The sequence below is a fragment of the Herbaspirillum lusitanum P6-12 genome, assembly GCF_000256565.1.
GTDB classification, from domain to species: domain Bacteria; phylum Pseudomonadota; class Gammaproteobacteria; order Burkholderiales; family Burkholderiaceae_D; genus Herbaspirillum; species Herbaspirillum lusitanum.
Window position 1 is genome coordinate 1 of the sequence record NZ_AJHH01000051.1, and the last position, 48,793, is coordinate 48,793.

The following is a 48,793-nucleotide window of genomic DNA, read 5'->3' on the forward strand; positions in this document are numbered from 1 at the left end:
ACCGGGACGCTTCGGCGTCCTTTTTTATTTTTCGACTTACGACGATCAGTAACAAAGATGTTGCATTGCTTGCATCTTGTCACAATCGCATTGTTCCTCAGAAGAACTAAGCGTGCCGCAAGGCGTCCAAACGCCAGTCTTCGTTATTGCTTTCCTTTGCGCGTTCATGCACAGGACGGTACGAAACTCATCAATCCGTTTTATTTCTGGAGATATCCATGTCGCGCTCAAGCCAACTATTATTCGCCGCCGTACTCGCCACAGCCACGATGGCGGCACATGCGCAATCAGCTCAAACCAGCGGCACCATGGTCGTCATTCCTGCCTCGGGTGAACTTGTCGTGCCCAACGACGAAGCGCGCGCCACCCTGAACGTGGAGGAGCAGGACAAGGACAAAGCCGCCGCCGCCTCGCGCGTCAACAAGAAGATGAAGCAGGGCATCGACGTCGTGAAGCGGCAAGACCCGCAAGCACAGCTCAAGACACGCGGCTATTACACCTACGCGGTCTATGCCGAAGATCCGCGCCCGAGCAACAAGCCGCGTCCAATCGTCGGCTGGCGTGTGGGGCAATACCTCGACGTCACAACCACCAATCTGGAAGGCCTGCCGCGTACCGTGGCAGCAGCGCAGGGTATCCTGGGACTCAACAACCTGCAATTCGGGCTGAGCCCGGCTGCCACCCGGAAGCTGGACGCCGACCTGATCAACGCAACCTTCAAGAATCTCAACGAGCGTATTGCATCGATTGCCGGCGCCATGGGGCGTCGCGGCAATGATGCCGTCCTGGAGACGGTGGACTTCGAAGGCTCGGGCAACTATGCTCAGAACGCTCCGGCGCCCAAGGCGATGATGATGCGTGCAATGGCCGATGCTCCCGCACAGGAAGCCGTGGCCGAGCCGAGTTTCGAGCCGGGTGACACCACCATCGGCATGCATCTGGTCGGCAAGGTGCGTTTCAAGTAGTTGATGTGATGACATCGGGCGGCTTGCGGTGCGAGTCGTCCGATGCTCTCTCATGCACCGGCTGCTGCTGCGCCGTGATTCTGTCTTGCGTCTCTCTTGCGTCTCTCTTGCGTCTCTCCGCCCCAGTCCTTCGTTCCCATCGCCATTGTTCGCGTCAATCGACGTAATCGCGATAAAATAGGCCCTCATCAGAACAAGAATGGCTACCTCAGGCCACCAGGTCCCTCCGTTTTTCCTCCGGCCGGAATCTCTGGCTGTCATTCGCTGTCAACGGATAAATATCCGTTGATTTGACTTGCGGTGCGTTACATTTCTTAGGCGCTCGTCTAGAATAAGCACGCTTTAACATTTTGAAAACTATCAGCGACTATCGGAGCAACGTTGAATAACCACTATCCACATCCTATTATTGCCCGCGAAGGCTGGCCTTTTCTGGGCATTGCCGTTGTCGTCGCCGTTGTCGTCACCCTGATCGGTGGAGCATGGTCGATTCCGTTCTGGATCATCGCCTTGTTCGTGCTGCAATTCTTCCGTGATCCTCCACGCACCATTCCACAGAATCCGAACGCCGTGCTGTCGCCAGCCGATGGCCGCATCGTCGTGGTTGCCAAAGCCCACGACCCTTACACCAATCGCGAAGCGCTGAAGATCAGCGTGTTCATGAACGTGTTCAACGTTCACTCCAACCGTGCCCCGGTGGATGGCAAGATCGAGACCGTGCAGTATTTCCCCGGCAAGTTTGTCAATGCCGACCTCGACAAGGCTTCGCTGGAAAATGAGCGCAATGCACTGGCGATCACTGCGGCCAACGGCCAAAGCGTGACCTGCGTGCAAGTGGCCGGCCTGATTGCCCGCCGCATCCTGTGCTACGTCAAGGCCGGCGACGTACTGGCGCGCGGCCAGCGTTACGGCTTCATCCGTTTCGGCTCGCGCGTTGACGTGTACCTGCCGTTGACGGCCACCCCGAAAGTGAGTGTCGGTGAAAAAGTCTCGGCCACGGAAACCATCCTGGCTGAATTCTGATCACCCGACGCATATTGGACCGACTTCCCATGGCAACTTTCCGCAGACGCAAAAACAAGGGCGCGATTCCGTTTCCGAAATCCTTGCGCAGCCATAAGACGCCGATGTATCCGGCCCAGCTGGAAGACGTCGACGGCGCGCCGATCGTGCGTCCGCGGCGTTCGCGCGGCATTTACCTGCTGCCCAATGCATTTACGACGGCGGCGTTGTTCTGCGGTTTCTACGCCATCGTGATGGCGATGAACCTGAAGTTCGACCATGCCTCCATTGCGATTTTCGTCGCCATGGTGCTGGACAGCCTGGACGGCCGCGTGGCGCGCATGACCAACACGCAAAGCGAATTCGGCGCCCAGTACGACAGCCTGTCCGACATGGTGTCGTTCGGCGCGGCACCGGCGCTGGTGGTGTATGAATGGTCACTGCGCGGCATGGGCAAGCTGGGCTGGCTGGCGGCGTTCGTGTATTGCGTCGGCGGCGCATTGCGCCTGGCCCGCTTCAACACCAACATCGCGGTGGTCGACAAGCGTTACTTCCAGGGTTTGCCGAGTCCTGCGGCTGCGGCGCTGGTAGCCGGCTTCGTGTGGCTGATGGACGACCTGCGTTTCGCCGGCACCGACTTGAGCTGGGCGGCGTGGATCATCACCTTGTATGCCGGCATCACGATGGTGACCAACGTACCGTTCTACAGTTTCAAGGACATCAACTTCCGCAAGCCGGTACCGTTCATCGCGGCCTTGCTGGTGGTGGTGCTCCTGGTGGTGATCTCCAGCGATCCGTCCAAGGTGCTGTTCGGCCTGTTTGTCCTGTACGGTTTGTCCGGCTACATCGTGTATGCCTGGCGCAAGATCAAGGGCAAGCCCGTCAGCATCGTGCAGACGGAACACGAAGAAAAATAGCCTTCAGGCAATTAAAGTCGATAAAAACCGCCGCAGCGCAAGCCCGGCGGTTTTTTTCCGTCATGGATAGAGCAACCGGCTGCGGTTGTCACTGTTGCATCGAAAAACATCCGCTTGGCTGCTAGACTGAAATGGAAGGACTGATATGGAAGGACTGATTCAGCCGGCGAGGACCTGATGGCCATTGCAATCAACAGTTCGTTTACCGCCAGCGTTCCAGCTGCCTATGGAGGCAGCACGCCGGTGATCGACCTCGGCCTGAGCCCGGCTGCGATCAGTACGGCGGTGGCGCTGACCAATGCCGGATCGGTGGTTGTCAGTATCAGTGGCGCACCCGCCGGATCGGTCACCTATACGGCAGCCGGTTTGTTGCGTGAAATCTCTTTTTCAGGCGTGCCCGCGCCAAGACCATCGCCGCAAGTTGTGCAGCAGGAACGGCAACCGTCCGCAGCAGCCAACTCGACGTCTGCGAGTTCACCCGCGAATGATGGGCAGCAACAGGACCAGAGCCAGCCCAGCGTGGATGGCGTCTACAACGGCAGCGGTGTCTTCACGCCGACCAGCGGCCTCCCGCCGCAAGTCGCTGGCGTCTTGCGCAGCGATCCGGGCTTGTCGGCCATTGCGGCCAACGACTCGTTCGTTACGGGCGTTGTCGGCACGCTGGTGTCGACCAGCGCCTGATCATTTTTCTTCCCGGTTTTCCAATTTCCCCGCACTGATGGCGGTGGCGATGCGTCGCCGCAGTCCGGCGTCTTGCGCGATTTTTTCGCTGAGGCGGTGGTCTGCGCCGGGCAGGTCGATCAGCCTTCGGAAGCGCGCCGACTGCGCCGCGTCCATCAACAGATCGGCGACGTCGTACGGTATCACGGTGTCGTCGAGCGCGCGGATGATCGTCAGCCCGCCGCGATAGCTGCGGATCAATTCCAGCGTTTCCGCATCTCGCCAGCTGGCGGGGCGCCGTATCGCGGCGGAGAACGCCGGACCGAACGGCAACGCAAAGGCCGCCCGATCGTAAATCGCACCGACCATCAGGACCACATGATCGATGTCGCCGGCATCGCTGCAAGCCAGGCGAATGGCGATTTCGCCGCTCATGCTGACGCCGACGACGGTGTGGACGCGATGTTCCGGATCGAGGTGTTGCCGTGCTTGTTCAGCCTGGCGCAGACGTTTCTGCAGCGAGCCCGGCGTGTGGGCGCTGCTCTCGCCATGACCGGAAAAATCGAAGGCGATGCTGCCAAGGCCGAGCGTCGCAAGCTCTTCCCGCAGCAGGCGCTGGCGTTGGCGCTGGCTTTGTCCGGCGCCATGCAGGAACAGTGCTCCAGGCACGTCCATCGAATTCGTCGCGTCCAGGATGTCGCCGACAATGGTCTCGTCGTCGACTGTCAGCTCAAAGCGCCGCTCGTTCATTCCGGAGAGTTGTGCCGCCGTTCGTTGCCCGGCGTCTTGGCGTAGTAGGAGCGTTTGTCTTCATACATCAGCGCATCCGCGCGCTGCACTGTCGTCTCCAGGCGTTCGCCGTGCTGGCTGGTGGCGCTGCCCATGGAAAGGCTCAGCGGCGAGCCGGAGTAATACTGATTGTTGATGTCGATCAGGCTCTGGATGTTTTCCATCATGGCGATGGCGCCGCGTTCGTCGGTGGCCGGCATCAGGATGGCGAACTCGTCGCCGCCAATGCGCGCCGCGTGGATGGGACGGTCCGCCGCCTTGCCCAGCACTTCGCCAATGCGACGCAGCAGGGCATCGCCGGCAGCGTGGCCGAGCTGATCGTTGACTTCCTTGAGGCCGTTGAGATCGGCCATGATGACGCTGACCGGGAGCGGCCCCTTGCGCTCCAGACGATTCATCTCATCGACCATGAAGGCGCGGTTGTGCAGCTTGGTCAGCTCGTCGTGCTTGCCGAGGAATTCGAGATAGGCTTCGGCCTTCTTGCGCGCGGTGATGTCGGTCAGCGCGACCAGCACCAGATCCCAATTTTCTTCGTGGCCGGGGAACACCGAGAACTGCAGATGCACGTGCAACTGCTCGCCATTGAGTGCGTAGTTCACCACTTCACGCTGGTGGAACAGATTGCCATGCCACAGCTCGCCCAGCTGCTCGTTGAAATGCGGGCGCATGTCGTCGCGGAACACCTCGCTCAGGCGCGACAGCAAGGTCTGCTTGTCGGGCGCATGGAACATCGTCAGCGTCTGCTGGTTGACGTCGATGACGCGGATCTCCTGCATGCAGCGCTCGACGAACTCCGGATGCACATCGGTGAACACGCGGAAATCCTTGATGCCGATCTGGCGCAAGTCGCCGAACAGGCGCTTGACCGCACTGAAATCTTCCACCCAGAGAGAAATCGGCGAGTACTCGAACAGCCCGCGTGCATAGTCTTCGCTGTGCGTCAGCTTGCGCCGCGCGGTTTCGCGTTCGGTGACGTTTTCCACCGCCAGCAACACGCGCTCCCAGCTATCTTCATAGCCGGGCAGGATACGGGCGTTGAGCTGGATGTCGAGGCGCTTGCCGGACAACGTGTAATTGACGCTGTGGCTGGAGAATTCGTGCTTGCCTTCCCACACCTGCAGCAGTTCTTCGATATGCGTGTGCAGCATGTCGTCGCGGAATACCTTGTCGAGGTTGGCGATCAGATGCGCCAGGTTGTCGGCCTCGAACAATTGCAAGGTCTTGCTGTTGACTTGCAGGACGCGGATGTTCAGGGTGCATTCGTGGACGCGCGACAGGTCGGCCTGCAAGTAGCTGCGCAAATCGGTGACGCCGGCTTCGCGCCAGGCCTCGAGCAGTTTTTTGACGCCGCTGAAATCTTCCAGCCACATGGAGACGGGAGCCAGCTCAAACATCTCCGCATTGACGAGTTCGTCATCTGCGGTGACGGCATTGTCGGGAGTGCGGCTTTGATTCTGCATAACGATGAAGAAGGGTGGGTGACGCAATAGTGTAATGCCTTTAATGCAATGCACCCACATTCTTCAGGGTTAATTCACGTATTTTTTGATGAGAATTATGCAATTTTGCAAGGTGAACGCCAGTAGTCAATTCTTATCGCGACGCCAGCAATTGCAGCGCCATGTTGCGCAAGCGCCGAACCGGCGCCGATGCCATCCGTACCAGGGATTCCAGCGAAAAGTAGCGCGTCGGCAAGCTGGCATAATGCAGAACTTCCGCCGCGCGCGTTGCATGCAGGCAAGTCCATCCGCCGCGTTCGATCTGGTAGTGCTGGCCTTCGTGGACCGTGGACAAAGTCCTCAATACGGCGTCGGACAGCCATTCGGGCGACTCGCGCAGGCGGATGCTGCCGGCTTGCACCACCAGCACGGCATCGCGGCGGCTCCACAAGTAATAGCTTTGGCCGGTGCTGAGCTGGATCCGGGTCGGAGCGGTCTGAGGGCTGTCGGTTGTGCGCATGATGTTTCCCTGTTGGTTGGCGTAGGGATAGTCTAGGCAAGAGCGAGCATGCGAAACAGGCACAGCCCGTTGTCATGTGAATCGAAACAGCAGGCATTTTTTTGATCTGTTATCGTCTGTTTTCGATCGCTCTGTATCTATCGCCGCCATCCCGGAACGCTGAAGATTCATCCATGGACATGCAACCACCCCCGTTCGCCGCTGCTGCGGCCACATCCGCACTCACGCCGGTAGCGCCACCCGCGTTGCCGATTTACCGTCGGCTGGCCGAGCACTACCTGTCGGCGATCCAGTCGGGCACGCTGGCGCCCGGCGACCGCATGCCGTCGGTGCGCGACCTGATGCGCCAGCACCATGTCAGCCTGTCGACCGCGCTGCAGACCTTGCGTCATCTGGAAGAAGGCGGCTGGCTGGAAGCGCGTCCGCGTTCCGGCTATTTCGTGCGCCAGCCGCGCCGCGCCACGATCCGGCCGGTGGGTGAGCCCAACATTCTGGCGCCGCTCGATCCCGCCCAATATGTGGGGATTCACGAGCAGGTCTCCGATTTCATCGCGCGCCGGCAATTGCAGGCCCCCACCATTGATCTGAGCGGCATGACCTGCGCGCCCGAGCTGTATGCCGTCGAAGCGCTCAAGAACGCCGCCATCCGCGCCTTGCGCGAGCAGCCTTCCTTGCTCACCAGCGCCATGCCAATCAACGGCAACGCCACATTCCGCCAGGTGGTGGCGCGCCGGGCGCTCAACGCGGGCATTCGCATCGGCGCCGATGACGTGGTGGTCACGCACGGCTGCATCGAGGCGCTCAACCTGGCGCTGCGCGCGGTGGCACAGGCGGGCGATACCATCGCGGTGGAGTCGCCGACCTATTTCGGCCTGTTGCAGACGCTGGAAAGCCTGGGCATGCGCGCGCTGGAGATTCCGACCAGTCCGCAGACCGGGATTTCGATCGAGGCGCTCGAACTGGCCATCCAGACGTACGGCAACATCAAGGCGGTGGTGGTGGTGCCGACCCTGCAGAATCCGCTCGGCTGCATCATGCCCGACGCGCACAAGGAACGCCTGGTGGCGCTGTGCGAGCGTTGTGCGGTGCCGCTGATCGAAGACGACGCCTACAGCGAACTGGCCGACGGCGACGTCGCGCCGAGCGCCGCCAAGGTCTGGGACCGCAGCGGCAATGTGATTTATTGCGCCTCGCTCAACAAGGTGCTGGCGCCGGGCATGCGGCTGGGCTGGATGACCAGCGGCAAATGGCATGAGCGGGTCAAGATGCTCAAATTCGCCTATACCCGCGCCAACGAGGAATGGACCCAGATCACCGCCGCCAACTACATGGGATCGCCTGCTTACGATCGCCACCTGCGGCGCTTGCGCGGCAGCTTGAAAGAACAGCGCGAGCAGATGGCGGAAGCGATCGCCGGCTACTTCCCGCCGGAGACGCGTCTGAGCGTGCCCAACGGCGGCGTCGGCTTGTGGGTGGAGTTGCCGCGCGGGCTGTCGTCCAAGGCGGTGTTCGCCGCCGCGCTCAATCAGGGCATCGGGGTGTCGCCCGGCGTGATCTTTTCCAATTCAGACCGTTTCGATCACTACCTGCGCCTGTGCTGCGGCAAGCCGTTTACGCACGAGCTGGATCAGGCCTTGCGCAAGCTGGGCGGAATTGTGGAGCGCATGCCGGGCTGAGCAACAGCGGCATGCGGCTGTCGAAAAAGCTTTCCTGCTGCGGCCGGAGAGCTTTTTTTTGCTTCCTGGAAGAAAACTTGTAAGATTGCGTTCGATCCCCGCGACAAAGCACCACTTGCCGAACGGTGTGCTGCCTTGATTTCCGCGTCGCAGCCGGACAGGCGTGTTCCTAAATTCAGGACAAGTTACAGGAAAAGCATATGCAGTCTCTTTCTCAAGGCGGGGCGGATGCGGCGCTGTTGCAGCTGCTGCAGCAGGCGATCGGCTTCCACACTTCCGGCGATCTGCCCCGGGCCGAGCGGATTTACCGCGAAGTGCTGGCGCAGGATCCGGTCCATCCGATCGCCTTGCACTACCTCGGTATTTTCTTGCATCAGAACGGCCAGCATGACGAAGGCGTGCAGAGCATCCGCCTGTCATGCGCACTGCAACCGGACAACGCAGCCTGGCACAACGACCTCGGCAACGTGCTGTTCGCGCTGCGCGAATTCGGAGAGGCCTCCGAAGCCTATCAGGCCTCGCTCGATGCCGATCCGCACGACCATGTGGTGTGGAACAATCTGGGCTCCTCCCAACTGCAGCATAACGACAGCGAAGGCGCGATTGCGTCTTTCAAGCAGGCCGTCGCGCTGTCTCCGGAATTCGGTCCGGCGCTGATCCATCTCGGCAATATCTATGACGCCGCCGGCGACAAGATGACCAGTTCGCACTATCAGTGCCGCGCCTTCGTATTGCCGCCGCTGGAAGGGAAGTCGAAGGAGATGCTGGGCATTTCGTTTTACTTCCTCGGTCGCCTGCAAGAGGCCGCCGACATCTATCGCGACTGGATGGAAGACGAACCCGACAATCCGATTGCCGCGCACATGTATGCTGCCTGTTCGCAGATCGAAGTGCCCGGTCGGACAGCTATCTGGAAAAACACTTCGACCGTTATGCCGAGACCTTCAACGCCAACCTGGTCGGCAGCCTCGGCTATCGCGGCCCGCAACTGATGGCGCAAGGGCTGGATATCATCGGTGCCGCCGGCAAGCAATACGACGTGCTCGACCTCGGTTGCGGTCGGACAGCTATCTGGAAAAACACTTCGACCGTTATGCCGAGACCTTCAACGCCAACCTGGTCGGCAGCCTCGGCTATCGCGGCCCGCAACTGATGGCGCAAGGGCTGGATATCATCGGTGCCGCCGGCAAGCAATACGACGTGCTCGACCTCGGTTGCGGCACCGGCTTGTGCGCGCCCATCGTGGCCGCCCATGCGCGCTCGCTGACCGGCGTCGACCTGTCGGGCAAGATGCTCGACCAGGCGCGTGCACGCGCGGTGGTTACGACCGGCTGATCAAGCAGGAAATCACCGACTTCATGGCGGCCGAATCACAGGCGTTCGACCTCGTTCTGGCTGCCGACACGCTGATTTATTTTGGCGATCTGGAGAAAGTGTTTGATGCCGTGGCGAGCACGCTCAGGAGCGCCGGCCATTTCGTGTTCACGGTGGAAGCCGTCATGCCGGAAGCAGGACAAGTCGTCGGTTTTCAGTTGCACCCGAGCGGCCGTTACCGTCACGGCACAGACTATGTCATGCGTTGCCTGGCGGCGGCCGGGCTCACGCTGGTCAGCATGACCGAGGCAACGCTGCGCGAAGAAATCCGCCAGCCGGTCAAAGGCGTGCTGGCGGTGGCGCAAAGAACCCACGCGGTGGTTACGACCGGCTGATCAAGCAGGAAATCACCGACTTCATGGCGGCCGAATCACAGGCGTTCGACCTCGTTCTGGCTGCCGACACGCTGATTTATTTTGGCGATCTGGAGAAAGTGTTTGATGCCGTGGCGAGCACGCTCAGGAGCGCCGGCCATTTCGTGTTCACGGTGGAAGCCGTCATGCCGGAAGCAGGACAAGTCGTCGGTTTTCAGTTGCACCCGAGCGGCCGTTACCGTCACGGCACAGACTATGTCATGCGTTGCCTGGCGGCGGCCGGGCTCACGCTGGTCAGCATGACCGAGGCAACGCTGCGCGAAGAAATCCGCCAGCCGGTCAAAGGCGTGCTGGCGGTGGCGCAAAGAACCTAGCGCCACCCGCAAAACGGCAGGCGAAAAAAGAGCGGCGGGCTACAGCCTCGCCGCTCTTTTCATTTGTGCATCTGGTGTTCGTCAAGTCAGTTCAGGCGGCTCAATACCCCGCGCACTTGTTCCGCAGTCGGGATCGGCGCGACGGCGCCGTAGCCGGTGGTGGAAATCGCCGCCGCCACATTGGCGTAGCGCGCTGCTTCGAACGGATCCTTGCCGTCGACCAGTTGCGCGATGAAGGCGCCGCCGAAACAGTCGCCCGCGCCGGTGGCATCGATGGCATCCACCGGATATGCGGCCACCATGCGGCGTTCAGCGGATGTCGCCACGTAGCAGCCATCCTTGCCGAGTTTGAATGCGACCAGTTTGACGCCGTATCCCAGCAATTTGTCGACGATGGCGTCGCGGTCTTCCAGGCCGGTCAAGGCGCTGACGTCTTCCCAGCTCGGCAGGCAGATGTCGCACAGCGCGAAGGCTTCGGCCATTCTGGCGCGGGCGCGTTCCAGCGGCCACAGGCGCAGTCGCAAGTTGGTGTCGAGCGAGGTCAGGGTGCCGTTCTTGCGCGCATGCGCCATCGCCGCCAGACCGGCGTCGCAGGCGCTTTCGCTGATGGCCAGACTGATGCCGGACAAATGCAGCACCTTGGCTTCGGCGATGGCTTGCAGGGGCAGGTGTGCCGGCGTGTAACGGCTGGCGGCGGAATTTGAACGCAGGTAAGTGAAGTGATGGCCGGCATTGTCGTGCGTGACGAAGTACACGCCCGACGGCGCATCCTGCACCACGCTGACATGCGCATCGTCGACGCGCTCGGCTTTCCACAAGGCCTGCAGGCTCTTGCCGAAATGATCGTCGCCGACCGCGCTGACATAGGCGGTGTCGGCGCCCTGACGCGCTGCAGCGATGCAGAAGTTGGAGGTGTCGCCGCCGAAGCCTTCCAGGTAATAGCGCGGATTGTCGATGCTCTGGTTGAATTCCACCATCGCTTCGCCATAGGCGAGGATTTTCTTGCTCATGATGTCGAAGTAATTAAAAACTCAGAAGAAGGTCTGGACGATGTCGAGAACGTTGAATTTGGCGTCCAGCACCGGCAGGTGGCGCCACTTGTCGAACGTCAGGCAAGGGTGCGAAATGTCGAAGGCGATCATGTCGCCCACGCGGATGTCGTCGCCCGGCGCAATCCTGAGATAGGCGTGCTGATCCATCATGCCGGTGACTTCCCAATGCGCAGGAGAATCGGCAGGCGCCAGGTCCTGGCCCGGACGGAAGCGCTTCACCGGCAGCGGCAGGCCGGCGTCGAAGGCGGCGTCGCGCTTGCCCAGGGCGATGATGGCCTTGTCGGCTTCCGGAATCGATTGCACGTACGCCCACAATTGCAGGGCCGGCAGCAGTTCGCTGCGCATCTTGCGTGCGACCGGATTGCGGGTCTGGATCTGTTCCTGCGCGGCGCGATAAACGCCGACGTCATGCGTGAGATAGCAGCCGGGGCGCAGCACTACGTCCAGCGGCACGCCGATGTCGGCGCCGGCGAACTCTTCCGCGACCACGTCGTACCAGGCCGAGCCGGCGCCGGTCAGGACTGCCGGTTTTTGCGCCGTGCGATGGCTGAGGTAGCCTTGTTGCGCCAGGTCTTTGGCGCATTGCACTGCGCGTTGCAGGAACAGGCGGATATCGGCCTCTTCCTTGAGCACGCCTTCGTACACTTCGATGCCGGACAGCGCGATGCTGCCTTCCCAGCGCTTGACGGCGGCCAGTACGGCGGCCTGTTGTTCATTGTCGCGCACGCCGGTGCGGCCGCCGACAGGACCCAGTTCCAGCAGGACGTTGAGGGTTTGTTTTTTCTCCGAGAAGAAGCGGCCGAGCTGATCGACCAGATCGGCGGAATCGACCAGGCAAAAGAATTCGAAGGACGGATCTTCCAGCAGGCGCGAGACGATCTGCATGTTTTGCTTGCCGACCAGCTGATTGGCCATCAGCACGCGGCGCACGCCGTGGTGATAGGCGACATTGGTCTGGTGCGCGGTAGCCAGGGTGATGCCCCAGGCGCCGGTGGCGAGCTGGCGCGCGAACAGCTTCGGCGCCATCGTGGTCTTGCCGTGCGGCGCCAGCTTGACGCCGTATTCGGTCACGAAACGCTGCATCCAGTCGAGGTTGTGCGTCAGGCGCTCTTCATACAGCACGGCGGTCGGCAGGCTCAGGTCTTCCTTGAGGAGATTCCAGGGCAGGGCATTGGCAGCGTCGGGCGCCAACGGTGCAGTGAGCGTACCGATTCCCTTGTTGAGCGGATCGATAAGGCCACTTTGCCATTCTTTCTGGTAGTTTGTATCATTCATCATGAATTTCTCCTCAAAAATTTGATTTGACGTAATCATAGTCCTGAATTTACTATGTTGGAAGTGTGTTATAAACTAACACGAAAAAATTATGGCACCTCCGGTAGCAGGTTTTAACGGCAGTTCCGATTCGGCGCTCACCCACAATTCGAGACTTCATTCCGCAGCCATGGCACAAGCTTTCGACATCGTTTCTCGCATTACCGAGCGCAGCGGTCAGTTGCGCCTGGCGGAGCAAAAGGTCGCCGAGGCGATCCTGAGCGATTTGTCCTTCGCCGCCAGCGCCAGCATTGGCGAACTTGCGCTGAAGGCCGGAGTCAGTCTGGCGAGTGTGACGCGTTTTGCCAAGGCCATGGGTTGCCGCGACGTGCGCGAATTCAAGTTCATGCTGGCGCAGGCCGTGGCAGTCGGCCAACGCTTCTTCGATGGCGTCAAAACCATTCCATCCGGACAACCGCCGGAACTGATCGACGTTGTCTACAACGACATTCACGCGGTGCTGGAAGTCAATCGCGCGCTGATAAATTCCGACGCTCTGGCGCGCGCCGCCGAACTGCTGCGCGACGCGCGCATGATTTATTCGTTCGGCATGGGCGGCGGTTCCACCATGATGTCCGACGAAGCGCGCTATCGCCTGGTGCGACTGGGTCGCCCGGTGGCGACGTACCACGATGCCTTGTTGCAGCGCATGGTGGCGGCGACGCTGGACAAGAACGATATGCTGCTGGTCTTTTCGACCACGGGCAACGTGCCGGAGTTGCTGACCAATTGCGAAGTCGCCAAGGAATACGGCGTCAAGATGATCGGCATCACTGCACTCGGCTCGCCGCTGGCCGGCATGGTCGACGTGCTGCTGCCGATCAAGACGCTGGAAACTGATTTCATTTTCAAACCGTCGTCGTCGCGCTACGCCATGATGATGGTGCTGGACATGCTGGTGCTGGAACTGGCCCTGCTGCAGAAGGATCGCAGCCAGGAACAGTTGCGGCGCCTGAAGTATGTGCTCGACATGCATCGCGGCGGCGGCGACCGTCAGCCGCTGGGAGATTGATATGACTACCTTCGACACTTCCGACGTTTCAAGTTCCGCGCACAGCTGCGACACCCTGATCCGCAATGTCTTCCTGGTTGACGGCAGCGGCAACGATCCCGTAGTCGCCGACGTCGCCATTGCCGGCGGCCGCATCGCCGCCATCGGTGCGCTCGGCGACTGGCAGGCGCAACAGGTGATGGACGGCACAGGGAAAGTCCTCAGCCCCGGCTTCATCGATGTCCATACGCATGACGACACCAACGTGATCCGCATGCCGGACATGTTTCCCAAGCTGTCGCAAGGCGTCACCACCGTGGTGGTGGGCAACTGCGGCATCAGCGCGTCGCCGGTCACGCTCAAGGGCGATCCGCCGGATCCGATGAATCTGCTCGGTCAGTCCACTGCATTTTCCTATCCCACATTCGCCAGCTATGTCGCCGCCATCGGCGCTGCCAGGCCCTCGGTCAACGTCGCCGCGCTGGTCGGCCACACCGCCTTGCGCAGCAATCACATGGACCGGCTCGACCGCGCCGCCAGCGATGCCGAAATCGTCGGCATGCGCGAGCAGCTGACCGAAGCGCTGGAGCATGGCGCGCTTGGCCTGAGCACCGGCCTGGCCTACGGCAACGCCATCAATGCGCCGACCGGAGAAGTACTGGCGCTGGCCGAGCCGCTGGCGGAATACGGCGCGATGTACGCGACCCATCTGCGCAGCGAATTCGCCGACATCCTCGTCGCCATGGATGAAGCCTTCCGCATCGGCAAGCATGCGCGCGTGCCGGTGGTGATCTCGCATCTCAAATGCGCCGGGGTCGAAAATTGGGGCCGCAGCAGCGAAGTGCTGGCAGCGCTGGAGCAGGCCGAAAAACATCAGCACGTCGGCTGCGACTGCTATCCCTATACCGCCAGCTCCTCGACACTGGATCTGAAGCAGGTCACCGACACCTATCCCATCCAGGTCACCTGGTCGGAGCCGCATCCGGAGCAGGGCGGCAAGCTGCTGTCCGAGATCGCCGATGCCGGCCGGCGCGGTGTACCACTGCATGGCCGACGACGACGTCAATCGCATCCTGAGCCATCCGGCCACCGTGATCGGTTCCGATGGACTGCCGAATGATCCGCTGCCGCATCCGCGCCTGTGGGGGGCTTTTCCGCGCGTGCTCGGCTATTACAGCCGCGAGCAGAAATTATTCTCGCTGGCAGCCGCAGTGCGCAAGATGACCGGCTTGTCGGCGCAGCGTTTCGGCCTGCACGAACGCGGCTTGGTCAAAGCCGGTTACTGGGCCGATCTGGTGCTGTTCGATGCCGCCACCATTCGCGACGCCGCCACATTCACCGATCCGATGCAGCCGGCGCACGGCATTGACGCCGTCTGGGTCAACGGCGTGCTGTCGTATCGCGGCGACGACAAGAAGGCCACCGGCGAACGAGCCGGTCGTTTCCTGGCGCGTCAACGGATTCCGGCGGAAGACACCGCGGCAGCGTAATTCACGACAAACAATTGCAATAGCGGGATGCGTCGATGGTCGAGCAGTATCCCGATTTCATTACTTGAAGGAGAAACATTATGAGTATCAAGCGATATGGCGTCGACGGCGGCAAAGGCACCGGCGGACAGCATCTTCCTTTCGCCCGCGCAGTGGAAGCGGACGGCTGGCTGTACGTCTCCGGCCAGGTGGCGATGGTCGATGGCGAAGTGATCGACGGCGGCATCGTGGCGCAGTCGCACCAGGCCATCAAGAACGTGCTGGCCATTCTCAAGGAAGCCGGTTACGGCCCGGAACACGTGGTGCGTTGCGGCGTCTGGCTGGACGACACGCGTGATTTCCAGTCCTTCAATAAAGTATTCAAGGAATACTTCGGCGCGTGCAGTCGGCAATGGTCGTCGACTGCAAGGTTGAAGTGGATTGCGTGGCGTTCAAGCGCTGAGTTGAATGAGGCCTGGGGGGCAATGAAACCCGGGGTTGAGTGAAATCCAAATTTGGGGTGAGGAGACGGAAATGGAAGCTGTACAAGGAAGCATGTTGCTGATCTATGCGCTGGTGGCGGTGATCGCATTGATCGTGTTGATCGCGAAATTCAAGATGAATCCGTTCATCGTACTGATCGTGGTCTCGTTGATATTGGGCCTGGCTGTCGGCATGCCGATGGGCGCAATCGTCAAGTCGTTTGAAACGGGGGTGGGTAACACGCTCGGGCATATCGCGCTGGTGGTCGGTCTCGGCACCATGCTGGGCAAGATGATGGCGGAGTCGGGCGGCGCCGAACGCATCGCGACGACGATGATCGGCGCCTTTGGTGAAAAGAACGTGCACTGGGCAATGATGACGGTGGCGTTCATCGTCGGCCTGCCGGTGTTCTTCGAAGTCGGTTTCGTGCTGCTGATCCCGATCGCCTTCAACGTCGCCAAGCGCACCGGCACGTCAATGGTGCTGGTCGGTATCCCGATGGTCGCGGGCTTGTCGGTCGTGCACGGCCTGATTCCTCCGCATCCTGCGGCGTTGCTGGCGGTGACCGCATATAACGCGGACATCGGTCGCACCATCCTGTTCGCGCTGATCGTCGGTATTCCGACGGCCATCATTGCCGGTCCGATCTTCGGCAAGCTGATGTCGAAAGTGGTGATCCCCAATCCGGATAATCCCCTGATCGGCCAGTTTGTCGACCAGGGCGCAAATGGTGGGACCAAGCGCGAACTGCCGGGTTTCGGCATCACGCTGTTCACCATCCTGTTGCCGGTGGCGCTGATGCTGATCGGCAGCTGGGCCGACCTGTTCTTTACGCCCAAGACCTTTGCCAACGATTTCCTGCGCCTGATCGGCAATTCGGTGATCGCGCTGTTGATCGCCACGCTGGTCAGCTTCTACACCTTCGGCAAGCTGCGCGGTTTCAATCGCGAAGCGATCCTCAAATTCACCAATGAATGCCTGGGCCCGATCGCCAGCATTACTCTGGTGGTGGGCGCCGGAGCCGGTTTCGGCCGCATCCTGATGGACGGCGGCGTGTCCAAGGCCATCGTCGGCATCGCGACCGACGCGCATCTGTCGCCGTTGCTGCTGGGCTGGTTCGTGGCGGCGCTGATTCGCGTCGCGACCGGTTCGGCAACGGTGGCGATGACCACCGCTTGCGGTATCGTGGCGCCCATCGTGATGTCGGTCGGCGGCACCCGTCCGGAACTGATGGTGCTGGCCACTGGCGCGGGTTCGCTGATCCTGTCGCACGTCAACGACGGCGGTTTCTGGCTGGTCAAGGAGTACTTCAACATGACCGTGCCGCAAACCTTCAAGACCTGGACCGTCTGCGAAACGCTGATCTCGGTGTTGGCCTTGTTGTTCACCCTGGCCCTGTCGACTGTGATCTGAGTTGTCTGACGCCAAACGCTATTTGGTAGCAGATGCCCAAAGTGTTTAAATCGACACTTACAGACTTCTGCTATCAATTATTTTGGGTGTTGTTTTGCATCGAAAATTGACCCACATAGCCGCATAATTTGCACCGAGAATTGACCCACGTTTAGAACACAATTCTGCTTATGACCATAAGCAGGAGATCGGAGTGATCGACGTGGCATTACTAGGCATTATTCGACGCTGGCACCTTCGTGACCAGGTCCCATTGCGAGAGATCGCCAGGCGTTTAGGCATTTCACGAAACACCGTCAGACGGTACATTCGCGCGGAAACCATTGAGCCAGCCTATGCAGACAGGCGTCCCAGGAGCTCTCTGGATAAGTACACAATAAAACTCTCGGCCTGGTTAAAAACCGAAGCGGCCAAGTCACGCAAACAACGTCGTACGTTAAAACAGCTCCATTTGGAGCTGCGAGCGTTGGGCTATGAGGGATCGTATGATCGAGTCGCAGCCTTCGCCAGACGCTGGAAGGTGGATCAATTGGAGAGGGTCAATTCTGCGAGCAAATCAACAGTCTGCATTCAATACGTCGATTAGCGACTCTTCGGCGACAATTTTCTCTGAAAGACGCGCCTTCGCCTTCAATATTTCCCCTTGAAGTCGGGCGCGTCGATTAATAAGCCATTTAAGTGAGGAAGGTATACGTATTGCCATGGCCATTAGCTTAATGGCCATCTAGAAATTAGCAAAGGGCAACAGCTGCCAAATAGCGACGCCAAATAAAAAACCGCTTTTTCAAGCGGTTTTTTTATGTCCGGGCTGGAACATGAACGATCAGAAGCGCATGCGGCTGTCGTCATAACGCGGATCGGGACCATTCTCGACTTTGCGGACGATGCCGTTGTCATCGAAGTAGACCGTCATCTGCGAGTTCCAGACGCCGCTTTCCTTGTAGCCGTAGTTCCAGGCTTCGAAGGGGATGCGGGCGTAGCGCGTCACTTCGGTGGGGCGGCCGACCCGGCGCAACACGTCGAGCTTGGTGTCCTGCTTGGGGCGGATGGCGCGGAAATTCTCGATGGTCCAGACTTGCTCATAGGAAATGAGGCGATGGTCGGGGCCGATGCGGGCCATGTACTGATACTGGCTGAAGGGCCCGGCGCCGTATTCGAAGACCCGCACGTTGCCATCAGGATACACATTGGTCGGCGGCCCCAGGCGAGTGACGACCTGCTCTTCGGAGTCGCCGGCAGCCACCGGCGGCGCGAGCAGGCTGGCGCAGCCGCTCAGCGACAGGGCTGCAGCGGCCAGCAATGGGGCAAGGAAGGGCAGACGATGCAAGGAAATGAGGCGTCTCATGATCAATTTTGTGAAAAAGCAAACAGGAAAGACTCCGATTCTACGCTGATCCCGTAAGTATTTGAATCTGCTGGTCTTTTGCTATATACTTGCGCCTCTGGTCATTTCGGCCAGTTTTTATTTTGTTCACGGTATGCAGGGTAGCCACTCCGCACACCGCTTGTGAAAGGTATAGCAATGTCGATCGAAAAAACAGCCAAGGCTGCCATTATTACTGATAACGCCCGTGGTCAAAACGACACCGGCTCCCCGGAAGTTCAAGTTGCGCTGCTGACAGCACGCATCAACGACCTGAACGGTCACTTCAAAGAACACAGCAAGGATCACCACTCCCGTCGTGGTCTGATCAAGATGGTTAACCGTCGTAAAAGCCTGTTGTCCTACCTCAAGGGCAAGGATGCCGACCGTTACCGCGCACTGATCGAAAAACTCGGTCTGCGTAAGTAATTTTGTTCCCTCGTACCATTCAGGTTCAGGGTTCATAGCCAAAATGCCTGCGTCAGTTTCTGACGCGGGCATTTTGTTTTTTGCGATTCCGCTTTGTATGGTTGTCGATGTTTTCCCGGTTCGCAAAAACTTCTTTGCAGTACTGCGATCCCATCCAATGATCGTGATTCGTAAGATGCATGCCCCGGTTGCTGTTTCTCCGGTGGCGGGCATCCGTGGTGAGGTGAACGACAGCGCCTGAAAATCTGTCGGCAAAAAAGAATCCCCGCCAAGCAAGGCAACGCGGGGGTTCAATATAGAAAGGAAATACCGTGTTCAATAAAGTTACTAAAACCTTCCAGTATGGACAACATCAGGTCACTCTGGAAACCGGCGAAATCGCTCGCCAGGCTTCCGGTGCAGTCGTCGTTTCGATTGAAGACACTGTTGTGCTGGCAACGGTTGTGGCCCGCAAGGATGCCAAGCCAGGTCAGGACTTTTTCCCATTAACCGTCGATTACATCGAGAAGACTTACGCTGCGGGTCGCATCCCCGGCGGCTTCTTCAAACGTGAAGGCAAGCCTTCCGAAAAGGAAACACTGACATCGCGCCTGATCGATCGCCCGATTCGTCCGCTGTTCCCAGAAGGCTACCTGAACGAAGTGCAGGTCATCATCCACGTTCTGTCCGTGAACCCTGAAATCGATCCGGACATCGCTGCGATGATCGGTGCGTCGGCTGCTCTGTCGATCGCCGGCATTCCATTCAACGGCCCGGTCGGCGCCGCACGCGTCGGTTACATCGACGGTCAGTACGTCCTGAACCCAACCGCAACGCAACTGAAGACTTCGCAACTGGATCTGGTTGTCGCCGGCACCGAAACAGCCGTGCTGATGGTCGAATCGGAAGCCAAGCAATTGTCCGAAGAAATCATGCTGGGCGCGGTCGTGTTCGGTCACGATCAATCGAAGGCTGTCATCAACGCGATCCACGAACTGGTGCGCGACGGCGGCAAGCCTGAAGTGCAATGGACTGCGCCGGCCAAGAATGAGCCGCTGATCGCACGCGTCACCGCACTGGCCGACGACAAGCTGCGCGCTGCGTACCAAACCAAGGACAAGCAAGCCCGTACCGAAAAGCTGAAGACCGTTACTTCCGAAGTCAACGCAGCGCTGGCGGCAGATGCTGCAGCGGCCGGTACTTCGGCAGCTGACTCTGCAGAAGTCGGCGGCATCCTGTTCGATCTGGAAGCCAAGATCGTCCGTTCGCAGATCCTCGATGGCGAGCCACGCATCGACGGCCGCGACACCCGCACCGTGCGTCCGATCAGCATCCGCACCGGCGTGCTGCCACGCACCCACGGTTCGGCATTGTTCACCCGCGGTGAAACGCAGGCGCTGGTCATCGCGACCCTGGGCACTGCACGCGACGAACAAAAGATCGACGCGCTGATGGGCGAGTACACCGACCGCTTCATGCTTCACTACAACATGCCTCCGTTCGCTACCGGCGAAACCGGCCGCGTTGGTACGCCAAAGCGCCGCGAAATCGGTCACGGCCGTCTGGCCAAGCGCGCGCTGATCGCTGCACTGCCGCCAGCTGAAGAGTTCAGCTACTCGGTGCGCCTGGTGTCGGAAATCACTGAGTCCAACGGCTCCTCGTCGATGGCTTCGGTCTGCGGCGGCTGCCTGGCATTGATGGACGCCGGCGTGCCGATGCAAGCGCACGTGGCGGGTATCGCCATGGGCCTGATCAAGGAAGGCAGCAAGTTCGCCGTCCTGACCGATATCCTGGGCGACGAAGATCACCTCGGCGACATGGACTTCAAGGTGGCGGGTACTGCCAACGGCATCACCGCACTGCAAATGGACATCAAAATCCAGGGCATCACCAAGGAAATCATGCAGGTCGCGCTGGAACAAGCCAAGGAAGGCCGCGTGCACATCCTCGGCAAGATGCAGGAAGCCGTTCCGGCCGGCGCCGGCGAACTGTCCGACTTCGCTCCACGCCTGATCACCATCAAGATCAATCCGGAAAAAATCCGTGACGTGATCGGCAAGGGCGGCGCAGTCATCCGCGCGCTGACCGAAGAAACCGGCACCCAGATCGACATCAGCGACGAAGGCGTGGTCACCATCGCTTCCGTTGACGCTGGTGCAGGCCAGGAAGCCAAGCGCCGTATCGAAGAACTGACCGCTTCCGTCGAAGTCGGCAAGGTCTACGAAGGCACCGTCCTGAAGCTGCTGGACTTCGGTGCGATCGTTCAGGTCCTGCCAGGCAAAGACGGCTTGCTGCACATCAGCCAGATCGCCAACGAGCGCGTCAACGCCGTTGCCGATTACCTGAAGGAAGGCCAGCAAGTCCGCGTCAAGGTTCTGGAAACCGACGACCGCGGCCGTCTGAAACTGTCGATGAAGGCAGCGCAAGAAGGCACGGAAGCGCCTGCTTCGCAAGACGCGCAGTAATCGCCTTATCGCCGCATTGGCATGGCGGATGCAGGCATTGCCTCATTCGCCAACTGCAGTCAGGTAGTATCGAATCCCTCAGGGCGAAAGTCCTGGGGGATTTTTGTTTTTGGCCTGTCTTGCCTGCCTTGCCTGCCCGGTTTGTCGGAAAGCGCCGCATGCAGTTGTCGGACGTGCGCCGATTCGGGCCAGTACAGCTTGCCCATGCCGGCAACTGGCATTACCCTCTGAGTAGTCGTTTGAGACAATGCAGGCGCAAACTATTCAGGACAATTGGGGAGCATCATTTCATTTGAATCTGAAAGGAGTTCCATGCCTCACGTGATCATCGTCGGTTGCGGTTTCGGCGGCCTTGCGGCGGCACGCGCACTGGCCGACGCCAAGGTCGACATCACCATCATCGACCGCAGCAATCATCACCTGTTCCAGCCGCTGCTGTACCAGGTCGCCACCGCCGGCTTGTCGGCGCCCGCCATCAGCGCGCCGATCCGCAGCATCCTCGCGGAGCAGCGCAATATCACCAGTCTCATGGCCGCCGTCGGCGACATCGATGTGACGCGCAAGACGGTCGCGCTGGAGGACGGCAGTGAAATCGCCTATGACTATCTGATCGTCGCGGCGGGTTCCACGCACAGCTATTTCGGCCGCGACGAATGGGCTACCCTGGCGCCCGGACTGAAGACGCTGGAAGACGCCTTCGATATCCGCCGCCGCATCCTGATGGCGTTCGAATACGCCGAACGCGAAGACGACCCCGTGCGCCGCGCCGAATGGCTGACCTTCACCGTGATCGGCGCCCGGCGCCACCGGCGTCGAGATGGCCGGCACCCTGATCGAAATCGCCCGCCATACCCTGAGCGGCGAATTCCGCCGCATTGATCCACGTCAGGCCAAGGTGGTGCTGCTGGAAGGCTCCGACCGCGTGCTGGCGGCGTATCCTCCGGACCTGTCGGAAAAGGCGCGCACGCAGCTGGTCAAGCTCGGCGTCGACGTGCGCACCGGTAGCCGCGTCACCGACATCGACGAAGAATGCGTGCGCTACACCGGCAAGGACGGCGAGCAGCGATTGGCGTCGCGCACCGTGATCTGGTCGGCCGGCGTGGCGGCATCGTCGCTGGGAAAGGCGCTCAACGTGCCGCTGGATCGCGCCGGCAGGGTGCCGGTGGGCGGCGAGCTGTCGATTCCCGGGCATCCGGAAGTATTTGTCATCGGCGATCTTGCCGCGGCGACTTCCGACGGTAAACCGGTGCCTGGCGTATCGCCGGCGGCGAAGCAGATGGGACGCGTCGCTGCGCGCAATGTACTGGCCCACATGGCAGGCAAGGCGCCGGAAAATTTCGTCTACAAGGATTATGGATCGCTGGCCACGATCGGTCGCAAGGCCGCCGTGGCGATGGTCGGCAAGCTGAAGTTTTCAGGCTATCCGGCATGGCTGTTCTGGTTGTTCGTCCACGTCTATTTCCTGATCGGTTTCCGCAATCGCCTGATGGTGATGACGGATTGGGCGTGGGCTTACCTGACCTTCAAGCGCAGCGCACGTGTGATTTCGAGTGCGATCAACACGCCGCGGGCCAAGCCGCGCGATGAAGCGCCGACGCAGTAATGCAGTAGAGCGATTCGCCTATTGAGAAGGCCGGCATATTGATGCCGGCCTTTTTCGTTTGCAGTTCGTCCCGCCGCGTCAGTCTTCCAACGCCAGCAGTGCAAAGCTGGCAAGCCAGTGGCCGCCGCTGTAATGGCTGCCGACGACATGGTCGACGCTGGCTTTGAGGTGACGTTCGATTGCGCCGGACAATGCCGGTTGCGCCGCATGAGCGGACGGCAGATGCCGCGCGATGTGTTTCATGCACCAGGCGCGGCTCAGGTTGAGGCCATCGAGGTGGGCGATCTTGGGATCGGTGCGATCGCTGACTTGCGCCGGCTGCATCAATCGTTCGATCTTGTCGATCTGCGGCAGGAAGGTATCGAACCATGCCGGGAATGCCCTTGCATCCAGTACCTTGCTCATCAGCAGCGCTTCCGTCAGTGCTGCAGAGATATATTCATCGCCGCCCGGTTCGTAATGCGCCGGATAGTCGGCGTCCTTGCCGTAGTAGCCCTGCGAAGCCTGGATGATGGCGCTTTCAAGCGCGCCATCTTTTGCTGCGCGCGCATAGTCAAGCGCCAATGCCAGTGCGAATGCGGTGTTGTAATGCGTGCCGACGCGAATCGGGTAAGTCAGCTTGCCCAGGTATTCAAGCAGGCGCTTGCGGATTTCCAGTGTCAGGGGTTGCATCGCAGCGTGCCAGGCGGCTGCGCGCGGATGCGAAGATGCAGCAAGCTCCTGCGCCAGTCCGAGGATCCAGCCGAAACCATAAGGACGCTCGAAGGAAGCACGGCCGCCGACCTGGAAGTAGGCGGTTTCCTGCGCCATCAATGCCGGCGTGAAGTGCTCGTCGAAGATCGCGGTAATCTTGTCTTGCGTCGGCAGCGCCGGATACAGCTTCGCGCAGCGCAACAGCAACCAATAGCCATGGACGGCCGAGTGCCAGTCGTAGCAGCCGTAGAACACCGGATGCATGGCGCGCGGCGACAACACGTCGTCGGCGCTGTGGAGCACGTGCATGATGTGATTGGGATATTCCTGGCGGAGGTAGGTCAGCGGCATCTCGGTGTATGCGGCGGCCAGTTCGATAGTGAGTTGCATGAGAATTTTCCGATTTTCAGATCAGCGTTGTTGCCCGTTGTTTCAGCCTGCTTGCGGCCGCAGAAGCAACGGCCGCAGCATGCATCAGTGGAACAATCAACGGAACACGATGAAATACATCAGCAGGATATTGGCTGCCAGCAGCGCGATGCCCGTAGGGATTTGCACCTTGATGACCTGGTACTTGTCCTTGAGCTCCAACAGCGCCGCCGGCACGATGTTGTAGTTGGCGGCCATCGGCGTCATCAGCGTGCCGCAATAACCGGCCAGCATGCCGATGGTGACCAGCGGCGCCGGATCGGCGTGCTGTCCGACGATGATGAAGGGCAAGGCGATACCGGCGGTCATGACGGGGAAGGCCGCGAAGGCGTTACCCATGATCATGGTGAAGAGCGCCATGCCGACGCAGTAGATCACGATCAGCATGAAGCGGTTTTCAGGATTGACGAACAGGCCGACAACCTGCTGCACCGATTTGCCGGTTTGCGCTGCGACGAAGACGCCGCCGAGCATCGCCAGCATCTGCGGCAACACCGCAGCCCAGCCGATGGCGTCGAGCAGCCGGCGCGATTCACGCACGGCATGCAGCGGCGTGCCGCCGGTCAGTTTCCAGCCCGCCAGGATGGCGCAGATGCAGCCGACGCACAATGCCGCCAGGGTCAGTTGCTTCTGGTCGAGGATATACACGCCGCCAATGGCCACGCCCTTGAGCAGGATGGTGCACAACACGGTCACCACCGGAATCAGGATGGCCGGAACGAAGATCCAGTTGCCGTACTGATTGGCCGACGCCTGGCGTTGCTCGGCGCTGCGCTGCTTGTAAGTGCCGAGCGACAGCAGGCCGAAACCGGCGATCAGTGAAATCAGGATGACTACGACGCCGATGATGCGGTACGCCAGCGGTTTGCCCAGCGAGGACACCAGCAAGTCGCTGAACAGGAACACCGCGCCGAACAGGAACCAGAACAGCGCGGTAGTCAGGCGTTTGGGATTGCCTTTGTCGCGCAATGTCATGCCGACCAGCAGCATGACGATGGCGCCGATGAGATAGTAGATTTCGTTGATCGTGATGAGGGTATTCATGCTGCCACCTCTTTTCCTTCGGATTTTTTCCAGGCGTTGACGTCGCGCTGAATCCCGGCATCGAGACGCACCAGACGGAACATGTGAATGGCCAATGCCGCGATGATCGCGGTCGGAATGGCCCACAAACCAAGATGCAGGGGTTCGACGTTGGTGATGCCGTTTTCCTTGAGGAAGGCGTCGATCAACAACACCGCGCCGAAGGCGAGGAAAATGTCTTCGCCGAAAAACACGGCGATATTGTCACAGGCTGCGGAGTGCGCGCGCAGTTTGTCGCGGATGTGTTGCGGCAAGTCGCCATGGCGAGCCGTCGCAGCGCCCTCGACCATGGGGGCTAGCAAGGGGCGCACGGTTTGCGCCTGGCCGCCGATATAGGTCAGGCCGAGCGCGCCAAACACCTGGCGCAGGACGAAGTACAGCATCAGAATGCGTGCGGACGTCGCGCTGGCCATGCTGGAAATCCAGTCTTGTGCGCGCTCCTTGAGACCATAGCTTTCCAGCAGACCGATGATCGGCAGGATCAGTACATACACGGCCAGCGAACGGCTGTTGATGAACTTCTCGCCGAAGGTTTCCAGCAGCATGCCGAAATCCATGCCGACGGCGAGGCCGGTGGCAAGGCCGGCGACGGTAACGACCAACAGCGGATTGAAGCGGAATGCAAAGCCTGCAACGACGATCGGAATCCCGATCAACGGTAGCAAAATCGAGCTATCCATGGACTATCTCCCAAGTAGGAATGGTTATTGTGAATTGACTGCTGACGACGAAAAATCAAAAAGAACGGGGACGACAAAATAAACTCAGGACGGCGCACGAACCCCGATGTGCTCGTTGCTCAGGCGCGTGCGGATCTGGCGCGCAAATTCCAATGCATGCGCGCCGTCGCCATGCAGGCAGACGGTCTGCGCGTTGACCTTGACGACGCTGCCGTCAATGGCGGTGACCTGCTTGTCCTTGACGAATGAAATCGTCTGCGCGATGGCTTGCGCTTCATCCTCGATCATGGCGCCGGGCAGCGTGCGGCTGACCAGGCTGCCATCGGCGTTATAGGCGCGATCGGCGAAGACTTCCTCGACTGCGGTCAGGCCCGCTTGTTTTGCCGCGCCGATCAGCTCGCTGCCTGCCAGGCCGAACAGCGCCAGTTCCGGGTTGAAGGTGCGTATCGCGGAGCAGATGGCGTGCGCCAGTACGGCGTCCTTGGCGGCCTGGTTGTAGAGGGCGCCGTGCGGCTTGACGTGCACCATGCAGCCGCCTTCGGCGCGCACGATGGCGTCGAGTGCACCCAATTGATACAGCATGCCGCTGATGATTTCTTCAGGCGGTAAATTCATGGCGCTGCGGCCGAAATTTTCACGGTCGGGAAAACTCGGATGCGCACCGATGGCGACATGGTTCCGGATTGCCCAGCGCACGCTCTGGCGCATGGTGTTGGCGTCGCCGGCATGCCAGCCGCAGGCGATATTGGCCGAGCTGACCAGCGTCAACAGCTGTTCGTCGTTATCGCAGCCTTCGCCGAGATCGGCATTGAGATCGATGTGCATGAGCAGTCCTTATTTCCGGTATTGCGTGGCGCGCGACCAGCCGAGGGCGGCGATGGTCTGTTCGACATGGGCGAGATAGCGCTGCTGTTCTTCCCATGCATGCAAGGCTTGTTCCAGATCGCAGAGTTGCAGTTGCAGCAAGCCGTTGAGCGGCGCCTGCGCCAGCTTCCACATGTCCGCCGCGATGACCACCCCGATCTTGGGATAACCGCCGGTGGTCTGCGCATCGCCCATCAGGATGATCGGCTGGCCGGAGGGCGGCACCTGGATCACGCCCGGCACCACGCCGTGCGACAGCAGGTCGCGGCTTTGCTTGCGCTTGAGTTCGGAGCCTTCCAGGCGGTAGCCCATGCGATTGCTGTTGGGCGTGATGCGCCACTTGTCCTGCCACAGCGTGTTGCGGGCGGCGACCGTGAATTGTTCGAATTCGGGGCCGGGCAGCACGCGCAGCGTGGTCAGTTTGCTACTGTCGTTGGCTTGTGCGCTGAGGCCGCTCCATTGCGGCGAACGTACCCCGAAGGCCGGTCCGGTCGCCTTGACGCCAGCGTCGCCCAGCGGCAGACGGTCGCCTTTGCGCAGGGCACGGCCTTGATGGCCGCCGAAGCCGGCTTTGAGGTCGGTGCTGCGTGAGCCGAGGATGATTGGCACATCAATGCCGCCTGCGATGGCGAGACAGGTGCGCATGCCTTGCGCACCGCCACGGCCGACGTGTGCCAGACGCAATGTCTGGCCGGCACGTACCGGCGTACTCCAGTAAGGCGCCAGGAATTTGTCGTCGAGCCTTGCGTCGAAATCGTCGCCGCCGAGCGCGATGCGCGTGTCGGTGGTGAAGCGCAGTTCGCAGGCGCCCATGGTGATTTCAAGGCCGGCTGCGCTGACGTCATTGCCGACCAGCAGGTTGGCGGTGCTGAGCGCCAGTGGATTGAGCGCACCGCCGGGATTGATGCCGAGCCGGCGATGGCCGGGGCGGCCGAGGTCCTGCACTGAAGTCAGCAGTCCGGGTTGGATAATGTCGATCATTTGACGATACGCTCCACGGTAAAGCGGACGCGGTCGCCCGGGCGCAGCAGGGTGGGCGGATTTTGCGTCGGATCGAACAGCGGCAGCGCAGTGCGGCCAAGCAGTTGCCAGCCGCCCGGCGAGGCCAGCGGATAGATGCCGGTCTGTTCGCCGCCGATGCCGACCGAGCCTGCGGGAATCGACAGGCGCGGCTCATCCTGGCGCGGTGTCGCGAGTTGCGGATCGAGGCCGCCCATGTAGGCGAAGCCGGGCATGAAGCCGATGAAGTAGACCACGTATTCGCCTTCGCTGTGACGGCGGATGACTTCCGCTGTCGAGAGGCCGGTATGGCGCGCAATGGCGTCGAGGTCAGGGCCGCCGGCGCCGCCGTACACGACCGGGATATCGATGTCGCGGCCGCTAAGCTGGCCGATGTCGAGATGTTTCCAGCTGCCGAGGATGCGCTTCGAGACGGCGTCCATGTCGGCGACGGGGCGGCGCAGGATCAGGGTCAGGTTGTTCATGCCGGGAACGACTTCGGCGACTTCGGGCCAGTCTGCGGCGGCGTCGGCCAGGCTCCAGATGCGCTGCTGATGCGACAGGGTTGCCGGTGGCGGCAGATTGCACAACAGTGCGCCGTCGCCGAGGAAGTGGAGTTGAGGTTGAATCATTGTCATCCGGATCTGGCTGGAAGGCTTGCGCCCGTTAATCCCGAGGGATCATACATTTCGGACAAGGTATAGACAATATATAGATAAATTATTTATTTAAGATTGCTATATAGTGTCGTAGTTGTACGAACATTTTCACGATAGAAAAAGCTTATGAGCGACAAATCCTTGCAAAACACGCCGGAACAGGCCGTGACACAAAAATCTCCGACCAAAATCGTCTCCTCCAATCATCTCGTTTCCGAGCGCAGCGCCGAGCTGTCGGAGCTGGAATATGCCCTGATCATGGCAGGCAATGCATTCAATCGTTGGATGATGCGTTGCATGATGGCCGCGGGCGCCAAGGATATGACGGCAATCGAGGTCTCTTTGTTGCATCACGTGAACCACCGTGAACGAAAAAAGAAACTCGCGGACATTTGCTTTGTCCTGAACATTGAGGATACGCACGTTGTGACATACGCGCTCAAGAAACTGGTCAAGGCGGGTTACGTGAAGAGCGAGAAGGCCGGGAAGGAACTGCTGTTCTCCACCACCGACGAAGGCCAGCAATTGTGCATGCGCTACAAGGAAGTGCGTGAGCGCTGCCTGATTGAAGTGCAGGTCGACAGCGGCATCCAGAACCAGGCCATCGGCGAGGCCGCGCAATTGTTGCGCAGCGCCTCCGGTTTGTACGATACGCGCGCGCGCGCGGCCGCATCGCTGTAAGCAACCGGTCGGCCATCGACCGCGCCTCCCTCTTGAGGCGCAGAGGAAAAGTCATGCGAGCAATTGAAATTACCGAATTCGGCGGACCCGACGTGCTGCAGTTGTGCGAACGGCCGCTGCCGCAGCTGAAAAGCGGCGAGATCCTGATCAAGGTCCATGCTGCCGGCGTCAATCGTCCGGACGTATTCCAGCGTCAGGGCAATTATCCGGTGCCACCGGGCGCCTCGGATCTGCCGGGGCTGGAAGTGGCCGGCGAAATCGTTGATGGCGACCTCGGCGGTAGCGCCTTCAAGAAGGGCGATCTCGTATGCGCGCTGGTGCAGGGCGGCGGTTACGCTGAATACTGTGCAGCGCCGCTGGCGCAGTGCCTGCCTGTGCCGCAAGGCCTGAATGCGCTGCAGGCTGCGGCGCTGCCCGAGAATTTCTTCACCGTCTGGAGCAACGTGTTCGAGCGGGCGCGTCTTGTGCCCGGCGAAACCCTGCTGGTGCAGGGCGGTTCGTCGGGCATCGGCGTGACTGCGATCCAGATTGCGGCGGCGCTGGGGCATCGCGTCTTTGCGACAGCCGGTTCGGACGACAAATGCCGCGCCTGCGAAGAGCTGGGCGCGGAGCTGGCCATCAATTACCGTACTGAAGATTTCGAAGAAGTTCTCAAGACCGCCACCGAAGGCCGCGGCGTCGACGTCATCCTCGATATGGTCGGCGGCGACTACCTGCCGCGCGAAATCAAGACCTTGGCCGATGATGGCCGGCTGGTCATCATCGCCTTGCTCGGCGGCGCCAAGGGGCAACTGGACATGAGTCAGATCCTGCGTCGTCGCCTGACGGTGACGGGGTCGACTTTGCGCCCGCGTCCGGTGGAGTTCAAGGCTTTCATCGCCCGGCAGTTGCAGGAGCGCGTCTGGCCGCTGCTGGCCAGCGGCAAGGTCAAGCCGGTGATTTACCAGACTTTCCCGCTGGCGCAGGCGGCGCAGGCGCATGCACTCATGGAATCGAGTGCGCATGTCGGCAAGATCATGCTGACGCTTGATTGAATAAAGTGAAGTAAGCTCCAGATACCGGGGGTTTGGTTTGACCGGGTTTGCCGCGGCGCGATAGAATGCGGGGTTATTCAGAATTCTCTCCCTTAATTCGTCCTTTGGCTCTCCCTTTTATGCGTCGTAAATTAGTTGCCGGTAACTGGAAAATGAATGGCGGCCTCGCCGCCAACGCCGCTCTGGTCGCCGATGTCAAAGCCGGTCTGGCTGCCGTCGGCGCCAATGCCGATGTTGCTGTTTGCGTACCGGCGCCTTACCTGGCGCAGGTGCAGGCCGCGGTTGCCGGCTCCGCACTGGCGTTGGGTTCGCAGGACGTTTCCGCGCATGCCAGCGGCGCCTATACCGGCGAAGTGTCGGCCGTCATGCTGGCTGAGTTCGGCTGTAAATACGCCATCGTCGGCCATTCCGAGCGTCGCGCCTATCACGGCGAAAACGACGCGGCGGTTGCTGCAAAGACAGCGGCGGCGCTGAAGGCCGGGCTGACGCCTATCGTCTGCGTCGGCGAAACATTGGCAGAGCGCGAAGCAGGGCGCACCAATGCCGTTGTCGGCGGTCAGCTCGATGTGGTGCTGGCGGCGCTGGATGCTTCCGACGTGCAAAAGATTGTGGTGGCGTACGAGCCGGTCTGGGCCATCGGCACAGGCAAGACGGCGACGCCCGACATGGCGCAGGATGTACACGCGATGTTGCGCGCGCGCCTGGCTGCAAAAAATGCTGACGCCGCCGTCAGGGTGCAAATCCTCTACGGTGGTAGCATGAAACCCGATAACGCCAAGGAACTGCTGGCCATGTCGGATATCGATGGTGGTCTGATTGGTGGCGCGGCTCTGAAAGCGGCGGATTTCCTGGCGATTGTCCAGGCTGCCCAGGGCAACTGACTGTTTGTTGTTTTAATTTAAGATGGCTATATGAATACTTTATTTACTGTTATTGTTGTGGTTCAGGTGCTCGCGGCGCTGACTATCATCGGTCTGGTTCTGCTGCAGCACGGCAAAGGGGCGGATATGGGCGCTGCGTTCGGTTCGGGCGCGTCGGGCAGCTTGTTCGGCGCCACGGGTTCTTCCAACTTCTTGTCGAAGTCGACCGGCATCGCCGCCGCGATCTTTTTTGCGGCCACTCTTGCGCTGGCATTCGTCGGCAATCATCATGTTTCGCAATCCGGCGGCGTCATGGATAATCTGCCTGCTCCGGCAGCTGCAATTCCGGCAACTCCCGCCGCATCGGGCGCTCCCGCAGCTGCTCCTGCGAATCCTGCAGATCAATCGAATCAGATTCCGAAATAGTCTTTTGCGCAGAGTGTAATAATGCGCAAAACTTAAAGCAGTTTGTGAAGTTTTAGTGTGATTGTGCATTGAACAAGAGCATCAAAACGGGTTACAATTGCAGTCTCAAGCCGACGTGGTGAAATTGGTAGACACGCTATCTTGAGGGGGTAGTGGCGAAAGCTGTACGAGTTCGAGTCTCGTCGTCGGCACCATGAAATACCGAGAAAAGCCAGCAAAGGACTAAGTCCCGAGCTGGCTTTTTGTCGAGGAAAAAGCTGTTTGATATTGAGAATCATTCCGCTAATTATCAACAAACCTACGCCAAATCGTGAACCTCGAAAATTACTTTCCAGTTCTGTTGTTTATCCTAGTTGGCATCGGTGTCGGTGTCGCTCCTCAGTTACTCGGTCGTTTGCTCGGGCCTCACCGTCCTGATGCGCAAAAGACCTCTCCTTACGAATGCGGCTTCGAAGCTTTTGAAGATGCCCGCATGAAGTTCGATGTGCGGTATTACCTCGTCGCCATCCTGTTCATTCTGTTCGATCTCGAAACTGCATTTTTCTTCCCGTGGGGCGTCTCCATGCGCGACCTGGGCTGGTCTGGCTACATCACGATGATGGTGTTCATCGCTGAATTTGTTGTCGGTTTTTGGTACATCTGGAAAAAGGGTGCCCTGGATTGGGAGTGAGCCATGTCAATTGAAGGCGTATTAAACGAAGGGTTTGTTACCACCTCGCTGGATAAGGTAATCAACTGGACCCGTACCGGCTCCATGTGGCCGATGACCTTTGGTCTGGCGTGCTGTGCGGTTGAAATGATGCACGTCGGCGCCTCGCGTTACGACCTGGATCGCTTCGGCATCATGTTTCGTCCGTCGCCGCGTCAGTCCGATGTCATGATCGTTGCCGGCACGCTGTGCAACAAGATGGCGCCGGCGCTGCGCAAGGTGTACGACCAGATGGCCGAGCCGCGCTGGGTGATCTCGATGGGATCCTGTGCCAACGGCGGCGGCTACTATCACTATTCGTATTCCGTCGTGCGCGGTTGCGACCGCATCGTGCCGGTCGACGTGTATGTTCCAGGCTGCCCGCCGACAGCCGAAGCGCTGCTGTATGGCGTGATCCAGCTGCAAAATAAGATCAAGCGCACCAATACCATTGCGCGCTAAGAGAGTGGAAGGGTCAGTATGACGACAAAATTGGAAACTCTCGAAGCTGCCTTGCGCAATGCGCTTGGAGGGTATCTTCAGAATTTGACAGTGTCTTTGGGCGAGATCACGGTAGTGGTCAAGTCCGCCGATTATCTCTCGGCGATGCGCGTTCTGCGCGATCACGCCGATACCCGTTTCGAAGAATTGATGGACCTGTGCGGCGTCGACTACTCGACGTACGGCGACGGCGTCTGGGATGGTCCGCGTTTCGCGGTGGTTTCGCATCTGCTGTCGCTGACGCATAACTGGCGCGTTCGCGTGCGCGTTTTTGCTCCCGATGACGAGCTGCCGCTGGTGGCTTCGGTCATGAACATCTGGTCCGCCGCCAACTGGTACGAGCGCGAGACTTTCGACTTCTACGGCATCCTGTTCGACGGCCATGACGACTTGCGCCGCATCCTCACCGACTACGGCTTCATCGGTCACCCGTTCCGCAAGGACTTCCCGGTGTCCGGCTATGTCGAAATGCGTTACGACGCCGAACAGAAACGTGTGATTTATCAACCCGTAACGATTGAGCCGCGTGAAATCACGCCGCGTGTCATTCGTGAAGAAAACTACGGGATTAAATAATGGCTGAAATCAAGAATTACACGCTGAACTTTGGTCCACAGCATCCGGCCGCGCACGGTGTGCTGCGCCTGGTGCTGGAGTTGGACGGCGAAGTCATTCAGCGCGCCGACCCGCATATCGGCCTGCTGCATCGCGGCACCGAAAAGCTGGCCGAGCAAAAAACCTATCTGCAGTCGGTTCCGTACATGGATCGCCTCGATTACGTGTCGATGATGTGCAACGAGCACGCCTACGTCATGGCCATCGAGAAGCTGCTCGGCATCGAAGTGCCGCTGCGCGCCCAGTACATCCGCGTCATGTTCGACGAGATCACCCGTCTGCTGAACCACCTGATGTGGATCGGCGCGCACGGTCTGGACGTCGGCGCCATGGGCGTGCTGCTGTATGCGTTCCGCGAGCGCGAAGACCTGATGGATTGCTACGAAGCCGTTTCCGGCGCGCGCATGCATGCTGCCTATTATCGTCCGGGCGGCGTCTATCGCGACCTGCCGGAAACAATGCCGCAGTACAAGGCATCGATCATCCGCAACGACAAGGCCATCAAGCAACTCAATGAAAACCGCCAGGGCTCGATGCTGGACTTCATTGAAGACTTCACCAACCGTTTCCCAAAATACGTCGACGAGTACGAAACACTGCTGACCGACAACCGCATCTGGAAACAGCGTCTGGTCGGCGTCGGCGTGGTCTCGCCGGAACGTGCGATGGCAATGGGCTTTTCCGGTCCGATGCTGCGCGGTTCGGGCATCGAATGGGATCTGCGCAAGAAGCAACCGTACGAAGTCTACGACCTGCTCGATTTCGACATCCCGGTCGGCAAGAACGGCGACTGCTACGACCGCTACCTGGTGCGCGTGGAAGAAATGCGCCAGTCGAACCGCATCATCAGGCAATGCGTCGAGTGGCTGCGCAACAACCCAGGTCCGGTCATCATCGACAATCACAAGATTGCACCGCCGCCACGCGTGGACATGAAGTCCAACATGGAAGACCTGATTCACCACTTCAAACTGTTCACCGAAGGCTTCCACGTGCCGCCGGGCGAAACATATGCAGCGGTTGAACATCCGAAGGGCGAGTTCGGCATCTACCTTGTGTCGGACGGCGCCAACAAGCCTTACCGCATGAAGATCCGCGCGCCGGGCTATGCGCATTTGCAGAGTCTCAATGAGATGGCCAAGGGCCACATGATTGCCGATGCCGTAACCATCATCGGTACGCAAGACATTGTGTTTGGTGAAATCGACCGGTAACCCGGTCACTGGATGTTTTTGAAAACCCATTAGGTTCTGGGGAATATCCGATAAACCCGCGCGGGTTCTCAAAGAACCATGCGCACGGATGGCCAACGATATGCTGTTAAGTCAAGACGCTCTAAAGAAAATCGATCGCGAACTCGCGAAATACCCGGCGGATCAACGCCAGTCGGCAGTCATGTCCGCGCTGCGCATTGCGCAGGTCGAACACGGCTGGCTGCCTGCCGAGCTGCAACAGGAAATTGCCGACTACATCGGCATGCCTGCGGTGGCCGTGCAGGAAGTCGCCACGTTCTACAACATGTTCAATACCAGCCAGCAGGGCAAGCACAAGATCACCGTCTGTACGAATCTGCCATGCCTGCTGTCGGGCGGCGACCGTGCGGCGCATCACCTGAAGCACACGCTCGGTGTCGGCTACAAGGAAACCACCGCTGACGGTCAGTTCACGATCGTCGAAGGCGAATGCATGGGCGCTTGCGGCGACGCACCTGTCATGCTGGTCAATAACCACCGCATGTGCAGCTGGATGTCGAACGACAAGATCGACGCGCTGCTGGAGGAACTGAAGAAATGACTTGTCTGCACGATCGTCATATCAAGCCGCTGATTCTGGCGGATCTGGATGGCCAGAACTGGCACCTGGCGGATTACGTCAAGCGTGGCGGCTATGAGTCGCTCAAGCGCATCCTGACTGAAAACATCACTCCTGAACAAGTCATCGCAGAACTCAAGTCCTCGGGCTTGCGCGGTCGCGGCGGCGCGGGTTTCCCGACCGGTCTGAAGTGGAGCTTCATGCCGCGCCAGTTCCCAGGGCAAAAGTACCTGGTCTGCAACAGCGACGAAGGCGAACCGGGCACATTCAAGGATCGCGACATCATTCGCTACAACCCGCACTCGCTGATCGAAGGCATGATCATCGGCGGCTACGCAATGGGCATCACGGTCGGCTACAACTACATCCACGGCGAAATCTTCGACGCGTATCTGCGTTTTGAAGAAGCGCTGGAAGAAGCACGCGCTGCGGGCTTCCTGGGCGACAACATTCTCGGTACCGGTTTCAACTTCCAGTTGCATGGCCACCATGGTTATGGCGCCTATATCTGCGGCGAAGAAACTGCGCTGCTGGAGTCGCTCGAAGGCAAGAAGGGCCAGCCGCGCTTCAAGCCGCCGTTCCCGGCCAGCTTCGGCCTGTACGGCAAGCCGACCACGATCAACAACACCGAAACTTTCGCTGCTGTTCCGTTCATCTTCAAGATCGGCGCACAAGCGTACGCCGACATCGGCAAGCCGAACAACGGCGGCACCAAGATCTTCTCGATCTCGGGCGACGTCGAACGTCCGGGCAACTACGAAATCCCTCTCGGCACGCCGTTCTCGACTTTGCTGGAACTGGCCGGCGGCATGCGCGGCGGCAAGAAGCTCAAGGCGGTCATCCCAGGCGGCTCGTCCGCTCCGGTGATTCGCGGCGACGTCATGATGGAAACCACCATGGATTACGACGCCATTGCCAAGGCCGGCTCGATGCTGGGTTCGGGCGCGGTCATCGTGATGGACGAAACACGCTGCATGGTCAAGTCTCTGTTGCGCCTGGCATATTTCTACTACGAAGAATCCTGCGGTCAATGTACGCCGTGCCGCGAAGGCACCGGTTGGATGTACCGCATGGTGGAGCGTATCGAAAACGGCCACGGCAAGCTGGAAGACCTCGATGTGCTCAATTCGGTTGCCGACAACATCCAGGGCCGCACCATCTGCGCGCTGGGCGATGCGGCGGCAATGCCGGTGCGTGCTTTCATCAAGAACTTCCGCGAAGAATTTGAGTACCACATCGAGCACAAGCATTGCTCGGTGCCAGCTTATATTTAACGCATAGCGTAACGAATAGCGTTAGGCAGCACGGCAAGACATGCAATCGGCGACAAGGCCGAGCGCATGTCTTCAAGGTCAAAAGAATACTTAGCTTGGGCAAAAAGCCATGGTTGAAATCGAAATAGACGGCAAAAAAGTTGAAGTGCAAGAAGGCAGCATGGTTATGGATGCTGCCAACAAGGTCGGCACTTACATTCCTCATTTTTGCTATCACAAAAAATTATCCATTGCGGCCAACTGCCGCATGTGTCTGGTCGACGTTGAAAAAGCGCCGAAGCCTCTGCCTGCCTGTGCGACTCCGGTCACGGCCGGCATGATCGTGCGCACCGCCAGCGACAAGGCGGTCAAGGCGCAAAAAGGCGTCATGGAATTCCTGCTGATCAATCATCCGCTGGATTGCCCGATCTGCGATCAGGGCGGCGAATGTCAGCTGCAGGATCTGGCCGTCGGTTACGGTAGCTCTTCTTCGCGCTACGAAGAAGAAAAGCGTGTCGTGCCGCCGAAGGATGTCGGCCCGCTGATCTCCATGAAGGAAATGAATCGTTGCATCCACTGCACACGTTGCGTGCGTTTCGGCCAGGAAGTCGCCGGCGTCATGGAACTGGGCATGCTGGGTCGCGGCGAGCACTCCGAAATCACCACATTCGTCGGCAATACCGTCAACTCGGAACTGTCCGGCAACATGATCGATCTGTGCCCGGTCGGCGCGTTGACATCGAAGCCGTTCCGCTATGCCGCGCGTACCTGGGAATTGTCGCGCCGCAAATCGGTCAGCCCGCACGACAGCCTCGGCGCCAACCTGATCGTTCAGGTCAAGGGCGGCAAGGTCATGCGCGTGCTGCCGCTGGAAAACGAAGACATCAACGAATGCTGGATTTCCGACAAGGACCGTTTCGCCTACGAAGCACTGGACAGCGAAGAGCGTCTGACCAAGCCGATGCTGAAGCAGGACGGCAAGTGGCAGGAAGTCGAATGGCAAGTTGCGCTGGAATACGTCGCACACGGCCTGCGCAACATCCGTCACGAACACGGCGCCAGCGCCATCGCTGCATTGGGTACACCGTACTCCACGCTGGAAGAACTGACATTGCTGCAAAAAGTCGTGCGCGGCCTGGGTTCGGAAAACATCGATTTCCGCCTGCGTCAATCCGACTTCGCGCTGGACCACCAGGTCAATCCATGGCTGGGCATGTCCATCGTTGAGTTCTCCGAACTGAACCGCGCCCTGATCATCGGCTCGTTCCTGCGCAAGGATCATCCGCTGCTGACCGCGCGTCTGCGCCAAGCAGTCAAGAGCGGCGCCAAGATCAGCATCCTGCACGCTGCCGACGACGACCTGCTGATGCCGGTCGCCAACAAAATCATCGCAGCACCGTCCGCATGGCTGGCGGCACTGAGCGGCATCGTTGCCGCCGTGGCGCAAGCCAAGGGTGTCGCAGCACCGGCCGGTTTCGAAAACATCGAAATCTCGCCGGAAGCCAAGCAGACCGCAGCCAGCCTGCTGTCGGGCGCATCCAAGGCGGTCTTGCTGGGCAACGCCGCTGCGCAACATCCGCAGGCATCGCAACTGCACGCCGCCGCACAATGGATCGCCGAACAGACCGGCGCCAAGTTGGGTTACCTGACTGAAGGCGGCAACGCCGTCGGCGGTTACCTCGCCAACGCGATTCCCGGCAAGGACGGCGCCAACGCGCTGCAAGCTTTCGCACAACCGCGCAAGGCTTACCTGCTGCTGAACGCCGAACCGGAACTCGACAGCCACGACTCGCAGGCTGCCACCGCGGCGCTGAAACAAGCTGAAATGGTCGTCGTGATGTCGGCATTCAAACACGGCGCCGATTACGCCGACGTGTTGCTGCCGATCGCGCCATTCACTGAAACAGCCGGTACCTTCGTCAATGCCGAAGGCCGCGCACAAAGCTTCAACGGCACCGTCAAGCCGCTGGGCGACGCTCGTCCGGCATGGAAGGTGTTGCGCGTCCTGGGCAATCTGCTCGGTCTGCCAAATTTCGACTACGAAACCTCGGAATCGATTCGCACCGAAATCATCGGCGCTGAAACCGATCTGTCCGCTCGCCTGAACAACATCGCCAAGCTGGCGCCGCAAGTCGGTAACATTTCCGCCAACGGCGCGCTGGAACGCCTGGCCGACGTGCCTATCCATTTTGCCGATGCCATCGCACGCCGTTCGCCGGCGCTGCTGCAAACGCAAGACGGCCAGGCGCCGAAGGCATGGCTGTCGGCAGCCTTGTCGCAGAAACTCGGCATCGCCGCAGGCGATCGCGTAAGCGTCAAGCAAGGGCAGGGCAGCGCGTTGCTGACTGCAGGCATCGACAAGAACTTGCCGGAAAATGTCGTACGTGTGGCAGCCGCCCATGCAAGCACCGCTGATCTGGGCAGCATGTTCGGCGCAATCGTTGTGGAGAAAGCGTAATGGATCAACTGATTGCCAACATCAACGCAGTCGGCCCCACGTATCTGGGTACGGCGTGGCCGTATGTCTGGACCTTTGTCTGGAGCCTGCTGAAGATTCTGGTCGTGATGGTGCCGTTGCTGGGCTGCGTCGCTTACCTGACGCTGTGGGAACGCAAGCTGATCGGCTGGATGCACGTTCGTCTCGGCCCTAATCGTGTCGGTCCGCTGGGTCTGCTGCAACCGATCGCCGATGCGCTGAAACTGATTTTCAAGGAAGTGACCACGCCGGCGCGCGCCAGCAAGGTGCTGTTCTTCATCGCACCGATCATGACCATCATGCCGGCGCTGGCCGCCTGGGCGGTGATCCCGTTCGGACCTGAAGCGGTCATTGCCAACGTCAATGCCGGCCTGCTGTTCGTCATGGCGATTACCTCGATGGAAGTCTACGGCGTGATCATCGCCGGTTGGGCGTCCAACTCGAAGTATGCATTCCTTGGCGCCATGCGCGCTTCGGCGCAGATGGTGTCGTACGAAATCTCGATGGGCTTTTGCCTGGTCATCGTGCTGATGGTGTCCGGCAGCCTGAACCTGATCGACATCGTCACCAGCCAGGGCAAGGGTTACTTCGCCGACCACGGCGTCGGTTTCCTGTCGTGGAACTGGCTGTCGCTGCTGCCGATTTTCGTGATCTACATCGTCTCGGGCATCGCTGAAACCAACCGCCATCCGTTCGACGTGGTCGAAGGCGAATCCGAAATCGTGGCCGGTCACATGATCGAATACTCGGGCATGTCCTTCGCGATGTTCTTCCTGGCCGAATACGCCAACATGTGGCTGATTTCGATCCTGACCGCGCTGCTGTTCCTGGGCGGCTGGGCATCGCCGCTGAGCGTGCTGGACTTCATTCCGGGCTGGATCTGGCTGGGCATCAAGACCTTCTTCGTTGTGTCGCTGTTTATCTGGGTGCGCGCATCGTTCCCGCGTTACCGCTATGACCAGATCATGCGTCTGGGCTGGAAAGTGTTCATTCCTCTGACATTGGTGTATCTGGTGATCGTTGCGACCTGGATGCAGACCTCGTGGAATATTTGGAAGTAATGTAAAGGCTGAGGTGAGAAGCATGGAAGCTATTAAGGATTTTTTCGGCAGCCTGATGTTGCGGGAGCTGTTCAAGGGCCTGGCCCTGACCGGCCGTTACCTGTTCGCGCGCAAGATCACGATTCAGTTCCCGGAAGAGAAAACGCCGCAGTCGCCGCGTTTCCGCGGCCTGCACGCCTTGCGTCGCTATCCGAACGGTGAAGAGCGTTGCATCGCCTGCAAGCTGTGCGAAGCGGTTTGCCCGGCGATGGCAATCACGATCGAATCGGAACAGCGTGACGACGGCTCGCGCCGCACCACGCGTTACGACATCGATCTGACCAAGTGCATTTTCTGCGGCTTCTGCGAAGAGTCGTGCCCGGTTGACTCGATCGTTGAAACGCACATCTTGGAATACCACGGTGAAAAGCGCGGCGATCTGTACTACACCAAGGAAATGCTGCTGGCCGTTGGTGATCGTTACGAAAATGAAATTGCCGCTGCACGTACCGCAGACGCTGCATATCGTTGATTGAGTTCGGGACGGCATGACGGTTCGCCGTTTGTCGCTTACCGCTGAGATGATCGGATCTGAAGCTTGTTGGGTAGCCCGATCGATGGATCGGGCGATCGAATGATCTGATGCTGGTTTAGCCAACTTTTTGGTTGATTATGGAATTTAAAACTGTCTTGTTCTATGCGTTTTCGGTGGTCCTCGTGCTCGCCGCATTACGCGTCATTACGGCCCGCAACCCGGTGCATGCGGCCCTGTTCCTCGTGCTGGCCTTCTTTTCGGCGGCCGGCATCTGGATGTTGCTGAAGGCGGAATTCCTCGCCATCGTGCTGGTGCTTGTCTATGTCGGGGCGGTGATGGTGCTGTTCCTGTTCGTGGTGATGATGCTGGACATCAATCTCGACAAGATGCGAGAGGGCTTCTGGGGATACTTCCCGCTTGCCGCGACCATCGGCGTGATCATCGTGCTGGAGATGGCTGCGGTCCTGTTGCGCAGCTTCTGGGCGCCGGAAGCGCAAGTGCCTGCAGCATCGAACACCATCGGCACCACCAAGGCGCTGGGCATGCTGATCTACACCGAATACGTCTACGCCTTTGAAGTTGCTGCCGTGATCCTGCTGGTCGCCATCGTGGCCGCCGTGGCACTGACGCTGCGTCGCCGCAAGGACAGCAAGTACTTCTCGCCGGCCGAAGCGGTCAAGGTCAAGAGCACCGATCGCGTTCGCCTGGTCAAGATGAAGTCCGAATCCACCCGTAATAACGGCAACACCGGCGACGATGCTCAGGCATCGGGCGCGGAAAAACAATCATAAGGGGCGCGCAATCATGACTCTTTCGCTCTCGCATTACCTGATTCTCGGCGCGATCCTGTTCGCGATCTCGATCGTGGGCATTTTCCTCAACCGCAAGAACGTCATCGTGTTGCTCATGGCAATCGAACTGATGCTGCTGGCGGTGAACATGAACTTCATTGCCTTCTCGCATTATCTCGGCGATGCGGCAGGACAGATCTTCGTGTTCTTCATCCTGACAGTCGCCGCTGCGGAGTCCGCAATCGGCCTGGCCATTCTGGTGGTGCTGTTCCGCAACCTGGACACCATCAACGTGGAAGACCTGGACACGCTCAAGGGATAAACACGTTTGAGCTGTAGTGCGCATTGAAACGTTCGCAGTGCATGTAGATTGAATTTAAATTTCATTTAAAGATGGGCGTTCTCCGAGAGTCTTCCCGATTCGAGGAGAACCCAAATAGCGATAAGGTTCATCATGGCGGGGCAACTTAACCCACATCTTCTTTTAGCCGTTCCACTGGCGCCGTTGGCCGGTTCTGCGATCGCAGGCCTGCTCGGGACGAAGTTCTTCGGCAATGTAGTCGGCCGCAAGGTTTCGCACACGGCGACCATCCTCGGCGTGTTGATCGCACTGATCATTTCCGTCCAGACCTTGCTGGCGGTAGTCGATGGTGCGACCTACAACGGCACGCTGTACACCTGGATGACCGTGGCCGGCCTGAAGCTGGAAGTCGGCTTCCTGATCGACAGCCTGACCGCGATGATGATGTGCGTGGTGACTTTCGTGTCCCTGATGGTGCACGTCTACACCATCGGCTACATGAAGGACGATGACGGCTACAACCGCTTCTTCTCGTACATCTCGCTGTTCACGTTCTCGATGCTGATGCTCGTCATGAGCAACAACTTCCTGCAATTGTTCTTCGGCTGGGAAGCAGTGGGCCTGGTTTCCTACCTGCTGATCGGTTTCTGGTACACCCGTCCGACCGCGATCAAGGCCAACATGAAGGCCTTCCTGGTCAACCGCGTCGGCGACTTCGGCTTCATCCTGGGCATCGGCCTGTTGCTGGCCTATGCCGGTTCCATGAACTACGGCGAAGTGTTCGCCAAGCGCGGCGAGCTGGCCCAGCTGACGCTGCCGGGAACCGACTGGATGCTGCTGACCGTGGCATGTATCTGCCTGTTTGTCGGCGCGATGGGTAAATCTGCCCAGTTCCCGCTGCACGTCTGGCTGCCTGATTCGATGGAAGGCCCGACCCCGATTTCCGCACTGATCCACGCGGCGACGATGGTGACCGCCGGCATCTTCATGGTGACCCGCATGTCGCCGCTGTTCGAATTGTCCGACACCGCCTTGTCCGTGATCCTCGTGATCGGCGCGATCACCGCGTTGTTCATGGGCTTCCTCGGCACCATGCAGACCGACATCAAGCGCGTGGTGGCATATTCGACACTGTCGCAGCTCGGTTACATGACGGTCGCGCTGGGCGCCTCGGCCTATTCGGTCGCCGTGTTCCATCTGATGACCCACGCGTTCTTCAAGGCGTTGCTGTTCCTCGGTGCGGGTTCCGTGATCATCGGCATGCACCATGACCAGGACATGCGCAACATGGGCGGCCTGCGCAAGTACATGCCGATCACCTGGATCACATCGCTGCTGGGTTCGCTGGCGCTGATCGGTACACCGTTCTTCTCCGGTTTCTATTCGAAGGACAGCATCATCGAAGCAGCCGCCGAATCGCATCTGGCGGGTTCCGGTTTTGCCTACTTCGCCGTGCTGGCCAGCGTGTTCGTGACCGCGTTCTATTCGTTCCGCATGTACTTCATGGTGTTTCATGGCGAAGAGCGTTTCGGCAAGGCCGATGCACATGGCCACGATGACCATCACGCTCCTGCAGCTGCAGCTGTTGCACACGGTGCGCATGACGACCATGCTCATGGTGCACACGATGCCCACGACGATCACGAGCATCACGGCCTGGCCCCGGGGCAGAAACCGCACGAATCGCCGCTGGTGGTGACGCTGCCGCTGATCTTGCTGGCGATTCCGTCGGTCATCATCGGTTTCTTCGCGATCTCGCCCCTGGTCTTCGGCGATTTCTTCAAGAACGTGATCTTTGTCGGTGAAAACCACAAGGCGCTCGAAGAGCTGGCGCATGAGTTCCATGGTCCGATCGCGATGGCGGTGCATTCGCTGACGTCGGCGCCGCTGTGGCTGGCGATTGCCGGGGTGGCGACTGCGTACTACTTCTACATGGTCAATCCGCGCGTCCCGGCCTGGTTCAAGGACAAGTTCAGCGCGATCTACACCTTGCTCGACAACAAGTACTACATGGACAAGTTCAATGATGTCGTGTTTGCCGGCGGTGCGCGCATGCTGGGCACCGGCCTGTGGACAGTGGGCGACAAGGGCCTGATCGACGGCCTGGTCGTCAACGGCAGCGCCAAGGTCGTCAACTGGTTCTCGAAAGTCACGCGCCTGTGGCAATCCGGTTACATCTACCATTACGCGTTCGTGATGATTATCGGGGTGCTGGGTTTCCTGGTTTGGTTCATGCCGTTTCCGTTTGGCAAATAAGCTGTAAGAAGATAACAACCATGATGCAGTCAACTTTTCCTCTCCTTAGCCTTGCGATCTGGTGTCCGGTCGCGTTTGGCATACTCGTCCTGGCCGTGGGTCGCGACGACAATCCATCCGTCGCGCGCTGGCTGGCGCTGCTCGGCGCCGTCGTCAGCCTGCTGGTAACCATCCCGCTGGTGCTGCATTTCGATGCCGCCGCGCACGGTTACCAGTTTGTCGAAAAGACGCCCTGGATCGATCGTTTCAACATCAGCTATTTCCTCGGCATTGACGGCCTGTCGCTGTGGTTCATCCCGCTGACGGCCTTCATCACCGTGATCGTGGTGCTGGCCGGCTGGGAAGTCATCCAGAAGCGCGTCGGCCAATACATGGGCGCGTTCCTGATCCTGTCGGGCCTGATGATCGGCGTGTTCTCCGCACTCGACGGCATGCTGTTCTACGTGTTCTTCGAAGCGACCCTGATCCCGATGTTCATCATCGTGGGTGTGTGGGGCGGCGCCAACCGCGTGTACGCAGCGTTCAAGTTCTTCCTGTACACCTTGCTCGGCTCGCTGCTGATGCTGATCGCGCTGATCTACCTGTACATCGTGTCCGGCGGCAGCTTCGAAATCCCGACATGGCATCAGCTGCCGCTGTCGATGATCGAGCAAAAACTGCTGTTCTTCGCATTCCTGATGGCGTTCGCGGTCAAGGTGCCGATGTGGCCGGTGCATACCTGGTTGCCTGACGCCCACGTGGAAGCGCCTACCGGCGGCTCCATCGTGCTGGCTGCGATCATGCTCAAGCTCGGTGCTTACGGTTTCCTGCGTTTCTCGCTGCCGATCGCTCCTGACGCCAGCCACGCGCTGTCCGGTTTCATGATCACGCTGTCGCTGGTGGCCGTGATCTACATTGGCCTGGTCGCACTGGTGCAGCAGGACATGAAGAAACTGGTGGCGTACTCGTCGATCGCCCACATGGGCTTCGTCACGCTGGGCTTCTTCATGTTCAACGACATGGCGGTGCAGGGCGGTATCGCACAGATGATTTCCCACGGCTTCGTGTCGGGCGCGATGTTCATGTGTATCGGCGTGCTGTACGACCGCATGCATACCCGTGAAATCGCCCAGTACGGCGGTGTGGTCAACAAGATGCCGCGCTTCGCCGCTTTCTTCATCCTGTTCTCGCTGGCCAACTGCGGTCTGCCTGCGACCTCCGGTTTCGTCGGTGAATTCATGGTGATCCTGGGCGCGGTCAAGTTCAACTTCTGGATCGGCCTGCTGTCGGCAACTGCCTTGATCCTGGGGGCGGCTTACTCGCTGTGGCTGACCAAGCGCGTGATCTTCGGCGCGGTGACCAATCACCACGTGGAAGAACTGACCGACGTCAACAAGCGCGAATTCTTCATCCTCGGCCTGCTGGCGATCGCGGTGCTGGTGATGGGTCTGTACCCGGCGCCCGTGACGGACACGATGCAGACTTCGGTCAGCGATCTGTTGAAACACGTGTCGGTCTCCAAGATCGGCAATTGATCAGTAACTAAAGTAACAAGGCATCGGTGCTGCTGCAGTGTGCAGCGCCGACGCCGGCAAGCAATTCGATACGACGTTTCGAAACAGGCAGGGCAGGCGAAGTGCGGGCCCGGCTGAAAACGGCGGCAACGGTAAGCGGACAAAATACGCGGACGAAACTAAGCGGTAACTAAATGAACAACATGAATCTGATCCCTGTCTATCCGGAAATATTTCTGCTGATTGCGACCTCCGTAATCCTGCTGATCGATATGTTTTTGCCGGATGCAAAGCGCGTCATTACTTACGTGCTGTCCTTGCTGGCGCTGGTAGTCTGCGCAGTGCTGACCTTCACCAACTATGCAAGCGGCGAAACGGTCTACACCTTCAGCAACATGTTCGTCTCGGATCCGCTCTCGAGCCTGCTGAAACTGTTCTCCTACCTGGCTATCGGCCTGACGCTGATTTACGGTCGTCAATACAACTCCGATCGCGGCATCGTCGGCGGCGGCCACCTCGGCGGCGAGTTCTACGCGCTGGCGCTGTTTGCGCTGCTGGGCCAGATGGTCATGATCTCGGGCAACAGCTTCCTGTCCATCTACCTCGGCCTGGAACTGATGTCGCTGTCGCTGTACGCGCTGGTGGCCCTGCGCCGTGACCACGCTGCTTCCACCGAAGCCGGCATGAAGTACTTCATCCTCGGTGCGCTGGCTTCCGGCTTCCTGCTGTACGGCATCTCGATGCTCTACGGCGCCACCGGATCGCTGGAACTGAACGACGTCTTCCGCGCCATTGTCTCGGGCACCGTCGACCGCAACGTGCTGGTATTCGGCATCGTGTTCGTGGTGGCAGGCCTGGCGTTCAAGCTGGGAGCCGTGCCGTTCCACATGTGGGTGCCTGACGTCTACCATGGCGCACCGACGCCGATGACGCTGCTGATCGGCGGCGCGCCGAAGCTGGCTGCGTTCGCCATGGTGTTCCGCATTCTGGTCGAAGGCCTGTTGCCGCTGGCGATCGACTGGCAACAAATGCTGATGGTGCTGGCCGTATTGTCGATCATCGTCGGTAACGTGACGGCGATTGCGCAGACCAACATCAAGCGCATGCTGGCGTACTCGACCATTTCGCACATGGGCTTCATGTTGCTGGGCATGATGTCGGGCGTAGTCGACGGCAACCTGTTCCAGGCCGTCAACGCCTACAGCTCGTCGCTGTTCTATGCGATTACTTATGTGCTGACCACGCTGGGCACCTTCGGCGTGATCCTGCTGATGGCGCGCTCCGGTTTCGAAGCCGACACGCTCGACGATTTCAAGGGGCTGAATCAACGCAGCCCATGGTTCGCCGGCATCATGCTGGTGCTGATGTTCTCGCTGGCGGGTATTCCGCCGATGGTCGGCTTCTACGCCAAGCTGTCGGTGCTGCAAGCGGTGCTGGGTACCGGCCAGATCTGGTTGGCGGTATTGGCAGTGGTGTTCTCGCTGGTTGGCGCGTTCTACTACCTGCGCGTGATCAAGAACATGTACTTCGATGATCCTGCCGACAGCGGCAAGATCACCGCCAGCTTCGACGTGCGCATTGCATTGAGCCTGAACGGTATCGCAGCGCTGGGCCTCGGTCTGTGGCCCGGCCACCTGATGGATGCCTGCACCAACGCCATCGTCACCACGCTGGCGACATTCCTCAGCAAAGTCATCGCAACATAAAGCGAAGCCGCCGGTGAACGTTTCCCTACTGAGCTGGTGTGTCATCGTGTTGGCGGTCCTGGCCGCCAACCTGCCTTTCTTCAATCAGCAGTTGTTCGCGCTGATCCCCCTGAGCAAGTCGCCCGATTACCGCAAGCCGGTATGGGTGCGCTTGCTTGAGTTGGTGGTACTGTATTTCGTCGTGGGCGCGCTTGCGCATTTCTTCGAAGCCAATATCGGCAACGCCTTTACCCAGCGTTGGGAATTTTATGCCGTCACCGGCTGTCTGTTCCTGGTGTTGGCGTATCCGGGCTACGTCGTGCGCTATCTGCGCAAGAGCCACGCCTGAGCTGCGCGATCCTGTGGTCCGACATGCCTGCATGTCGCGGCCACAAGCTTTTCTTCCTCCTCCACGTTTATTGATTGCCTGATCTCCCATGGACGCACATCCGGACGCACATCTCAAAGAAAGCAAGGTAGACGGCAAGCTGGTCTACGAAGGACACTTCCTCAAGGTTCAGCGCGATACGATTCGCCTGCCGGACGGCAAGCAGTCGGTACGTGAACACATTCGTCATCCCGGCGCCGTGGTGATCCTGCCCTTGTTCGACGACGGCTCGGTGCTGCTGGAGCGTCAGTTCCGCTATCCGCTCGACCAGGTCTTCATCGAAAGATCGATGCCGGCGAAGATCACCTGGAGTGCGCCAAGCGCGAGCTGCGGGAAGAAACCGGCTACACCGCGACCGACTGGCAATTCGTTTGCACCATTCATAACGCGATTGCCTATTCGGACGAGCACTTGGACATCTATCTGGCGCGCGGCTTGACGGCAGGTGAGCGCAAGCTCGACGACGGCGAATTCCTCGACATCTACAAGGCGCCGCTGTCGGAGTTGCTGGAGCAAGTCCGACTGGGCAAGGTAACCGACGTCAAGACGGTCATCGGCGCCTTCTGGCTGGAAAAAATCATCAACGGACAATGGACCTTGCCGAGCGCCTGATCTTTTGTTCGCGCATGTCGCAAAAGCAAAAGGCTTCGATATCGATCGAAGCCTTTTTTGTATTTGGGATGCAGCGGGACTTAGCGTGACGGCAGCGCTTTCAGAAAGTCGCCGACTTGCCGTGCATAGAATTTTGAAAAACTGGTCGTTCCATGCCCCCGCGTTTCCGCACTCGCCGGAATCAGATACAGCTCCGCGTTCTTCAGTTGCTTCAGCGCCGCCGTCATCGTGCCGGTTTCGGGCGGATTGCGCTCGTCGTCAGCTGCATTGATCGCCAGCAGGGGCGCTTGGATGCGCGTCAAATTCGGCATGGCATTGAAGTCAGCCGACGATCCCCATTGATAGATGAAATCGTTGGCATCCGCCGTCACGGGGGCAGCGAGCCGGTCATCCACGATCTTGTCGGCCTGCGCGCGCGTCGGCGCCAGCGCCTGATAGGCAAGGGTGCCGCCGGCAGTGGCGATGCCGAACATGGTGTTGGCCAGGCGTAGCGACGGCGGCTGCGTAGTGTAGTTGCCGCCGTTCCAGGCCGGATCCTGTTTGATCGATTCGACCAGCATGCGCCGCATCATCCAGTTGCGGCTCGCCATCTCGATCGGTTGCGATGCCATCGGCACCAGCCCATCCATCATCGCCGGATAGGTTTCTCCCCACATCCAGGTCTGCATGCCGCCCATGGAATTGCCCATCACCAGGCGCAGATGCTTGACGCCGAGGCCCTCGGTCACCAGCCGGTATTGCGCCAGCACCATGTCGGCATAATTGTATTGCGGGAATTTCGTGCGGAGTCCGTCTGACGGCTTGGCCGATTTTCCGACGCCGATCGCGTCCGGCATGATCACGTAGTACTTGCTCGCATCGAGCGGCTGTCCCGGACCCAGCATCTCGCCGGCAAAATCCCTGGCGACCATGTCGGCTCCGCTGCGGTAAGTGCCGTGCAACAGCAGCACCGCCGGATGGGCCGGATCGCCGACGGTGATGTAGTGCAGTTTGAAATTGTTCAGCGTCTCGCCGGTATGAAAAGTGAAGGAGGGTGCAATCCAGTCGGCTTCGCGTTGTTGCGGATAGCCGGCGGCGTGCGCCGCGGCGGGCAGCAGGGAAGATGAAAGCAGCAGGGGAGCGATGATGCCCAGGGCAAGTCTCCGAATCATTTTTATAGTCCTCGTAAGCGAAGGTGGTCTTATGGGAACGGTCATACTAAATGAAATCCGGCTGCCTCGCTGTGGCGGTCACGCTAAAACAAAAACGGCGCTTCGTTTGATCGAAGCGCCGTTTTTATTTGCGGTAAAAAAGCCGATTACATGTTCGAATAATTCGGCACCGGCTGTCTGTTCCTGGTGTTGGCGTA

Annotated in this window: 46 protein-coding genes, 1 tRNA gene and 5 pseudogenes; 39 read left to right on the forward strand and 13 right to left on the reverse strand. The window is 59.6% G+C overall.

Going from position 1 to position 48,793, the window contains the following annotated elements; translation table 11 throughout:
• Nucleotides 1-218: 218 nt before the first annotated feature.
• The 4 genes from HLUSI_RS0101835 (at nt 219) to HLUSI_RS0101850 (ending at nt 3,565) form a co-directional block, all read left to right on the forward strand.
• Nucleotides 219-965: an SIMPL domain-containing protein gene (locus HLUSI_RS0101835; RefSeq protein ID WP_029363003.1), complete on the forward strand. Its 747-nt coding sequence runs from the start codon at nt 219-221 to the stop codon at nt 963-965.
• Nucleotides 966-1,346: 381 nt separating this feature from the next.
• Complete coding sequence (locus HLUSI_RS0101840) at nt 1,347-1,988, forward strand: phosphatidylserine decarboxylase (protein ID WP_016832346.1); 642 nt, start codon at nt 1,347-1,349, stop codon at nt 1,986-1,988.
• A gap of 29 nt (nt 1,989-2,017) precedes the next feature.
• Nucleotides 2,018-2,884, forward strand: a complete 867-nt coding sequence (gene pssA, locus HLUSI_RS0101845) for a CDP-diacylglycerol--serine O-phosphatidyltransferase (protein WP_016832347.1) — start codon at nt 2,018-2,020, stop codon at nt 2,882-2,884.
• 177 nt (nt 2,885-3,061) lie between these two features.
• Nucleotides 3,062-3,565 (forward strand): hypothetical protein, encoded by a 504-nt coding sequence (locus HLUSI_RS0101850; RefSeq protein ID WP_016832348.1) that lies wholly within the window; start codon nt 3,062-3,064, stop codon nt 3,563-3,565.
• Here HLUSI_RS0101850 and HLUSI_RS0101855 read toward each other — a convergent pair whose 3' ends face one another.
• The 3 genes from HLUSI_RS0101855 to HLUSI_RS0101865 form a co-directional block, all read right to left on the reverse strand.
• Nucleotides 3,566-4,294, reverse strand: coding sequence for an alpha/beta hydrolase family protein (locus HLUSI_RS0101855; protein ID WP_016832349.1), 729 nt, complete (start codon nt 4,292-4,294; stop codon nt 3,566-3,568).
• Nucleotides 4,291-5,793, reverse strand: coding sequence for a sensor domain-containing diguanylate cyclase (locus HLUSI_RS0101860; RefSeq protein ID WP_016832350.1), 1,503 nt, complete (start codon nt 5,791-5,793; stop codon nt 4,291-4,293). The genes HLUSI_RS0101855 and HLUSI_RS0101860 overlap by 4 nt, the downstream gene beginning before the upstream one ends.
• Before the next feature lie 133 nt (nt 5,794-5,926).
• Nucleotides 5,927-6,292 carry a hypothetical protein gene (locus HLUSI_RS0101865; protein WP_016832351.1) on the reverse strand — a complete coding sequence of 122 codons (366 nt, stop codon included), beginning with the start codon at nt 6,290-6,292 and terminating at the stop codon, nt 5,927-5,929.
• Between the two features lie 179 nt (nt 6,293-6,471).
• Between HLUSI_RS0101865 and HLUSI_RS0101870 the strand changes: the two genes are divergently transcribed.
• From HLUSI_RS0101870 to HLUSI_RS0101880, 5 genes are all read left to right on the forward strand, one after another.
• Complete coding sequence (locus tag HLUSI_RS0101870) at nt 6,472-7,968, forward strand: aminotransferase-like domain-containing protein (RefSeq protein ID WP_050977607.1); 1,497 nt, start codon at nt 6,472-6,474, stop codon at nt 7,966-7,968.
• Between the two features lie 200 nt (nt 7,969-8,168).
• Nucleotides 8,169-8,960, forward strand: a complete 792-nt coding sequence (locus tag HLUSI_RS26515) for a tetratricopeptide repeat protein (protein WP_050977604.1) — start codon at nt 8,169-8,171, stop codon at nt 8,958-8,960.
• Between the two features lie 61 nt (nt 8,961-9,021).
• Nucleotides 9,022-9,303: a class I SAM-dependent DNA methyltransferase gene (locus HLUSI_RS33785; RefSeq protein WP_050977605.1), complete on the forward strand. Its 282-nt coding sequence runs from the start codon at nt 9,022-9,024 to the stop codon at nt 9,301-9,303.
• 23 nt (nt 9,304-9,326) lie between these two features.
• Nucleotides 9,327-9,677 (forward strand): class I SAM-dependent DNA methyltransferase, encoded by a 351-nt coding sequence (locus HLUSI_RS30875; RefSeq protein WP_050977606.1) that lies wholly within the window; start codon nt 9,327-9,329, stop codon nt 9,675-9,677.
• Nucleotides 9,678-9,700: 23 nt separating this feature from the next.
• Complete coding sequence (locus HLUSI_RS0101880) at nt 9,701-10,030, forward strand: class I SAM-dependent DNA methyltransferase (RefSeq protein WP_029363005.1); 330 nt, start codon at nt 9,701-9,703, stop codon at nt 10,028-10,030.
• A gap of 86 nt (nt 10,031-10,116) precedes the next feature.
• Here HLUSI_RS0101880 and HLUSI_RS0101885 read toward each other — a convergent pair whose 3' ends face one another.
• Nucleotides 10,117-11,040 carry a sugar kinase gene (locus HLUSI_RS0101885; protein ID WP_016832353.1) on the reverse strand — a complete coding sequence of 308 codons (924 nt, stop codon included), beginning with the start codon at nt 11,038-11,040 and terminating at the stop codon, nt 10,117-10,119.
• 21 nt (nt 11,041-11,061) lie between these two features.
• Nucleotides 11,062-12,357 (reverse strand): amino acid deaminase, encoded by a 1,296-nt coding sequence (locus tag HLUSI_RS0101890; protein WP_029363006.1) that lies wholly within the window; start codon nt 12,355-12,357, stop codon nt 11,062-11,064.
• 169 nt (nt 12,358-12,526) lie between these two features.
• Between HLUSI_RS0101890 and HLUSI_RS0101895 the strand changes: the two genes are divergently transcribed.
• The 5 genes and pseudogenes from HLUSI_RS0101895 to HLUSI_RS31245 form a co-directional block, all read left to right on the forward strand.
• Nucleotides 12,527-13,408, forward strand: a complete 882-nt coding sequence (locus HLUSI_RS0101895) for a MurR/RpiR family transcriptional regulator (RefSeq protein ID WP_016832355.1) — start codon at nt 12,527-12,529, stop codon at nt 13,406-13,408.
• Nucleotide 13,409: 1 nt separating this feature from the next.
• Nucleotides 13,410-14,877 (forward strand): annotated as a pseudogene (locus HLUSI_RS26525) (N-acyl-D-amino-acid deacylase family protein).
• A gap of 86 nt (nt 14,878-14,963) precedes the next feature.
• Nucleotides 14,964-15,319: pseudogene (locus HLUSI_RS26530) on the forward strand (RidA family protein).
• A gap of 71 nt (nt 15,320-15,390) precedes the next feature.
• On the forward strand, nt 15,391-16,752 hold the full coding sequence (locus tag HLUSI_RS0101910; RefSeq protein WP_029363007.1) for a GntP family permease: 1,362 nt from the start codon (nt 15,391-15,393) through the stop codon (nt 16,750-16,752).
• Between the two features lie 193 nt (nt 16,753-16,945).
• Nucleotides 16,946-17,314, forward strand: a pseudogene (locus HLUSI_RS31245) (helix-turn-helix domain-containing protein); the annotation flags it as partial.
• A 261-nt stretch (nt 17,315-17,575) separates the two neighbouring features.
• Here the strand turns inward: HLUSI_RS31245 and HLUSI_RS0101915 are convergent.
• A complete protein-coding gene (locus HLUSI_RS0101915) occupies nt 17,576-18,097 on the reverse strand; it encodes a hypothetical protein (RefSeq protein WP_029363008.1) in 522 nt (173 codons plus the stop codon).
• Between the two features lie 177 nt (nt 18,098-18,274).
• Here HLUSI_RS0101915 and rpsO point away from each other — a divergent pair, with 177 nt between their 5' ends.
• From rpsO to HLUSI_RS26535, 4 genes and pseudogenes are all read left to right on the forward strand, one after another.
• On the forward strand, nt 18,275-18,544 hold the full coding sequence (gene rpsO, locus HLUSI_RS0101920) for a 30S ribosomal protein S15 (RefSeq protein WP_016832358.1): 270 nt from the start codon (nt 18,275-18,277) through the stop codon (nt 18,542-18,544).
• A gap of 43 nt (nt 18,545-18,587) precedes the next feature.
• Nucleotides 18,588-18,785, forward strand: a complete 198-nt coding sequence (locus HLUSI_RS32290) for a hypothetical protein (RefSeq protein WP_157137719.1) — start codon at nt 18,588-18,590, stop codon at nt 18,783-18,785.
• A 70-nt stretch (nt 18,786-18,855) separates the two neighbouring features.
• Nucleotides 18,856-20,988 (forward strand): polyribonucleotide nucleotidyltransferase, encoded by a 2,133-nt coding sequence (pnp, locus tag HLUSI_RS0101925; protein ID WP_016832359.1) that lies wholly within the window; start codon nt 18,856-18,858, stop codon nt 20,986-20,988.
• A gap of 312 nt (nt 20,989-21,300) precedes the next feature.
• Nucleotides 21,301-22,591, forward strand: a pseudogene (locus HLUSI_RS26535) (NAD(P)/FAD-dependent oxidoreductase).
• A 78-nt stretch (nt 22,592-22,669) separates the two neighbouring features.
• Here HLUSI_RS26535 and HLUSI_RS0101935 read toward each other — a convergent pair.
• From HLUSI_RS0101935 to pxpB, 6 genes are all read right to left on the reverse strand, one after another.
• Nucleotides 22,670-23,674 carry a DUF2891 domain-containing protein gene (locus tag HLUSI_RS0101935; protein WP_016832360.1) on the reverse strand — a complete coding sequence of 335 codons (1,005 nt, stop codon included), beginning with the start codon at nt 23,672-23,674 and terminating at the stop codon, nt 22,670-22,672.
• A 96-nt stretch (nt 23,675-23,770) separates the two neighbouring features.
• On the reverse strand, nt 23,771-24,757 hold the full coding sequence (locus tag HLUSI_RS0101940) for a DUF979 domain-containing protein (protein ID WP_016832361.1): 987 nt from the start codon (nt 24,755-24,757) through the stop codon (nt 23,771-23,773).
• The gene (locus tag HLUSI_RS0101945; RefSeq protein ID WP_029363009.1) at nt 24,754-25,476 is read right to left on the reverse strand and encodes a DUF969 domain-containing protein; all 723 of its coding nucleotides are present in this window, start codon (nt 25,474-25,476) and stop codon (nt 24,754-24,756) included. The genes HLUSI_RS0101940 and HLUSI_RS0101945 overlap by 4 nt, the downstream gene beginning before the upstream one ends.
• A gap of 84 nt (nt 25,477-25,560) precedes the next feature.
• Nucleotides 25,561-26,301, reverse strand: coding sequence for a 5-oxoprolinase subunit PxpA (gene pxpA, locus HLUSI_RS0101950; protein ID WP_016832363.1), 741 nt, complete (start codon nt 26,299-26,301; stop codon nt 25,561-25,563).
• Between the two features lie 9 nt (nt 26,302-26,310).
• Nucleotides 26,311-27,321 (reverse strand): 5-oxoprolinase subunit C family protein, encoded by a 1,011-nt coding sequence (locus HLUSI_RS0101955; protein ID WP_016832364.1) that lies wholly within the window; start codon nt 27,319-27,321, stop codon nt 26,311-26,313.
• Nucleotides 27,318-27,971 carry a 5-oxoprolinase subunit PxpB gene (gene pxpB, locus HLUSI_RS0101960; protein ID WP_016832365.1) on the reverse strand — a complete coding sequence of 218 codons (654 nt, stop codon included), beginning with the start codon at nt 27,969-27,971 and terminating at the stop codon, nt 27,318-27,320. The genes HLUSI_RS0101955 and pxpB overlap by 4 nt, the downstream gene beginning before the upstream one ends.
• Before the next feature lie 153 nt (nt 27,972-28,124).
• On the opposite strand from pxpB, the gene HLUSI_RS0101965 reads away from it, so the two are divergent.
• From HLUSI_RS0101965 to HLUSI_RS26540, 21 genes and pseudogenes are all read left to right on the forward strand, one after another.
• Nucleotides 28,125-28,679 (forward strand): winged helix DNA-binding protein, encoded by a 555-nt coding sequence (locus tag HLUSI_RS0101965; RefSeq protein ID WP_016832366.1) that lies wholly within the window; start codon nt 28,125-28,127, stop codon nt 28,677-28,679.
• Between the two features lie 53 nt (nt 28,680-28,732).
• A complete protein-coding gene (locus HLUSI_RS0101970; protein WP_016832367.1) occupies nt 28,733-29,713 on the forward strand; it encodes an NAD(P)H-quinone oxidoreductase in 981 nt (326 codons plus the stop codon).
• Between the two features lie 119 nt (nt 29,714-29,832).
• Nucleotides 29,833-30,594, forward strand: a complete 762-nt coding sequence (tpiA, locus tag HLUSI_RS0101975) for a triose-phosphate isomerase (protein ID WP_029363011.1) — start codon at nt 29,833-29,835, stop codon at nt 30,592-30,594.
• Between the two features lie 30 nt (nt 30,595-30,624).
• The gene (gene secG / locus HLUSI_RS0101980) at nt 30,625-30,999 is read left to right on the forward strand and encodes a preprotein translocase subunit SecG (RefSeq protein ID WP_029363012.1); all 375 of its coding nucleotides are present in this window, start codon (nt 30,625-30,627) and stop codon (nt 30,997-30,999) included.
• A gap of 109 nt (nt 31,000-31,108) precedes the next feature.
• Nucleotides 31,109-31,193 (forward strand) — tRNA-Leu (locus HLUSI_RS0101985).
• Nucleotides 31,194-31,309: 116 nt separating this feature from the next.
• Nucleotides 31,310-31,669, forward strand: a complete 360-nt coding sequence (locus tag HLUSI_RS0101990) for an NADH-quinone oxidoreductase subunit A (protein ID WP_029363013.1) — start codon at nt 31,310-31,312, stop codon at nt 31,667-31,669.
• 3 nt (nt 31,670-31,672) lie between these two features.
• The gene (locus tag HLUSI_RS0101995) at nt 31,673-32,149 is read left to right on the forward strand and encodes a NuoB/complex I 20 kDa subunit family protein (protein WP_029363014.1); all 477 of its coding nucleotides are present in this window, start codon (nt 31,673-31,675) and stop codon (nt 32,147-32,149) included.
• An 18-nt stretch (nt 32,150-32,167) separates the two neighbouring features.
• Entirely contained in the window at nt 32,168-32,764 is a 597-nt protein-coding gene (locus tag HLUSI_RS0102000; RefSeq protein WP_029363015.1) for an NADH-quinone oxidoreductase subunit C, read from the forward strand.
• Nucleotides 32,764-34,017, forward strand: coding sequence for an NADH-quinone oxidoreductase subunit D (locus HLUSI_RS0102005; protein WP_016832373.1), 1,254 nt, complete (start codon nt 32,764-32,766; stop codon nt 34,015-34,017). Before HLUSI_RS0102000 ends, HLUSI_RS0102005 begins: the two co-directional genes overlap by 1 nt.
• An 88-nt stretch (nt 34,018-34,105) precedes the next feature.
• Nucleotides 34,106-34,597: an NADH-quinone oxidoreductase subunit NuoE gene (gene nuoE / locus HLUSI_RS0102010; RefSeq protein WP_016832374.1), complete on the forward strand. Its 492-nt coding sequence runs from the start codon at nt 34,106-34,108 to the stop codon at nt 34,595-34,597.
• Complete coding sequence (gene nuoF / locus HLUSI_RS0102015; protein ID WP_016832375.1) at nt 34,594-35,889, forward strand: NADH-quinone oxidoreductase subunit NuoF; 1,296 nt, start codon at nt 34,594-34,596, stop codon at nt 35,887-35,889. Before nuoE ends, nuoF begins: the two co-directional genes overlap by 4 nt.
• Before the next feature lie 109 nt (nt 35,890-35,998).
• Nucleotides 35,999-38,326 (forward strand): NADH-quinone oxidoreductase subunit NuoG, encoded by a 2,328-nt coding sequence (gene nuoG / locus HLUSI_RS0102020; RefSeq protein WP_016832376.1) that lies wholly within the window; start codon nt 35,999-36,001, stop codon nt 38,324-38,326.
• The gene (gene nuoH, locus HLUSI_RS0102025; protein ID WP_016832377.1) at nt 38,326-39,405 is read left to right on the forward strand and encodes an NADH-quinone oxidoreductase subunit NuoH; all 1,080 of its coding nucleotides are present in this window, start codon (nt 38,326-38,328) and stop codon (nt 39,403-39,405) included. The genes nuoG and nuoH overlap by 1 nt, the downstream gene beginning before the upstream one ends.
• A 22-nt stretch (nt 39,406-39,427) precedes the next feature.
• On the forward strand, nt 39,428-39,916 hold the full coding sequence (gene nuoI / locus HLUSI_RS0102030; protein ID WP_016832378.1) for an NADH-quinone oxidoreductase subunit NuoI: 489 nt from the start codon (nt 39,428-39,430) through the stop codon (nt 39,914-39,916).
• Nucleotides 39,917-40,056: 140 nt separating this feature from the next.
• The gene (locus HLUSI_RS0102035; RefSeq protein ID WP_029363016.1) at nt 40,057-40,710 is read left to right on the forward strand and encodes an NADH-quinone oxidoreductase subunit J; all 654 of its coding nucleotides are present in this window, start codon (nt 40,057-40,059) and stop codon (nt 40,708-40,710) included.
• Nucleotides 40,711-40,723: 13 nt separating this feature from the next.
• Complete coding sequence (gene nuoK / locus HLUSI_RS0102040) at nt 40,724-41,032, forward strand: NADH-quinone oxidoreductase subunit NuoK (RefSeq protein WP_016832380.1); 309 nt, start codon at nt 40,724-40,726, stop codon at nt 41,030-41,032.
• Between the two features lie 132 nt (nt 41,033-41,164).
• Entirely contained in the window at nt 41,165-43,267 is a 2,103-nt protein-coding gene (nuoL, locus tag HLUSI_RS0102045) for an NADH-quinone oxidoreductase subunit L (protein WP_029363017.1), read from the forward strand.
• Nucleotides 43,268-43,287: 20 nt separating this feature from the next.
• Complete coding sequence (locus tag HLUSI_RS0102050; protein ID WP_029363018.1) at nt 43,288-44,781, forward strand: NADH-quinone oxidoreductase subunit M; 1,494 nt, start codon at nt 43,288-43,290, stop codon at nt 44,779-44,781.
• Between the two features lie 173 nt (nt 44,782-44,954).
• Nucleotides 44,955-46,466 (forward strand): NADH-quinone oxidoreductase subunit NuoN, encoded by a 1,512-nt coding sequence (nuoN, locus tag HLUSI_RS0102055; RefSeq protein ID WP_029363019.1) that lies wholly within the window; start codon nt 44,955-44,957, stop codon nt 46,464-46,466.
• Between the two features lie 13 nt (nt 46,467-46,479).
• Complete coding sequence (locus HLUSI_RS0102060; protein ID WP_029363020.1) at nt 46,480-46,794, forward strand: DUF2818 family protein; 315 nt, start codon at nt 46,480-46,482, stop codon at nt 46,792-46,794.
• An 88-nt stretch (nt 46,795-46,882) separates the two neighbouring features.
• Nucleotides 46,883-47,445: pseudogene (locus tag HLUSI_RS26540) on the forward strand (NUDIX domain-containing protein).
• An 80-nt stretch (nt 47,446-47,525) separates the two neighbouring features.
• Here the strand turns inward: HLUSI_RS26540 and HLUSI_RS0102075 are convergent.
• Nucleotides 47,526-48,596 carry an alpha/beta fold hydrolase gene (locus HLUSI_RS0102075; RefSeq protein WP_016832385.1) on the reverse strand — a complete coding sequence of 357 codons (1,071 nt, stop codon included), beginning with the start codon at nt 48,594-48,596 and terminating at the stop codon, nt 47,526-47,528.
• Nucleotides 48,597-48,793 lie beyond the last annotated feature (197 nt).

Coding starts and splice junctions, on each gene's coding strand:
- HLUSI_RS0101835 (WP_029363003.1), top strand. CDS start 219: ATGTCGCGCTCAAGCCAACTATTATTCGCCGCCGTACTCGCCACAGCC.
- pssA (WP_016832347.1), top strand. CDS start 2,018: ATGGCAACTTTCCGCAGACGCAAAAACAAGGGCGCGATTCCGTTTCCG.
- HLUSI_RS0101850 (WP_016832348.1), top strand. CDS start 3,062: ATGGCCATTGCAATCAACAGTTCGTTTACCGCCAGCGTTCCAGCTGCC.
- HLUSI_RS0101855 (WP_016832349.1), bottom strand. CDS start 4,294: ATGAACGAGCGGCGCTTTGAGCTGACAGTCGACGACGAGACCATTGTC.
- HLUSI_RS0101860 (WP_016832350.1), bottom strand. CDS start 5,793: ATGCAGAATCAAAGCCGCACTCCCGACAATGCCGTCACCGCAGATGAC.
- HLUSI_RS0101865 (WP_016832351.1), bottom strand. CDS start 6,292: ATGCGCACAACCGACAGCCCTCAGACCGCTCCGACCCGGATCCAGCTC.
- HLUSI_RS0101870 (WP_050977607.1), top strand. CDS start 6,472: ATGCAACCACCCCCGTTCGCCGCTGCTGCGGCCACATCCGCACTCACG.
- HLUSI_RS26515 (WP_050977604.1), top strand. CDS start 8,169: ATGCAGTCTCTTTCTCAAGGCGGGGCGGATGCGGCGCTGTTGCAGCTG.
- HLUSI_RS30875 (WP_050977606.1), top strand. CDS start 9,327: ATGGCGGCCGAATCACAGGCGTTCGACCTCGTTCTGGCTGCCGACACG.
- HLUSI_RS0101880 (WP_029363005.1), top strand. CDS start 9,701: ATGGCGGCCGAATCACAGGCGTTCGACCTCGTTCTGGCTGCCGACACG.
- HLUSI_RS0101885 (WP_016832353.1), bottom strand. CDS start 11,040: ATGAGCAAGAAAATCCTCGCCTATGGCGAAGCGATGGTGGAATTCAAC.
- HLUSI_RS0101890 (WP_029363006.1), bottom strand. CDS start 12,357: ATGAATGATACAAACTACCAGAAAGAATGGCAAAGTGGCCTTATCGAT.
- HLUSI_RS0101895 (WP_016832355.1), top strand. CDS start 12,527: ATGGCACAAGCTTTCGACATCGTTTCTCGCATTACCGAGCGCAGCGGT.
- HLUSI_RS0101910 (WP_029363007.1), top strand. CDS start 15,391: ATGGAAGCTGTACAAGGAAGCATGTTGCTGATCTATGCGCTGGTGGCG.
- HLUSI_RS0101915 (WP_029363008.1), bottom strand. CDS start 18,097: ATGAGACGCCTCATTTCCTTGCATCGTCTGCCCTTCCTTGCCCCATTG.
- rpsO (WP_016832358.1), top strand. CDS start 18,275: ATGTCGATCGAAAAAACAGCCAAGGCTGCCATTATTACTGATAACGCC.
- HLUSI_RS32290 (WP_157137719.1), top strand. CDS start 18,588: ATGCCTGCGTCAGTTTCTGACGCGGGCATTTTGTTTTTTGCGATTCCG.
- HLUSI_RS0101935 (WP_016832360.1), bottom strand. CDS start 23,674: ATGCAACTCACTATCGAACTGGCCGCCGCATACACCGAGATGCCGCTG.
- HLUSI_RS0101940 (WP_016832361.1), bottom strand. CDS start 24,757: ATGAATACCCTCATCACGATCAACGAAATCTACTATCTCATCGGCGCC.
- HLUSI_RS0101945 (WP_029363009.1), bottom strand. CDS start 25,476: ATGGATAGCTCGATTTTGCTACCGTTGATCGGGATTCCGATCGTCGTT.
- pxpA (WP_016832363.1), bottom strand. CDS start 26,301: ATGCACATCGATCTCAATGCCGATCTCGGCGAAGGCTGCGATAACGAC.
- HLUSI_RS0101955 (WP_016832364.1), bottom strand. CDS start 27,321: ATGATCGACATTATCCAACCCGGACTGCTGACTTCAGTGCAGGACCTC.
- pxpB (WP_016832365.1), bottom strand. CDS start 27,971: ATGATTCAACCTCAACTCCACTTCCTCGGCGACGGCGCACTGTTGTGC.
- HLUSI_RS0101965 (WP_016832366.1), top strand. CDS start 28,125: ATGAGCGACAAATCCTTGCAAAACACGCCGGAACAGGCCGTGACACAA.
- HLUSI_RS0101970 (WP_016832367.1), top strand. CDS start 28,733: ATGCGAGCAATTGAAATTACCGAATTCGGCGGACCCGACGTGCTGCAG.
- tpiA (WP_029363011.1), top strand. CDS start 29,833: ATGCGTCGTAAATTAGTTGCCGGTAACTGGAAAATGAATGGCGGCCTC.
- secG (WP_029363012.1), top strand. CDS start 30,625: ATGAATACTTTATTTACTGTTATTGTTGTGGTTCAGGTGCTCGCGGCG.
- HLUSI_RS0101995 (WP_029363014.1), top strand. CDS start 31,673: ATGTCAATTGAAGGCGTATTAAACGAAGGGTTTGTTACCACCTCGCTG.
- HLUSI_RS0102000 (WP_029363015.1), top strand. CDS start 32,168: ATGACGACAAAATTGGAAACTCTCGAAGCTGCCTTGCGCAATGCGCTT.
- HLUSI_RS0102005 (WP_016832373.1), top strand. CDS start 32,764: ATGGCTGAAATCAAGAATTACACGCTGAACTTTGGTCCACAGCATCCG.
- nuoE (WP_016832374.1), top strand. CDS start 34,106: ATGGCCAACGATATGCTGTTAAGTCAAGACGCTCTAAAGAAAATCGAT.
- nuoF (WP_016832375.1), top strand. CDS start 34,594: ATGACTTGTCTGCACGATCGTCATATCAAGCCGCTGATTCTGGCGGAT.
- nuoG (WP_016832376.1), top strand. CDS start 35,999: ATGGTTGAAATCGAAATAGACGGCAAAAAAGTTGAAGTGCAAGAAGGC.
- nuoH (WP_016832377.1), top strand. CDS start 38,326: ATGGATCAACTGATTGCCAACATCAACGCAGTCGGCCCCACGTATCTG.
- nuoI (WP_016832378.1), top strand. CDS start 39,428: ATGGAAGCTATTAAGGATTTTTTCGGCAGCCTGATGTTGCGGGAGCTG.
- HLUSI_RS0102035 (WP_029363016.1), top strand. CDS start 40,057: ATGGAATTTAAAACTGTCTTGTTCTATGCGTTTTCGGTGGTCCTCGTG.
- nuoK (WP_016832380.1), top strand. CDS start 40,724: ATGACTCTTTCGCTCTCGCATTACCTGATTCTCGGCGCGATCCTGTTC.
- nuoL (WP_029363017.1), top strand. CDS start 41,165: ATGGCGGGGCAACTTAACCCACATCTTCTTTTAGCCGTTCCACTGGCG.
- HLUSI_RS0102050 (WP_029363018.1), top strand. CDS start 43,288: ATGATGCAGTCAACTTTTCCTCTCCTTAGCCTTGCGATCTGGTGTCCG.
- nuoN (WP_029363019.1), top strand. CDS start 44,955: ATGAACAACATGAATCTGATCCCTGTCTATCCGGAAATATTTCTGCTG.
- HLUSI_RS0102075 (WP_016832385.1), bottom strand. CDS start 48,596: ATGATTCGGAGACTTGCCCTGGGCATCATCGCTCCCCTGCTGCTTTCA.